General features: G+C 44.7%; 53 protein-coding genes and 1 tRNA gene (1 of these 54 cut by a window edge). 21 read left to right on the top strand and 33 right to left on the bottom strand.

Annotated features, from left to right (window positions below; all coding sequences use genetic code 11):
• The first annotated feature begins 91 nt into the window (after positions 1 to 91).
• Complete coding sequence (locus AM228_RS19400) at positions 92 to 1,273, top strand: ABC transporter permease (RefSeq protein WP_054468313.1); 1,182 nt, start codon at positions 92 to 94, stop codon at positions 1,271 to 1,273.
• A gap of 295 nt (positions 1,274 to 1,568) precedes the next feature.
• Positions 1,569 to 2,267, top strand: coding sequence for an ABC transporter ATP-binding protein (locus tag AM228_RS19405; protein WP_082348962.1), 699 nt, complete (start codon positions 1,569 to 1,571; stop codon positions 2,265 to 2,267).
• Positions 2,268 to 2,771: 504 nt separating this feature from the next.
• On the opposite strand, the gene AM228_RS19410 is transcribed toward AM228_RS19405, so the two are convergent.
• Positions 2,772 to 2,954 (bottom strand): hypothetical protein, encoded by a 183-nt coding sequence (locus AM228_RS19410; protein WP_054468315.1) that lies wholly within the window; start codon positions 2,952 to 2,954, stop codon positions 2,772 to 2,774.
• Positions 2,955 to 3,232: 278 nt separating this feature from the next.
• Here AM228_RS19410 and hemC point away from each other — a divergent pair, with 278 nt between their 5' ends.
• Together hemC and psb28 (AM228_RS19420) are read left to right on the top strand one after the other, a co-directional pair.
• Positions 3,233 to 4,201 carry a hydroxymethylbilane synthase gene (gene hemC / locus AM228_RS19415; protein ID WP_054468317.1) on the top strand — a complete coding sequence of 323 codons (969 nt, stop codon included), beginning with the start codon at positions 3,233 to 3,235 and terminating at the stop codon, positions 4,199 to 4,201.
• Positions 4,202 to 4,545: 344 nt separating this feature from the next.
• Complete coding sequence (gene psb28 / locus AM228_RS19420; RefSeq protein ID WP_054468319.1) at positions 4,546 to 4,899, top strand: photosystem II reaction center protein Psb28; 354 nt, start codon at positions 4,546 to 4,548, stop codon at positions 4,897 to 4,899.
• On the opposite strand, the gene AM228_RS33080 is transcribed toward psb28 (AM228_RS19420), so the two are convergent.
• Positions 4,896 to 5,054 carry a hypothetical protein gene (locus tag AM228_RS33080; RefSeq protein WP_156331910.1) on the bottom strand — a complete coding sequence of 53 codons (159 nt, stop codon included), beginning with the start codon at positions 5,052 to 5,054 and terminating at the stop codon, positions 4,896 to 4,898. The two genes, psb28 (AM228_RS19420) and AM228_RS33080, sit on opposite strands and share 4 nt — an antisense overlap.
• A gap of 10 nt (positions 5,055 to 5,064) precedes the next feature.
• Positions 5,065 to 6,147, bottom strand: a complete 1,083-nt coding sequence (locus AM228_RS19425; protein WP_054468321.1) for a PIN/TRAM domain-containing protein — start codon at positions 6,145 to 6,147, stop codon at positions 5,065 to 5,067.
• Between the two features lie 266 nt (positions 6,148 to 6,413).
• Between AM228_RS19425 and hemW the strand changes: the two genes are divergently transcribed.
• The gene (gene hemW, locus AM228_RS19430; protein ID WP_054468323.1) at positions 6,414 to 7,652 is read left to right on the top strand and encodes a radical SAM family heme chaperone HemW; all 1,239 of its coding nucleotides are present in this window, start codon (positions 6,414 to 6,416) and stop codon (positions 7,650 to 7,652) included.
• Positions 7,653 to 7,719: 67 nt separating this feature from the next.
• Here hemW and AM228_RS35470 read toward each other — a convergent pair whose 3' ends face one another.
• Positions 7,720 to 7,878 carry a hypothetical protein gene (locus AM228_RS35470; protein ID WP_231636870.1) on the bottom strand — a complete coding sequence of 53 codons (159 nt, stop codon included), beginning with the start codon at positions 7,876 to 7,878 and terminating at the stop codon, positions 7,720 to 7,722.
• A 39-nt stretch (positions 7,879 to 7,917) separates the two neighbouring features.
• On the opposite strand from AM228_RS35470, the gene hpsE reads away from it, so the two are divergent.
• Both hpsE and AM228_RS19440 read left to right on the top strand, forming a co-directional pair.
• Positions 7,918 to 9,687 carry a hormogonium polysaccharide biosynthesis glycosyltransferase HpsE gene (gene hpsE, locus AM228_RS36885; protein ID WP_072160854.1) on the top strand — a complete coding sequence of 590 codons (1,770 nt, stop codon included), beginning with the start codon at positions 7,918 to 7,920 and terminating at the stop codon, positions 9,685 to 9,687.
• A gap of 360 nt (positions 9,688 to 10,047) precedes the next feature.
• Positions 10,048 to 10,392 carry an RNA-binding protein gene (locus AM228_RS19440; RefSeq protein ID WP_054468325.1) on the top strand — a complete coding sequence of 115 codons (345 nt, stop codon included), beginning with the start codon at positions 10,048 to 10,050 and terminating at the stop codon, positions 10,390 to 10,392.
• A gap of 172 nt (positions 10,393 to 10,564) precedes the next feature.
• Here AM228_RS19440 and AM228_RS19450 read toward each other — a convergent pair whose 3' ends face one another.
• The 7 genes from AM228_RS19450 to cofH form a co-directional block, all read right to left on the bottom strand.
• Complete coding sequence (locus AM228_RS19450) at positions 10,565 to 11,458, bottom strand: adenylate/guanylate cyclase domain-containing protein (RefSeq protein ID WP_082348957.1); 894 nt, start codon at positions 11,456 to 11,458, stop codon at positions 10,565 to 10,567.
• A 166-nt stretch (positions 11,459 to 11,624) separates the two neighbouring features.
• Positions 11,625 to 14,336, bottom strand: coding sequence for an adenylate/guanylate cyclase domain-containing protein (locus AM228_RS19455; protein WP_054468329.1), 2,712 nt, complete (start codon positions 14,334 to 14,336; stop codon positions 11,625 to 11,627).
• A 505-nt stretch (positions 14,337 to 14,841) separates the two neighbouring features.
• Positions 14,842 to 16,599 carry a DNA repair protein RecN gene (gene recN, locus AM228_RS19460; RefSeq protein WP_054468331.1) on the bottom strand — a complete coding sequence of 586 codons (1,758 nt, stop codon included), beginning with the start codon at positions 16,597 to 16,599 and terminating at the stop codon, positions 14,842 to 14,844.
• Between the two features lie 363 nt (positions 16,600 to 16,962).
• Positions 16,963 to 17,202 (bottom strand): KGK domain-containing protein, encoded by a 240-nt coding sequence (locus AM228_RS19465; RefSeq protein ID WP_054468333.1) that lies wholly within the window; start codon positions 17,200 to 17,202, stop codon positions 16,963 to 16,965.
• Between the two features lie 143 nt (positions 17,203 to 17,345).
• The gene (ccsB, locus tag AM228_RS19470) at positions 17,346 to 18,410 is read right to left on the bottom strand and encodes a c-type cytochrome biogenesis protein CcsB (RefSeq protein WP_054468335.1); all 1,065 of its coding nucleotides are present in this window, start codon (positions 18,408 to 18,410) and stop codon (positions 17,346 to 17,348) included.
• Between the two features lie 155 nt (positions 18,411 to 18,565).
• A complete protein-coding gene (locus AM228_RS19475; protein WP_072160859.1) occupies positions 18,566 to 20,272 on the bottom strand; it encodes a DUF3352 domain-containing protein in 1,707 nt (568 codons plus the stop codon).
• An 87-nt stretch (positions 20,273 to 20,359) separates the two neighbouring features.
• Positions 20,360 to 21,538 (bottom strand): 7,8-didemethyl-8-hydroxy-5-deazariboflavin synthase subunit CofH, encoded by a 1,179-nt coding sequence (gene cofH / locus AM228_RS19480; RefSeq protein ID WP_054468339.1) that lies wholly within the window; start codon positions 21,536 to 21,538, stop codon positions 20,360 to 20,362.
• 413 nt (positions 21,539 to 21,951) lie between these two features.
• Here cofH and AM228_RS19485 point away from each other — a divergent pair, with 413 nt between their 5' ends.
• The gene (locus AM228_RS19485) at positions 21,952 to 23,010 is read left to right on the top strand and encodes a glycosyltransferase family 2 protein (RefSeq protein WP_156331911.1); all 1,059 of its coding nucleotides are present in this window, start codon (positions 21,952 to 21,954) and stop codon (positions 23,008 to 23,010) included.
• 201 nt (positions 23,011 to 23,211) lie between these two features.
• Here the strand turns inward: AM228_RS19485 and AM228_RS19490 are convergent, their stop codons facing one another.
• The 5 genes from AM228_RS19490 to psbX all read right to left on the bottom strand — a co-directional run bounded on the left by AM228_RS19490 (position 23,212) and on the right by psbX (position 27,731).
• Positions 23,212 to 24,618: a trypsin-like peptidase domain-containing protein gene (locus AM228_RS19490; protein WP_054468340.1), complete on the bottom strand. Its 1,407-nt coding sequence runs from the start codon at positions 24,616 to 24,618 to the stop codon at positions 23,212 to 23,214.
• A 425-nt stretch (positions 24,619 to 25,043) separates the two neighbouring features.
• Positions 25,044 to 25,577, bottom strand: coding sequence for a TolB family protein (locus AM228_RS19500; RefSeq protein ID WP_054468344.1), 534 nt, complete (start codon positions 25,575 to 25,577; stop codon positions 25,044 to 25,046).
• Between the two features lie 74 nt (positions 25,578 to 25,651).
• Positions 25,652 to 26,218, bottom strand: coding sequence for a hypothetical protein (locus AM228_RS19505; RefSeq protein WP_231636872.1), 567 nt, complete (start codon positions 26,216 to 26,218; stop codon positions 25,652 to 25,654).
• Positions 26,219 to 26,582: 364 nt separating this feature from the next.
• Positions 26,583 to 27,407: a Ycf66 family protein gene (locus AM228_RS19510; RefSeq protein WP_054468346.1), complete on the bottom strand. Its 825-nt coding sequence runs from the start codon at positions 27,405 to 27,407 to the stop codon at positions 26,583 to 26,585.
• A 201-nt stretch (positions 27,408 to 27,608) separates the two neighbouring features.
• On the bottom strand, positions 27,609 to 27,731 hold the full coding sequence (gene psbX / locus AM228_RS19515; RefSeq protein ID WP_054468348.1) for a photosystem II reaction center X protein: 123 nt from the start codon (positions 27,729 to 27,731) through the stop codon (positions 27,609 to 27,611).
• A 362-nt stretch (positions 27,732 to 28,093) separates the two neighbouring features.
• Between psbX and AM228_RS19520 the strand changes: the two genes are divergently transcribed.
• Positions 28,094 to 28,378 carry a YggT family protein gene (locus AM228_RS19520; protein WP_054468350.1) on the top strand — a complete coding sequence of 95 codons (285 nt, stop codon included), beginning with the start codon at positions 28,094 to 28,096 and terminating at the stop codon, positions 28,376 to 28,378.
• Between the two features lie 485 nt (positions 28,379 to 28,863).
• Here AM228_RS19520 and accC read toward each other — a convergent pair whose 3' ends face one another.
• Positions 28,864 to 30,213 carry an acetyl-CoA carboxylase biotin carboxylase subunit gene (accC, locus tag AM228_RS19525; RefSeq protein ID WP_054468352.1) on the bottom strand — a complete coding sequence of 450 codons (1,350 nt, stop codon included), beginning with the start codon at positions 30,211 to 30,213 and terminating at the stop codon, positions 28,864 to 28,866.
• Between the two features lie 198 nt (positions 30,214 to 30,411).
• Between accC and AM228_RS19530 the strand changes: the two genes are divergently transcribed.
• The 5 genes from AM228_RS19530 (at position 30,412) to trpE (ending at position 35,672) form a co-directional block, all read left to right on the top strand.
• Positions 30,412 to 30,493 (top strand) — tRNA-Leu (locus tag AM228_RS19530).
• A 229-nt stretch (positions 30,494 to 30,722) separates the two neighbouring features.
• The gene (locus AM228_RS19535; RefSeq protein WP_054468355.1) at positions 30,723 to 31,601 is read left to right on the top strand and encodes a Tab2/Atab2 family RNA-binding protein; all 879 of its coding nucleotides are present in this window, start codon (positions 30,723 to 30,725) and stop codon (positions 31,599 to 31,601) included.
• A gap of 196 nt (positions 31,602 to 31,797) precedes the next feature.
• Positions 31,798 to 33,111, top strand: a complete 1,314-nt coding sequence (locus AM228_RS19540) for a TldD/PmbA family protein (RefSeq protein ID WP_054468358.1) — start codon at positions 31,798 to 31,800, stop codon at positions 33,109 to 33,111.
• A 354-nt stretch (positions 33,112 to 33,465) separates the two neighbouring features.
• Entirely contained in the window at positions 33,466 to 33,894 is a 429-nt protein-coding gene (locus AM228_RS19545; protein WP_054468360.1) for a photosystem I reaction center subunit II PsaD, read from the top strand.
• 230 nt (positions 33,895 to 34,124) lie between these two features.
• Entirely contained in the window at positions 34,125 to 35,672 is a 1,548-nt protein-coding gene (gene trpE / locus AM228_RS19550; protein WP_054468362.1) for an anthranilate synthase component I, read from the top strand.
• A 29-nt stretch (positions 35,673 to 35,701) separates the two neighbouring features.
• Here the strand turns inward: trpE and AM228_RS19555 are convergent, their stop codons facing one another.
• Positions 35,702 to 36,943, bottom strand: a complete 1,242-nt coding sequence (locus AM228_RS19555; RefSeq protein WP_082348958.1) for a septal ring lytic transglycosylase RlpA family protein — start codon at positions 36,941 to 36,943, stop codon at positions 35,702 to 35,704.
• A 180-nt stretch (positions 36,944 to 37,123) separates the two neighbouring features.
• Here AM228_RS19555 and AM228_RS19560 point away from each other — a divergent pair, with 180 nt between their 5' ends.
• A complete protein-coding gene (locus AM228_RS19560) occupies positions 37,124 to 38,038 on the top strand; it encodes a PhzF family phenazine biosynthesis protein (protein ID WP_054468366.1) in 915 nt (304 codons plus the stop codon).
• Between the two features lie 82 nt (positions 38,039 to 38,120).
• On the opposite strand, the gene AM228_RS19565 is transcribed toward AM228_RS19560, so the two are convergent.
• From AM228_RS19565 to AM228_RS19605, 8 genes are all read right to left on the bottom strand, one after another.
• On the bottom strand, positions 38,121 to 38,627 hold the full coding sequence (locus tag AM228_RS19565) for a molybdenum cofactor biosynthesis protein B (protein ID WP_054468369.1): 507 nt from the start codon (positions 38,625 to 38,627) through the stop codon (positions 38,121 to 38,123).
• Between the two features lie 54 nt (positions 38,628 to 38,681).
• On the bottom strand, positions 38,682 to 39,017 hold the full coding sequence (gene psb28 / locus AM228_RS19570; RefSeq protein ID WP_054468371.1) for a photosystem II reaction center protein Psb28: 336 nt from the start codon (positions 39,015 to 39,017) through the stop codon (positions 38,682 to 38,684).
• Positions 39,018 to 39,246: 229 nt separating this feature from the next.
• The gene (locus tag AM228_RS19575; RefSeq protein WP_054468419.1) at positions 39,247 to 40,317 is read right to left on the bottom strand and encodes an LOG family protein; all 1,071 of its coding nucleotides are present in this window, start codon (positions 40,315 to 40,317) and stop codon (positions 39,247 to 39,249) included.
• A gap of 302 nt (positions 40,318 to 40,619) precedes the next feature.
• Positions 40,620 to 40,943, bottom strand: coding sequence for a thioredoxin (gene trxA, locus AM228_RS19585; RefSeq protein WP_054468375.1), 324 nt, complete (start codon positions 40,941 to 40,943; stop codon positions 40,620 to 40,622).
• An 857-nt stretch (positions 40,944 to 41,800) separates the two neighbouring features.
• Positions 41,801 to 42,106, bottom strand: a complete 306-nt coding sequence (locus tag AM228_RS36890; protein WP_072160856.1) for a zinc ribbon domain-containing protein — start codon at positions 42,104 to 42,106, stop codon at positions 41,801 to 41,803.
• Positions 42,107 to 42,140: 34 nt separating this feature from the next.
• The gene (locus AM228_RS19595) at positions 42,141 to 42,509 is read right to left on the bottom strand and encodes a hypothetical protein (RefSeq protein ID WP_054468377.1); all 369 of its coding nucleotides are present in this window, start codon (positions 42,507 to 42,509) and stop codon (positions 42,141 to 42,143) included.
• A 153-nt stretch (positions 42,510 to 42,662) separates the two neighbouring features.
• Complete coding sequence (locus AM228_RS19600; RefSeq protein WP_054468380.1) at positions 42,663 to 43,826, bottom strand: GuaB3 family IMP dehydrogenase-related protein; 1,164 nt, start codon at positions 43,824 to 43,826, stop codon at positions 42,663 to 42,665.
• Positions 43,827 to 44,052: 226 nt separating this feature from the next.
• Positions 44,053 to 44,295, bottom strand: coding sequence for a hypothetical protein (locus tag AM228_RS19605; protein ID WP_156331913.1), 243 nt, complete (start codon positions 44,293 to 44,295; stop codon positions 44,053 to 44,055).
• A gap of 336 nt (positions 44,296 to 44,631) precedes the next feature.
• Between AM228_RS19605 and AM228_RS19610 the strand changes: the two genes are divergently transcribed.
• The 3 genes from AM228_RS19610 to AM228_RS19620 all read left to right on the top strand — a co-directional run bounded on the left by AM228_RS19610 (position 44,632) and on the right by AM228_RS19620 (position 47,192).
• Positions 44,632 to 45,687 (top strand): DUF4214 domain-containing protein, encoded by a 1,056-nt coding sequence (locus tag AM228_RS19610; protein ID WP_156331914.1) that lies wholly within the window; start codon positions 44,632 to 44,634, stop codon positions 45,685 to 45,687.
• A gap of 384 nt (positions 45,688 to 46,071) precedes the next feature.
• Positions 46,072 to 46,641 (top strand): DUF4157 domain-containing protein, encoded by a 570-nt coding sequence (locus AM228_RS19615; protein WP_156331915.1) that lies wholly within the window; start codon positions 46,072 to 46,074, stop codon positions 46,639 to 46,641.
• A 221-nt stretch (positions 46,642 to 46,862) separates the two neighbouring features.
• Positions 46,863 to 47,192 (top strand): hypothetical protein, encoded by a 330-nt coding sequence (locus AM228_RS19620; RefSeq protein WP_054468390.1) that lies wholly within the window; start codon positions 46,863 to 46,865, stop codon positions 47,190 to 47,192.
• On the opposite strand, the gene AM228_RS19625 is transcribed toward AM228_RS19620, so the two are convergent.
• The 3 genes from AM228_RS19625 to AM228_RS19635 form a co-directional block, all read right to left on the bottom strand.
• The gene (locus AM228_RS19625; RefSeq protein ID WP_054468391.1) at positions 47,161 to 48,546 is read right to left on the bottom strand and encodes a cell wall metabolism sensor histidine kinase WalK; all 1,386 of its coding nucleotides are present in this window, start codon (positions 48,544 to 48,546) and stop codon (positions 47,161 to 47,163) included. The genes AM228_RS19620 and AM228_RS19625 overlap by 32 nt on opposite strands.
• A 216-nt stretch (positions 48,547 to 48,762) precedes the next feature.
• Complete coding sequence (gene dmeF / locus AM228_RS19630; protein WP_054468421.1) at positions 48,763 to 49,734, bottom strand: CDF family Co(II)/Ni(II) efflux transporter DmeF; 972 nt, start codon at positions 49,732 to 49,734, stop codon at positions 48,763 to 48,765.
• Positions 49,735 to 50,011: 277 nt separating this feature from the next.
• A complete protein-coding gene (locus AM228_RS19635; protein WP_156331916.1) occupies positions 50,012 to 51,010 on the bottom strand; it encodes a pentapeptide repeat-containing protein in 999 nt (332 codons plus the stop codon).
• Between the two features lie 424 nt (positions 51,011 to 51,434).
• Here AM228_RS19635 and AM228_RS19640 point away from each other — a divergent pair, with 424 nt between their 5' ends.
• Positions 51,435 to 51,851, top strand: a complete 417-nt coding sequence (locus tag AM228_RS19640) for a hypothetical protein (protein WP_054468393.1) — start codon at positions 51,435 to 51,437, stop codon at positions 51,849 to 51,851.
• A 252-nt stretch (positions 51,852 to 52,103) separates the two neighbouring features.
• The gene (locus tag AM228_RS19645; protein WP_369817779.1) at positions 52,104 to 52,841 is read left to right on the top strand and encodes a metallophosphoesterase; all 738 of its coding nucleotides are present in this window, start codon (positions 52,104 to 52,106) and stop codon (positions 52,839 to 52,841) included.
• Positions 52,842 to 52,847: 6 nt separating this feature from the next.
• On the opposite strand, the gene AM228_RS36295 is transcribed toward AM228_RS19645, so the two are convergent.
• A complete protein-coding gene (locus tag AM228_RS36295; protein ID WP_255353227.1) occupies positions 52,848 to 52,976 on the bottom strand; it encodes a hypothetical protein in 129 nt (42 codons plus the stop codon).
• Between AM228_RS36295 and AM228_RS19650 the strand changes: the two genes are divergently transcribed.
• Positions 52,977 to 54,230 carry a serpin family protein gene (locus AM228_RS19650; RefSeq protein ID WP_054468395.1) on the top strand — a complete coding sequence of 418 codons (1,254 nt, stop codon included), beginning with the start codon at positions 52,977 to 52,979 and terminating at the stop codon, positions 54,228 to 54,230.
• 51 nt (positions 54,231 to 54,281) lie between these two features.
• Here AM228_RS19650 and AM228_RS19655 read toward each other — a convergent pair whose 3' ends face one another.
• From AM228_RS19655 to AM228_RS19665, 3 genes are all read right to left on the bottom strand, one after another.
• Positions 54,282 to 55,208 (bottom strand): Rpn family recombination-promoting nuclease/putative transposase, encoded by a 927-nt coding sequence (locus AM228_RS19655; RefSeq protein ID WP_313890620.1) that lies wholly within the window; start codon positions 55,206 to 55,208, stop codon positions 54,282 to 54,284.
• Positions 55,209 to 55,397: 189 nt separating this feature from the next.
• On the bottom strand, positions 55,398 to 57,140 hold the full coding sequence (locus AM228_RS19660) for an NAD+ synthase (RefSeq protein ID WP_054468397.1): 1,743 nt from the start codon (positions 57,138 to 57,140) through the stop codon (positions 55,398 to 55,400).
• A 134-nt stretch (positions 57,141 to 57,274) separates the two neighbouring features.
• A protein-coding gene (locus AM228_RS19665; protein WP_082348960.1) for an NUDIX domain-containing protein crosses the window boundary here: on the bottom strand, positions 57,275 to 57,671 show its 3' portion. The gene runs 365 nt beyond the window's last position; 397 of the gene's 762 nt are visible here — the last part of the coding sequence; its start codon lies beyond the right edge, outside the window; the stop codon is at positions 57,275 to 57,277.

Below are 57,671 nucleotides of genomic sequence, written 5' to 3' on the forward strand. Positions count from 1 at the left end.
CACCGATTTTTGCCAGGGGGATAACCACCGCACAGTTAATTTTTTATAATATAATAAAGTTAAAGACCGTTTACAGTTTAAAAACTCGGCCATGCCCTCAATTGCCCGGAAAAACCTGTTTGAAGACCTGCCGCGCTTCCTCGTTGCTCAAGCGGGCATCATGTTTGCTGTTAGCTTAATTACCATTCAAACCGGAATCTTGCAAGGAGTGATTCGCTCGATCTCCCTCTTGATTGACTATTCAAAAGCCGATATCTGGGTCGGTTCCCAAAACACTGCCTCTTTAGAATTGACCTTGCAAATTCCATACAAACGCTTTATCCAAGCCCAAGAAGTTGAAGGAGTCGAGTTAGCAGAACCCGTAATTTTCAACGGGGGAAGTTGGCGATCTTTTTCCGGGCAAATCAATCATGTCCGAGTGATTGGCTTTAATCCTGATAGCCAACTCTTTGTACCTGGTGAAATTAGCAGAGGAAATCTGAGTTCCCTCAAAGAACCTTATACCTTCTTTATTGATGAAAAAAACAAGGATTCCCTGAATGTTGAATGGATTGGCGATCGGGTAGAAATGGGAATTTTTCAAGCCAAACTGGTGGGCTTGACCAGAAACACCCAATCAACCATCTCCAGTCCCTTTGTGTTCACCTCCTTAGAGAATGCCTCAGCGATCGTCACTTCGCCAATGACCGAAGAACCATCCAAATTATTGGCACCGAATCCAGAATCCTTAGAAACCGACGATCTGATTACTTATGTCTTAATTCGAGCCAAACCCGGTCAAGACTTGGAAGCACTCAAGCAAAGACTAGAAAAAGCTTTACCATACAGTCGAGCATTTACCAAAGCAGAATTTTCCGAAATGACTCGCACCTACTGGCAAAAGCGCACCGGCATCGGCTTTGTCTTGGGACTGGGGGCCTGCGTTGGTGTAGTGGTGGGCATCGTGGTGGTGGGACAAATCCTTTATTCTTCCGTATCTGACCACCTCAAAGAATTTGGCACTCTCAAAGCAATGGGTGCGTCTAACTACTTGATCTATAGCGTCATTATTGAACAATCCCTGTGGATGGCGGTGCTGGGTTATATTCCCGGTATGGCCCTTTGTTTTGGGGTCAAAGCTTGGGCATTCGCCGCCCAAGGACTGGTGATTTTAATTACCCCGACCACCGCTGCAAGTGTTTTTGGCATCACCGTGTTGATGTGCGTTGGTTCCGCTTTGTTTGCCATTCAAAAAGTCAATCGTGTGGATCCGGCAATTGTGTTTAAAGCTTAACCAGCAATGATTTTGGTGACAAATCTCACGGATCAAGTATTTTCTCTGATGAAAAATGTTCATAGTGATAAACACCTTTCTTGATCGAAAGCTACAAGAAAGCGAACCGCCCAAAGCATTATCATATTGGTAATTGGCATTGGCACAAGATTATCCGTTCACTTTGGTGCTTCCTCACACCACTGGCCGTACTACCTTTACAACTAAAAATAAATTCGGCATGATTGCTTCTTCTATTACCATTGATCAGTCTTATCGCAATATACTCATTCCAGTGGCTGAAGCTACCAAGGAAATGGCAACTGCGAAAACAGTTGCCCTGAAAGCCCGGGGTGTCAAAATGGTGTACGAATCTGGTTTAGGCTACTATGAAGCCCTTAAGGGAGTAGACCTGGATGTGCATCATGGTGATATTGAGCTATTAATGGGTCCTTCTGGTTCAGGGAAAACCACCCTACTCTCAATTTTGGCAGGCTTGTTGACTCCCTCAGTGGGACAAGTCACTATCCTCGGACAAGATATTACCCGAATGTCTCGGGCGAAACTTTCTAAGTTTCGCCGGGACAACATTGGTTTTATTTTTCAGGGGTTTAACTTATTTCCCGCCCTTACTGCGGCTGAGAATGTGGAAATGGCATTAAAGGTGAAAGGAATTCGTGGGCGCCCAGCCCGATCGCAAGCGGAAAACTTACTGGAACAAGTCGGGTTAGCGGATAAAGCCAAACTCCGCCCCAGGGATCTCTCTGGGGGACAAAAACAACGGGTGGCGATCGCCCGTGCTCTAGCGGGACATCCTCAAATAATTATGGCCGATGAACCCACCGCTGCCCTCGACTCCCACAGTGGTCATGCCGTCATTGAACTTTTGCGTAAACTCGCCAAAGAAGAAGGTTGCACAGTGCTGATGGTGACTCACGACCCTCGGATCCTTGATGTGGCCGATCGCATTCTCTATCTGGAAGATGGCATCTTAACCCCCCAAAGTCCTCGATAGTCTGACAAAAAAACCCGGTTTCTCAAATCTCTAACCCTGACAAGAAACCGGGTTTCTTGTTCTGGTTAGGTGAACATAATTAATTGCACTTTTCTTTCCCCGCCGTAAATCCTTGGATTCCCGCATATAGGAAGGATGCATAGGAGAGAGATTCGTAGGAGAGAGAAGAGAGAATATCTTTACTATGCATCTCTTTACTCTTTCCTCTTTTCTTATAATGGGGTCTGTGGTGAATTTATTTCTGCCCGTAAACTTATATTGGACTTAAACAAATTTAAAGCCCAAACAAAGCCCAAACTCCCTTTATAAGCTGCGAATACGTCTCAATTTTGGTGCTGCCAATTGACAAATCGACATGATATCGGTCTTCAAATAAAAAAAGCTTCTTGAAAGTCACGAACGCCGAAATATTTATGAAATTAAAATACATCTTATGTCAAGATATAATTTAGCATTTAAATCACCACAAAGTTACTATAATATTTTGAAAAATAGTCAATTAACTTAGCAAAAAGCTAATCTACAAAATTCCCTAGTTTTCACTTCTTGGGCAAATAGCTGCTGGGCTTTGGCTAGAACCCCAGGGAAAGCGGCTTTTACCTGGAGATGCTTCACCACCCATTGGGGGTGGTTTGGTCGTTGGGTATCCGCAGCGAGATAGGTTTGACCAAAGCCGCCTTTGCCCAATGGTTGTAAGATTTGATAGCGTCCTTTAAGGAGTTGGCCCTGGATTTGATTGCTTCTGTGGTGGAATATATTTCAATTTTAGATAAGGGAACCGGGAATTAGACTCAGAAACCGAGCTTCTTTTCCCCATTTTGGCTTTGAAGCAAAAATTGGAGGCAGAAACCCGGTTTCTTAAAGACGGGCTAAAAATGGCTAAAAATGCTAAAAAAACAGATCCAAGGGCGCCGAGTGCGGTAGTCTAGATCGAGTGACTTTATTTAAAATTTGGCGATATTTTAATGACTTCTACCGTGGTAAACCCCTCTCATACCGTGCGTCTTGGTTCCCGAAAAAGCCAACTGGCTTTGGTGCAAACTGAGTGGGTGCAAGCAGAACTACAAAAACATTACCCCAACAGCACATTTGAAATCCACAAGATGAGTACCCAAGGAGACAAGATTTTAGATGTGCCTTTGGCCAAAATTGGGGATAAGGGTCTGTTCACCAAAGAATTGGAAGTGGGGATGCTGAACAAGGAGACGGACTTAGCGGTTCATTCCTTGAAAGACCTGCCCACCAATTTGCCCGAAGGATTGGTGCTCGGCTGTATTACGGAAAGAGAAAATCCAGCGGATGCCTTGGTTCTGCACCAAAACTATAAAGATAAGCAACTGGATACTTTGCCCCCTGGGGCGGTGGTGGGTACTTCATCTCTGCGTCGTTTGGCCCAGTTACGTCACCATTTTCCCCATCTAGAGTTTAAGGATATTCGGGGAAATCTGAATACTCGCTTGGCTAAGCTAGATGCGGGTGAGTATGATGCCTTGATTTTGGCGGTGGCGGGTTTACACCGTTTGGGAATGGGCGATCGCATCGATCAAGTGATTCCCCCAGAAATCAGTCTGCACGCAGTAGGTCAAGGAGCTTTGGGAATTGAATGTCGCGATGGGGATACGGAAATTCTCGAAATTATTAAAGTGTTGGAACATGAACCTACCAAGTATCGCTGTTTGGCGGAACGCGCTTTTCTGCGGACTCTGGAAGGGGGATGTCAAGTTCCCATTGGCGTGAATACAGTCATTGAAGGCGATCAACTAACTTTAACTGGGATGGTTGCCAGTTTAGATGGCAAACGTTTAGTTAAAGATACAGTGGTTGGGGCGGCGACTGAAGCGGAACAACTGGGAATTGAATTGGCTGAAGAGTTAAAAAATCAAGGCGCCCAAGATATTTTAAACGAGATTTTTGCTCAAATTCAGCGTAGTTAAAGCAGGCACAAGAGCCTATCAATTGATAGTTGATAATTGATAATTATCAACTATCAATTATCAATAAAAACATAACTGCTACCCCGGATCGGGGTGATTTGACAGAGGTTAATTAACGGCAAAAGTGTAATTTCGCAGTAAGATAGTTATATAGGAGTTACGCAGTAGAAGCCTATAACCTTTGTGTGATTCGCCAACTCCATCAAACCGCCGATCCAGAAAACATTCAGAAAATAGGCAGAATCTCTACAAACTCAATATAGAGTCCAATAGACTCCAATCTGGCAACTGGGTAATTTCTAGTAATTTCTATAGTTGTTACAAAAAGTTTATAGGAGCCCATTATGCCTGTATCCGTGCAATTTATAGATGGGATCAACGAACAAGTGAGTGGAATTAGCCTACGCCGTCGGCGAGACAGTGGCACCAACTTGGTTGTTTTATTGTTTGAGGACTTAGAGGCATTAAAAGGAGGACGGAGTTTTACTAATAAAATTGATACCTTGTCTTTACGGGATCAAGAAGGGGAAATTAAAGTTATCCCCAGTGGCATGAAGTTCTTTTTTGCCGATGACGAGCATGATTTAGCCAAAGCCGAATGTTCTTTTGAACTGAGGACACAAGCGGAATTGGAGCGAGTGATGCGATTTTTACATCGCTATGCTGATGCATATGGCTTTGAATTTCAGTCAAATTAAACAACTGCCTCGATAAACAACTGCCTCGATAAACAACTGCCTCGATAAACAACTGCCTCGATTTCTCCTCTCTGGTATGAGAGAGAACCGAGGCAGTGTCGGTAAAGCGATCGCCAAGGATCGCCCTGACAAATCATGCCTTCAAAATCAGTCATTGCCTACAATTTATCCAGCAATCACTGAAGCATGGGGACGAGCAAAAATCATCCGACCGGCAGAAGTTTGTAAAGCTGATGTCACCACCACTCGCATCATCGCACCGATATGAGTTTCCGCTTCTTCCACCACCACCATCGTGCCATCTTCTAAATAGCCGACCCCTTGGGCAGCTTCTTTCCCTTCCTTGAGAATTTTTAACTCTAAAGTATCTCCAGGCAGATACACTGGACGCACCGCTTGAGTCAAGTCATTAATATTCAAGACCGGCACCTTTTGTAAAGCGGCTACTTTGCTCAAGTTGTAGTCATTGGTTAACAAAATGGCATTAATTTCTTGAGCTAAACGCACCAACTTAGCATCCACCGTATGAATATCTTCGTAGTCAGCAGGGTGAATCACAATGCGATCGGGGTAATTTTCCTGCATTTGATTCAGAATATCCAATCCTCTGCGGCCACGAACTCGTTTTTGATCGTTGGAGGCATCCGCGACTAACTGCAATTCTTGTAAAACAAATTGGGGAACGAGAATTTGCCCTTCCAGAAACCCAGTTTCCAGCAAAGATTCTACCCGACCATCAATAATACAGCTTGTATCCAAAATTTTGGTTTGGGCGGGTTTCAAGGTGCCTTCGGCGACTAACATCATTTCGACGGAATTGGGATTAATCAGTCTTAAGAAAGCCCGACCGTGGCTGTCAGCGAGGGAAACCCCGGTAAAAGCAAAGAGGATACTGCCTAAAACGGCGGTCAGGGGTTTAATAAAGCCAAATTCTCCGGGAATGGGCAGTAAAAACAGGGGGGCTAACATTAAGTTGGCCACCAGAAGTCCGATCACTAAACCGATCGCCCGCGTGATCAGCATATCAATGGGCATATGGCGGACTTTGACTTCCAGCCGTCGGTAGTTAATTTGCATGAATAAACCGACGCCAAATCCAATTAAAGCGCCAAATCCAGCGGTTACAGATCGCAACCCTTCCAGACTTGTCACTTGATTAGTAGCACTACTGGGCAGCATATCGATTCCGTAAAAACCGATGCCCACCCCTGTTAAGATGAATGAGATCACGATAATTGCATCAAGCATTGTTCCTAAATCCTTTTAGAGATCAATTTAACGGTTGACTGATTAACGGTTGACGGGCAATTCCTCCGCAAGTATTGCCCAGGAATTGAATCCGATTTTTGGGATAATTCTACAATTCCTCTATTATACTCTTAAGTTTTTCCAGATTCCTCAGCAGTGGATACTCATTAAAGTTACAAAACTTACCAGAGATCGTGAATCAGGCCAATGGGTGATTCGTTAGCAGCGATCGCCTCTTAAAAAAACATCACCAAATTAGAAAAACCATGAATTTCAATGAGAATGAGCAACCGAAATCCGTTTATATTCACATACCCTTTTGTCGTCGTCGCTGCTTTTATTGTGATTTTCCGATCTTTGTCATCGGCGATCGCCAACAAGGGGAGAATTCTAGCACGATCCAGAAATATATAGAAACGTTGATTCAAGAGATCGAGATGACTCCCGGTGGCGGTCAACCCTTGGAAACAGTTTTTTTTGGCGGGGGTACTCCTTCTCTGCTTTCAGTTCATCAGTTAAACCAAATTATGGAAATTCTCGATCGCCGGTTTGGTATCAGCGCCAGTCCAGAAATCTCCATCGAAATGGATCCAGGAACCTTTGACTTAGAAAAGTTGTATGGTTACGTCCAAGGGGGAATTAATCGCGTTAGTTTAGGCATCCAAGCATTTCAAGACGAATTACTAAGTATGTGTGGGCGATCGCACAGTTCTAAAGACATTTTTACAGCCATCGACCTGCTGTACCAAGTAGGGGTTTCCGACTTCAGCATCGATCTGATCTCTGGACTGCCCCATCAAACCCTAGATCAATGGCAAAACTCCCTAGAAACCGCCGTCATGCTGACACCTAGCCACATTTCTAGTTACGACTTAATCATCGAACCAGGGACGGCTTTTCATCGCTACTACAAGCCTGGAGTTCCTCCCTTTCCCGACGATCAAAGCACTGCGGATATGTACCGTCTAGCGGTGCAAATTTTAACCGATGCGGGTTATCAACACTATGAAGTCTCCAACTATGCCTTCCCCGGACATCAATGTCGGCATAATCGAGTTTATTGGGAAAACCTGCCTTACTACGGTTTTGGCATGGGTGCCACCAGCTATGTCCAAGGACAAAGGTTTACCAGACCCCGGAAAATCGCTGAATATTACCAATGGGTCGAACAATCGATCGCCGCAGGGGGAAAAATTGATTGCCCAAAAACTCTGGAAAGCGAACGCTTGCTAGAAACTATCATGCTGGGATTGCGTTTAACTGATGGCATAAATTGTGCCACCCTGGTCGAACGGTTTGGTGACAATGTACTTCAGCGAATTTGGCCAAGTTTACACCAATACCACCGTCAAGGATGGGTAGAAATCCTCACCTCTGAAGGAATACCGATCCCCTTATCCCCGGAATCCCCATTACCCCCAAGCAGTCGCATCCGACTCACGGATCCCGAAGGATTTTTATTCTCCAATACGATTTTGGCGACCCTGTTTCAACAACTAGAATAATCAGGGGCGATCGGCGTGACTCAACTTACAGAAAATCAATGATTTCGATCGCCATAAAACGGTGATTTCACCATTGGCGATCGAGGTGAAATTGACCCGCTGGCCTGCTTGTGTAAACTTTTCTTAAAGTTGACCCAAATTTAAGGGTTTTTTGTAAAGATTTGCGAATTACTGCATCCACCCGACCGGACTCACCCGATCCATTGAATACAATAAAAGAAGTCACTAAAAGAAGTCACTTTTTGATTGTTAAGGAGGGGGGAAGATGGTGGACTTTACCGTAGCAATTCCGACTTATAACGGCGAAACTCGATTACCTGATGTACTGGAACGACTGCGATCGCAAGTTGAGACTGAATCATTTACCTGGGAAATTTTAGTCATTGATAACAACAGCTGCGATCGCACCGCTCAGGTAATTCGCGAATATCAAACCCAGTGGCCTTCATGGTGCCCATTAATCTATTACTTTTGTCCCGAACAAGGGGCAGCATTTGCACGCCAAAAAGCCGTAGAAAAAGCCAAAGGAAAACTCATCGGATTTCTCGATGATGATAATCTCCCGGAAAAAAACTGGGTAGCTGCTGCTTATGAATTCGGCCAAAACCATCCCCAACTTGGCGCTTATGGCAGCCAAATTCATGGGTATTTTTTTGAAGCCAATACCCCAGAAGAAATGCCGAAAAATTTTAAAGAAATTGCTAGTTTTTTAGCCATTGTCGAAAGAGGAAATACACCCCATTTATATAATCCATACCATAAAATACTACCCCCAGGGGCAGGGTTAGTGGTAAGAAAAGATGTTTGGTTAAAAAGCGTACCCAATCGGTTATTTTTAAATCATCAAGGCAAAGAAGCTGGTATGGCCAGTGAAGATTTAGAAGCGTTATTGCATATTCAAAAAGCCGGGTGGGAAATTTGGTATAACCCAGAAATGATTGTATATCATAAAATTCCTAATAATCGCTTAAAAGCCGATTATTTACGGCTACTTACTCGCTGTGTCGGCTTAAGCAGACATAGACTACGTATGATGACCCTAGAAACTTGGCAAATACCTTTAGCCTTTCCTGCATATTTGGCTAACGATCTGCGTCGATTAGTTCTTCATTTAATTAAACATGGTCTGAACGTAAAAAAAGATCCCGTTGCGGCCTCCCAAAGAGAATTTCTCGTCAGTACCCTGGTGAGTCCTTTATTTTTATGGAAGAAAAAACAGAGCAAAAAGATTCCCAGGGAAATCTTCAGTCAATCTTTACAAAAAACCGAACAAATTCTCAATCAAATTGCTCAAGGATTTGAACAAGATCGCTTTTGTCTTTATGCTCAAGAAATTCAGCCGATTAGCCCCTTTAATTCCTCAAACCAACATACAGAAATTCTCTTAAGACTAAAAGACGAACTCGATCGCATTCTCCTGCCGAGTGAATTTATGCCGATCGCCCAACATTATAAATTGATGCCCACCATTGACCGCTGGGTCGTTCGCCAAATTTTTAGGGAAATTGCCGGGGAAAGTCTCGACCCCAGTTTATCTTTATATGAAATCAATGTTTCCATAGAAACGGTGAAAGATCCTAATTTTATCAATTTTCTTCACCGTGAATTTAGAGAGTATGAAATTACGCCAGAAATGATATCCTTTGCGATTTCAGAAACTTGTGCGATTGCTAATTTAGAAACAATAATTAAATTTATTAACTACATCAAAAAAATCGGCAGTCAACTCACCTTAGATCATGTGGGCAGGGGAAATATTTCTCCTAAATATATCAAAAAAATGCCAGTAGATTACTTGAAAATTGATGGTAAATTCTTCAGCCAGCGGGCGTCAAATCGGCCAAGCATTGATAAAATTTATCAGATCAATGATTTAGGTCATCAACTTGGCATGAAAACAATTGCCGAAGCCGTAGAAAACCAAGAAATTTTTGAACAAATGAAATCCATAGGAGTCGATTACGTCCAAGGGTATGGCATTGCCCCAACCCACCCCTTAATCACTTACAGTCATCGGCAATCTCTCCTCAGTTAGAACCTTAACAGGACGCAGCAGCACAAACCCCTGTAACTCCTAACTTGCTTTGGGTTGCTTTGGGTTGCTTTGGGTTGCTTTGGGTTGGTTTGGGTTGGTTTGGGTTGGTTTGGTTTGGTTTGGTTTGGTTTGGGTTGGTTTGGGTTGCTTTGGGTTTCCTCCAGTCGATCATGTTAAGTTTTGTAAGATTTTGTGGCAGCCTCAGCCCCAGATCAAAAATCTATGTTATAGTAGAGTCTCAGAGTAAAATTCGGTTGCAGCGTTTGTTTGTAGTATTAATAGGTATGTCCTTTTTAGTATTGGCAGGCTTCTCTCCGAAAACTCAAACACTACACTTTTTTTGATGTCGGAGAGGATCCTATGTCTATTTACGTTGGTAATCTTTCATACCAAGTTACCCAAGACGACTTGAATGAGGTTTTTGCTGAATATGGAACCGTTAAGCGAGTTCAACTCCCCACGGATCGTGAGACTGGAAAGATGCGGGGTTTTGGATTTGTCGAATTGGACACCGAAGCGCAAGAACAAGCCGCCATTGATGCCCTCGATGGTGCCGAGTGGATGGGTCGTGATATTAAAGTCAACAAAGCCAAGCCTCGGGAAAGTGGGGGAAATCGGGGTGGCAGCTTCAAAGGCGGCGGCAACGGCGGCGGCGGCGGTCGTCGTGGTGGCGGCGGCGGCGGCTACAGTCGTAACCGCTTCTAAGCTTTTCATGGTAGTCTTTCAAATCAATTGATTTGACTGAATTTGATATAACAAAGACCCAAGTCTTGATGCTTGGGTTTTTTTGGCTTGGCGATCGCCAAACCCAAAAAACAAAACCCGACTTCCGGCACGAAATCGGGTTGGCGATCGCCAAGGGATTGCCCATGGGAAATTATTGTTCGCCGGTAATACTCCAGGCGCCATCCCAATCATCAGCGGGAGGATTTTTGATCAACTTTTGGCACCGTTGCAACAGCAACCCAGCCGCTTGATCGTGGGCATTTATTTTTCTAACTCTGGCAAACTCACCCATCGCATTGGCAAACTGACGGTTCAAATAAAACTCACGACCTTTATGATACAGTTCGAGAATCTGCTCCTGATCCGAAGACAAGGGGTCAGAACGTAGTCCCAAAATTTCATAAATAGGTACTGGGGTCTTATTATTCCGCATCCGAATCACATCCAGTTCTCTCACCCAGACGCGATCGGCACATTTTTCATAAGTATTTTTACTCAGTACGATATCGCAACCATACTGCTTACTCAGACCTTCTAAATAATAAGCAATACTGACCCCTTCACCAATGGCGGTGAATTCCATTCGTTTAGTGGAACCCTTTTGACCACTTAAAATCAGATCGGAATTAATCCCAATGCCAATTTTAATCGCTGGTTTATTTTCCGTTTGCCGCCGCTGATTAAAATCCGCCAAACGCTTGCACATTTGCATTGCGGTTTGAACTGCCAGCCATGCATGATTCTCCACGGCAATTGACGAACTAAACACAGCGACAATTGAATTTCTAATTCCCGCTAATTCTATTTGTTGGTCTAGATTTTGTTTATATTCATACACCGCATTAATCATTAACTGAAAATATTCATCAAGCAGATTGGCTACCTCTGATGACTCAAAATTTTGAATCAAATATTTGTAACCATAAATATCAGAAAACAAAATCGAGCATTCCTTGATTTCGCACCCCAATTTATCAGCATCAAGAGCGGTTTCTTGGGGAATGCCGGACGGGAAAACATTAACTGACTGGCTATCTACTACCATTGTTCTGTGAAAAAAATCGACTTTTTACCTTGGTTGTAGGGATGGCCTGGAAGTAATTTTTTCAGATCGGGAAAGGTGGATCTGCTAGATGCCAATAGACAGCCGGCAGCGCCAATCCACATACTCCTAACTCAAACCCTAAGATAAGGTCATCCCAACTACCATACTATTTTTCTGTGAGCTTCCAAACACCATCCCAGTTGTCTGCGGGCGGATTTTCGATGAAATGTAAACACCGATCGATATGCAAATTGGCGGCTTTGTTATCTTTATCAATTTCAATCACTTTACCAAACCTAGACATTGCCAGTTCAAACTCGCGATTTAGGTAATATTCGCGACCTTGGTGGTAAGCGTCGATCAACTCCTTCTGTTTTGGATCGATTTCTTGCGCCAGAGGGCCATCTTTAAGGCCGACTAACTCATAAATTCTCACTGGCTCAGTTTTACCTTTAACCGTAATAAAGTCGAGTTCCCGAACCCAAACACGATCTTTACAGGCTTCGTAAGTTTTTTCACTGATCACGATCACGCAGCCGTACATTTTGCTGGTGCCTTCCAAACGAGAGGCTAAGTTTACCCCGTCCCCAATGGAGGTTAATTCCATCCGTTTGCTGGAGCCAATATTACCACTGACCACGGCATCGGAATGAAGCCCAATGCCAATAGAGAGAGTTTTCTTCCCTTCCGCTTGGCGCTTTTTGTTAAACACTTTTAAGCGTTGTCCCATTTCCACAGCGGTTTGCACCGCACACCATTCGTGGTCAGCCAAGGGTAACGGGGAACCAAACACGGCCATAATTGCGTCCCCAATGTATTTGTCCAGGGTGCCTTTGTATTTAAAGACCGCATCCACCATTGACTCAAAATACTCGTTGAGCATGGCCACCACTTCTTCCGGTTCCATCCCTTCTGTGAGAGTGGTGTAGCTGCGAATATCCGAGAACAGCACCGAGACTTCTTTCTTCTTGCCACCCAGACCCGTATCGCCACTTTGGAGTAATGCTTCGGCCACTTCCTGGGTCATGTAACGATACATGGTACTCTTGAGCCGTTTTTCATCACTGATGTCATCCATGACCACCAGAGCCCCATAGACATTTGTGGGATCTTTGGCGTCGGAGATCGAATTAATGGACAAATTAATACTATGCTCTTCCTCTGAATTATGGGAGAGCAGGGTTTGTTCGGGATAGTATTGATTGCGGGCTTTTTCGTCTGTCCCCGCCAAAGCTTGTTCAAACCATTTGGCAAACTGATCTTCTTGTTGCAGCTTGACGACGTTGCAGATGTGCTGCTCTTCTAAGCGATCGTCTTTGCCAAAACCAAGCAATTGTTTAGCGGTTTGATTGGCAGCAATAATAATTCCATTTTTATTGGTAGAAATCACCCCATTGCTGAGACTGCGGAGAATATCCCGTTGCAGTTGTTCTTGTTGTCTAACGGTGGCAAATAGTTTGGCATTTTGCAACGCCACCCCTGCTTGGGTGTTAAACGCTTCCATGAATTCCTGGTCAGAACGACTAAAAGACGCTTTCCAGAATTCTGGCGCTTCCGGCCAAGTGGTCGGATCGTACGGAGGATGTTCGTTATATTTCTTTTTGTTCACCAATTGAGTTACGCCAATCAACTCGCCATCGGAGTTAAATACTGGCATACAGAGTAAGCTGCACGTCCGATATTTAGTTTTTTGGTCGGTTTGTTTGGAGGTTTCTGACCCAGGATGGGCATATAAGTCAAAGGAAATGTTCAAAGGCTTGCCGGACGTGGCCACTTGACCAGCAAAACCAGCATTTCGGGGAATCCTAACTTCTTGTATTACTCCATCGATAGGGATTTTTGTCCAGAGCTCATTTTTTTCTTCGTCGATCAACCAGAGGGTTGAGCGATCGGCGTTCATCAGCTTTTTGGCTTCATCCATGACCCGTTTCAGGGTATCTTCCAGGTCTAAGCTACTCTTACTCAGAGATTGAGTTGCCGACATCAGGGCAGCGGCAGCCCGTTGCCGCTGCGAGGCTTTGCGGAAAGACCGAGAAGATTCCAGGATCATCAATACCGATGGGGCGAATTCTTGGAAAACTTTCTCATCTTCTTCGGTAAAGCCTCTGGTATCGATGCGATCGCTTAGTGGCTGTTCGGGATCGTGAACTTTTTTTAACTTGTTCATCAACTGCACCACAGCCACCAACTCTTCCGGTTTGTTGTCCTCTTGTTTTTTTAACAAGGGCATACAGAGCATGGTGTAGGTGCGGTATTTAGTCTGTTTGTAGGTTTTTTTGGATTGCGCCGATCGCGCATCATCAAAAAAGTCAAAGGGTATATTCACCACTTTCTTAAAGGTGGCCACTTCCCCGGCAATCCCTTGATCTGCCGGAATGCGAATCTCTAAGGAGTCTCCCGTGTCTCCTTTGGCGACAATTGACCAGAGTTCGTTTTTATCTTCATCTAATAAAAAAATCGTGGTGCGATCTGCTCCGAGTAATTCCCCTGTTTTTAAGGTGATGGAACGCAACATTTCATTCAGTATGGAGTCAAACCCCTGGGCGTCTAAGAGACTGTCCAACATGGACAGGGTTTGATTCACCACCTCTAGTTTTGTCTCAACGTCGCTGACAACTTGTTTAAAGTTTTCTTTGTTCAGAGGGGCGAGAAACGACTTAAAGGTTCCCTGGGTAGTTACTAGGGCATTACTACTCGTAGGTGCAGCTTGTTCCTCGGCAGGCTGTGCAAATGCGGGTGCTTTTTCTGATGCTGGTTTTTGCTCAATGTTTTTGCCGTCATTTTCGAGGTTGACAACAGTGGCATCAATGGTGACGGTATGTGTACTGTTTTCCATATTACTGTTGTGAATACGGCGATTCGGAGATGCATCTGTCATAGGGCTTTAGACCTAGAATCGTCAAAGGGTTTTTCAAGGTAGTTTTTAATTAGCAAGCCTTGATTGACTGACTTTAAAGGATCCAACCTAGTTAGATCAAGTGCTAGATAATCTATTGGTACAATTCTTAAAGTTGTCAATGTTTCCAGAGCCTACCAGATGCATTGTATTGGTTTTTAGCATGCATATATGTCAGACGACCAGCTTGCCAGTTCCAGTTGTTTGGTTTCTCTGAGTCAAAGGTACGGGCGCGCCCAACCGGGCGACAGGAGTCGCCTTTTTTTCGGGGGTGGCAATTTGCTATTTTTCTCTGACCTCTTCGTACCTCTTCGTACCTCTTCGTACCTCTTCGTACCTCTTCGTACCTCTTCGTACCTCAAGTCTTGGTACTGTTGGTTTTTTCGTAGGGTGTGAAAGCGCGAAGCGTAACGCACCGCAGTTTTTTCCTTAGTTTTTTCCTGATGTGTTGCCGATATGTCAGCCAGATATCTGCTGCTACGTCTCTCTAGCTGCGTAAGGAAAGACGGATTTGTGCCGCTTGCCCCAGGAGGGATTCCGCAAACGCGATCGCCTCTCCCGCCGACTTGCCTCCGGCGAGTTGGGCTAGTTCTTCCCGTCGTTGATGATTGGCTAAGGGCTGAACCCGTACCACTGTCCGCTGTCCAGGATCGTTTTCTGGATTATCTGCTGAGTAATCTACGGAATCAGCGGTGATGATTTTTTTGTGGACATGGAAATGATGGTCAGCCATTGCCGCGACAATGGGTTGGTGGGTGACAAATAAGATTTGCTGCCGATAACTGAGTTGGTGCAGTTTTTCGGCGATCGCCTGGGCTACTCTGCCGGAAACTCCCACGTCGATTTCGTCAAAGACTAAGGTTGAGGATACCTCTACATCGATAAAACAAGCTTTTAGGGCCAAGAGAAAACGACTCATTTCACCCCCTGAGGCGGTTTCACTCAAGGGTTGCAAAGGTTCCCCCGGATTGGGACTAAATAAAAAGGTGATCCGATCGGCGCCGGTACTGGTAGGGGCGATCGGTGTAATCTCTACTTCAAAGCGGACTTTATCCATTGCCAAGGGTCGGAGTTCTTCTAGTAGGCGATCGCTCAGGTTTCTCGCCCCTACTCGACGCAAATCCGTTAACTGGTTACAACGATTTTTCAGTTCCATCTCAGCTTGTGCCGCTGCTTGCTCTAATTTTTCTAAAGAGTCTTCCCCACTGGTGATTTCCGCGAGTTCCCCTTGTATGCGATGGTAATAGGCGATCGCTTCTGGCAAGCTAGGGCCATACTTGCGGCAAATCTTTTTCAGTTCATTAATTCGCTGTTCCACTTCTTCGAGACGGTCGGGATCCGCTTCCAAACTAGCACTATAGCGACTCATTTGCCGCCCCGCTTCCACCACATCGGTTAAGGCTTCTTTAACTAAATCCAAAACCGATTGTAACTCTGGATCGTATTGCACCATGTCGGCGATCGTGGACTCCACTTGACCCAGGAGATCCGCTGCGGCTTCCGACCCGAGATCGTTTTGGTAAAGGGCTTGATAAACTTGATAACTTTGTTGTTGCAGTTCTACTACATGACTAAGCCGTTGCCGTTCTTGCTCAAGCTGCGACAACTCTTCGGGATCGGTCAAAGCCGCTTCACCGAGTTCTTTGACTTGATATTGCAGGACATCTAAGCGTTGTAAGCGTTGTTGTTCTGATTTTCGCCGGTTTTCTAAGGTTTCTTGACATTTGCTGTAGTGGGTAAATGCTTGAGCGACCGCTTGCCGTTGCTGGATTAAATCGGCGCCCCCAAAAGCATCCAGCCAGTCTCGTTGTTTGGCTGGTTGTCCCAGTTGTGTGGTTTGACCTTGGGCGGTAATTTCCACGAGGCGATCGCGCAATGAATCCATCATTTTTCGATTCACCAAAATGCCATTGAGTCGAGAACGACTCCGCATGGCCCCAGTTCGATTCATACTCAGATCCCGACTGGCTACCAGCCACTTGCCATCTAGGGGATCGATTTCTTGTTCTCGTAACCATTCCGCCACCAATGGTGTGACCGCAAAAGTCGCCTCCACAAGCGATCGCTCCGTACCTGTGCGAATCATGCGCCCGTTAACTTTCCCGGCTAACGCCACATCCACCGCATCTAAAATAATTGATTTACCAGCACCAGTTTCCCCAGTTAGGACATTAAGACCTTGACCAAATTCTAATTCCAGATGGTCAACTAAAGCAAAATTTTCAATTCGCAGGGAGAGCAACATTAGATTTTTATCTAAGAGTAAAGTTGTAATGTTTAAAAGTTATTATCGTTTTTTTTGTGTGATTATCCATTGATTTTTTGTGTTGTCTTGAAAATTTTTCATCTTGTTATAAAATATCGATATTATATAAACGCTGAATTCCAATTTATTTATCATATTTATTTTAGATTGATTATTGGCTTTTATATTTAATTGAGCAGCCGGGATTTTATTTATGTGATTTTTTAGCCAATTTTCATCAATAGCAAAACCCCGGATGCTCTAGGTACGACCATGATGCTTCTTAATTTTTAGATGAAAAAGCGATCCAGCGCACCTATTATTTTCATATCCTTTCGTTAGACCTTAATTTTTCGCGATATTTTACGCTTCTTCCTCATCGGGACAAAACTCTAAACGGAGTTGAATTTTTCCTTTCCGCCATTGCTTACCCGGGCTAAGGACTTCGCAATCTATTCCTTCGGAAAATAGACTTTCTTCTTCTAATTTACTATGAATAATTGTCATAAATTCACTAACTTTGAACGTGCATTGAAACATTAAACTACTACCACTGGTAGAAATGACATCTCCTGCATGGAGAGCTTCAAATTTTTCCGCCATCACTATCTCCTTTATGGACTTATATGGACTTATTTTTACATCAAGGCTTTTGATGGTTATTGGTTATTCGTTATTCGTGATTTCCTTTTCCGGGCAAATAATCAATAACCAATAACCAATAACCAATAACAAGTATATAAAGTTTAGAAAAACCAACCGTAAGAGTGCAACCCTTTGCCCAAAAGATTGACCCCAAGATAGCAGATCCAAACGACCACAAAACCAGTGGCGGCTAAAATTGCCGGACGGCGACCTTGCCAACCCCGGGTAATCCGGGCATGAAGATAGGCGGCGAATACCAACCAGGTAATCAGCGCCCAAGTTTCTTTGGGATCCCAACTCCAGTAGGTGCCCCAAGCTTCATTGGCCCAAACTGCCCCGGCAATAATCCCAATGGTCAGCAGGGGAAATCCCAGACCAATGATCCGATAACTAATGTTATCCAGGGTTTCCGCAAGGCTGAGACGTTGCGGAGAGAGGGTGGTGGCTTCTTGGAATTGTCCGGCGGTTTTCACCTGCTTGGGTTCCAGGAGTGCCACGTTGGAGGAACTCCCAGGGCTGCCATTATTTTGGCTAAATCCGGCAACTTCGGCGGTGGTCATAGGGCTAAATTGATTGATGACTAAGGCGTCAGCCCCTAGTTGTAAGCGATTTTCTGAGTTGCGGTAGGCGCCGTTACCAATGGAACTGCCTCGGAGTTCCACCGCTTGTCCGCGAGTGACAATGAGGAAGGCGATCGCCAAGACCGCACCCACCATCAGGGTGGAATAACTCAGCATCATCACACTGACGTGCATCATCAGCCAGTTGGATTTGAGGGCGGGAACCAAGGGTTCTGCGGATTGCATTTGTGGCGGCAAGGTTAAAGCGGCAAAAGCGGTAATCCCCATTGCCACGGGTGCGGTAGCCACTCCCACCAACCGGCTGCGGCTCATATTTTCCGCAATCAAATGCATGGTGGTAATGCCCCAAGCCAGGAAAAAGAGCGATTCATACAAGTTACTCAAGGGAAAGTAACCGGCTTCGATCCAACGGGCACCGAGTAAGGTGGCCATGCAGAGGTTGGCGATCGCCATGCCACTGGTTCCCAAACCCCAGAGCAAAGGAATCCCCGGAAAGGCAGCACCCACCCAATAAAGCATCATAGTCACCAGCAATACGGCAAATGCTGCATTGTCCAGGTAATTCTGGAGTAATACCAGATTCATAAAAATTTCACCCCTTCAGTTATTTACCATTAATTTTCCAGTTCTTTCTATCAAAGCATAGTGGAAGCGTGAGAAACCCATTATCTTTATTTGTTATTTGTTATTTGTTATTTAATTAAAAATAGCAACAAGCAACAAGCAACAACAAATAAAGACTAATCTTTTGCCGGAGGCAATGGCCCCGGTGTGCCTGCGGTTTTCAGCCGGACAAAAATCTCATACTGGGCGGTTCGCGGACTGAGATTTGCTGCCGTGACCCCAATAGAACGAATACCGTTGACCATAGTTTTTTGGTCAGGAGGCAGTCTTAGCCAACTCGGAGGGTTTTGGTTAATGATACGTTCCACATCAATGAAGAATTGACCATTGTTCGGAGATAGCTGACTGGGAACCGCTTGTTGAAATTCCTGATTCATCCCCAGGGGATTGCTAGGTTTGGGGACAAATGTGGGACTCAGGGGCGCACCAAAGGTTAAAAACGCTAAATCACCATCAAGCCAGCCGTGAGTAACCTGTAAAGCACCATATTCTGAGGTCCAATTGACTATGGGTTCTTCGCCAATTTTTCCCGGTTCGACTTTAAAGTTATATTGCTCTGCCATCACCTGATCAAGCTGACGGAAAATATTTTCTCCTGCACGGCGATCGCTCGCTTTTACCATAAACACCAAGGCCGACTGAAACTTAGAGTCGTTGTTATTCTCACCAGCGGCGACTAACCCTAGAGCGAATTGTCCCGCCATCCAACTCAATAAATCTTTCTCTAAATCTAATTTAGTGGTGTTTTTAATCGCCGTGGGTAGCCAGTCAGGTTTCAGGGCTGCCAGGGGATTGGTTTGTGTTCCTTGGATATAGTCCTGCCATAACTGCTGTAAATTTTCCCCGGAAACCACCATTGAGGTTTCTGATGGTAGGCGGTTGAGGATGCTATCCCCGGGTTTGGGAATGGGATATTTGCGATCGCTATCAGCTTTTAGCCACGCGATACTCTGAAACCGGATTCCTTCTGGCTCGAGCATAACATTCGTCGCCATCCCCTGCTGTTGCTGCACAGAAGCTAAACTCTGGGGACTTACCGCCTGATCTAATTGCAAAGCAGTCACAGCGGCAGCGACAGGTATATTCACATAAAATTGAGCAAATGCTCTGGACTCGTCTAAATTAGCCCAAGCTTGTTTAACACCGGATCCCTCCCTCAGAGAACTTCCTTTTTTATAAGTGTCAATGGCGCGGTTAATCGCCTCCGAACTATTAGCGATCGCCAAATATTTGCCACCGATCACCGAGATCGAGTAATTTTCCGGAATTCGGTCAACGGTTTCTTTAATCTCAATTCCTTGATAAGTCCGGTCAACCCACTTCACTTGACCGACAGATTTCGGAGAGGCTAAAAATTGTTTAGCTTTGGCCGCATTAGCGATCGGCAACACCATCACCACCGACTGCGAGGCTAAAGTCCCTGGGGCGGTTGGTGGCGTCGATTCCTTTTCCTTTTCTGTCAAATTAAGACCCGGTGGCGGCAAAAAACCAATGGTGATTTCTCTGCCGACCCAAGGCTGCATATCTTCAACATAGTTATAGCCGTTGGCCGTTAAAAAGCGATCGCGCAGTTCGGTCAACTTCCCATCAAATATTTTTTGACTTTCTGGCGTACCAAACTGACGCAGCTTTGTCCATTGTCGCTCATCAGTCGTCACAGAAATCGCCATCAAAGTATTCTCAGGTAATAACTCACTTCCAAGCAAACCTTGGCTTTGGGATTGTTTGGAAGTAATCCCCCAAAATGTGGCAATTCCTCCAATCAGCACCAGGGTAGCGGCCCCGGTGGCAATCATTATATTTCGTTTATCTTGTGAAATCATCACTTTCATTCTCGGTTCAGGCTCACTTGCACTGATCAAATAGCTTTGCTTTATGTTCTCAGGGATCGCATCCTTAAATCATGGCCGTCAGCTTGTTGACATGGAAATCATCCGCCGATCTACCGGCTTATATAAGGTATCTCGTTGTTGAGGCTGACGACCAATCGAGGCGATCGCAGCTTGTAAAGTTTCTGGTTCCAGACAAGTCCCGCCAACTGCCCCGGCCATCGTTGTAATATGTTCTTCCATCAAAGTGCCGCCAATATCATTACACCCCCAATTCAGCGCTTCGGTTGCCCCCGCTAAACCCAGTTTCACCCAACTGGGCTGATGATTGGGAATCCAATCACCCAGAAACATTCGGGCAACCGCCGTCAAATGCAAGGTATCGGCCAAAACAGGCTGGTCACGGCCAACCCGACGACGCAACGGCGCCGGGGCTTCCCTACCGACCCCGTCCCCACCGACAAAAGGCAGCAAGATAAATTCCGTAATCCGCGCCGGGTAATTTCTTTCTATTGCCGTTTTTTGGAGCGATCGCAACTGGGCCAAATGGTTAACTTGCTGTTCTGGGGTTTCAATATGTCCACAAAGCATCGTACTGGTAGTGGGCATTCCCAAGCGATGGGCTGTACACACAATCTCTAACCAAGTCTGGCTATTCAACTTTTCAGGACAAATCACCTGTCTGATGCGATCGTCCAGCACCTCTGCCGCAGTTCCTGGCATCGAACCCGCCCCCGCATCCGCCAAAGCGCCAATCACCTGCTCATAAGTCAAACCATCCTCCCTAGCAATAAACTGCACTTCCTGGGGGGAAAAAGCGTGAAGATGTAAATCAGGAAAGCGATTTTTAATCGTTTGGACTAACTTGATGTAATAAGGTAAACAGGCGCCGCCAACCTTCGCTGCCGGATTCAACCCTCCTTGCATACAGATTTCCGTTGCCCCTCGCCTGACCCCTTCTGCCGCCTTTTGCTCGATTTGTTCCCAATCTAGCCAAAAAGCCCCCGCTGCACCGGCATCCCGCCGAAACGCACAAAAGCTACAATGTTGTTCACAAATATTGGTAAAATTAATATTCCGATTAATCACATAAGTCACCACATCTCCAACTTGCTGGCGTCTTAGTTGATTAGCCGTTTCTTGAATCATCAAGCGCACATCTGGATTCGTTACCTTGAGCAGTTGCACTGCTGCGGCCTCAGATAACTCATTACCAGCCAGTATCTTCTCAAGAAGTTGCTCAACAGTTATAGTAGTCACAGATCGCAATTAGGTGTAAGTCACTGGTTCTATTTTGACATTTTTTGGGTAAATTAATCTAACAGTTATTTATCTTTTTTTATTCCTTAGCCCATCAGTAAATCAACGACTTTTCAACGTTTCCTGATTTGTGAAAATCGGTGATCGGCCAAGTCGGAAGGGGCTGAGAAAAGATAAAAGATAAAAGAGAGGCTCTTTCCTCTCTCCTCTTGCCTCTCTCCTTCCGTTAGGGTTTACTAAATTCATCTATCTTATGATTCAGCGGAAACATCCAATCCGAGAGGTTGAATTGACTTCGGGGGCGATCGCTTATATAAAATAAAAATTTCACATTTATAGAACTTGCAATCGCCAATCATCGTCAATTATCAGAAATCATCAGAAATCATCCTCAAGATTTGTTTGCACAAAAAATGGAACCAGCAAAAATGGCCGCTCAAGCATCTAACAATCAAGAATCTAACACTCAAGAATCTAACACGAGAGCCGCTCATCAGCCTCCCAAAATCTCCGTGGTTGTTCCCATTTACAATGAAGTAGACAGCATCCCCCGACTAATTGATGCCATATCCTCCACCCTCAAACCGACGAACATCACTTATGAAATTATTTGTGTGGATGATGGCTCAAAAGATGGCTCTAGAAAGCTTCTCAAAGAAATTGCCGAACAAAGAACCGATCTCCGAGCGGTTCTTTTACGTCGCAACTATGGGCAAACTCCAGCAATGGCGGCTGGGTTTGAATATGCTAGAGGGGAAATTATTGTCACAATGGATGGGGATTTGCAAAATGATCCCACAGATATTCCCAGAGCGATCGCCAAACTAGAAGAAGGATATGATTTAGTCAGTGGTTGGCGGCAAAAAAGACAAGATGATGCGTTAACGAGACTCTTGCCTTCCAAAATTGCCAACTGGCTAATTGGGCAAGTCACTGGCGTTCAATTACATGACTATGGCTGCTCGCTAAAAGCTTATCGCAGTGAAATTGTTAGCGATCTTAACCTTTACGGGGAATTGCATCGGTTTTTGCCCGTATTAGCATTTATTGAAGGTGCCAGAATTACGGAAATTCCTGTATTACATCATGCGCGACAGTATGGAACCAGCAAGTATGGACTCAGCCGAACTTTCCGGGTCATCATGGATTTAATGACCATCTTTTTTATGAAGAAGTTTTTAACCCGACCCATGCACGTTTTTGGCTTGTTTGGCATTATATCCATGTTTTTGGGTACGGCATTAGGTATGTATTTAACTTTCCTAAAACTGGGTTTAGGACAAGCAATTGGCCAACGACCTTTGCTGATGTTGGCCGTGCTTTTATTGCTGACCGGAGTGCAGTTATTTTGTTTTGGAATATTATCAGAATTGATGATGCGAACTTACCATGAATCGCAAAACCGTCCGATTTACCGAGTTCGAGAAGTAGTTGATTCAAAGGTTCACCCCGATTTGACAAAAACTGAGTAAAATTTTAAGCTAGTAGCTATTAGCGATCAGCTATCACTAAGAACCTACTCGTGATTTAAATTCGCATAATCCCTATGAATTGGCTATTAGTAAATTATAGTTAAAAGAAGTCCCTGATAAGTTTAGATGTGGGACTTCTTTTTATCTGGGTGAAAATATAGACACTGAGAATTGTTTCAAGCAATTTAATCCAGTAATCATCTATTGTACGGTCAAGGTATAGCGTCCCCGTCCCCGATTATTTACCGTATTGGCTAAAATTCGATATTTGCCAGTGGTGGGTAAAGTAATCCGAATCGTAGAATTGGTGGTTTGAGAATTTCTATCGTCATTTTCTTCTAGGGCTCGACCGTCGGGACCGATTAAGACCAAATAAGTATCAAAATCATCACTATCCATGTTAATCGTGATTGTTTGACCGGCACGACCTTCAAATTGATAATCATCATATAAACTGCCATCAGAAGGGATAACCGCATCACCCACTGTGAGTTCTTCTTCTACTCGCAAAATCCACTGGTTGCCAATGGTGTTCGCTGATAAACGGTATGTGCCAAATTCTTGCCCTTGAGCCGAATTTGCCAGTAAAGTATAAGTTCCATTTTCCGGTAATGTCACCCGGATTTTGGCATTGCGGTTCTGCCCTCCATCATCGTCTTGAGCCAGTTCTTGTCCGGTGGTATCGAGTAAGATTAAATAGCTATCAATCTCATTACTACTCATTTCCAGAATTACTTCTTGACCCGCTTTGCCTTCAAATGTATAAATATCAAAAAAGCTACTATCGACTGGTAAAACATTCGCATCTTGGCTCAGGCTTCTTTCAATCGGTGACTGATTGAGGACTAAGGTTTCCGCCGGTCTCAGATTCCGTCGCTGTGGCCGACGCTGGGTAATTGCCGGGGCAGTTCCCTCTCGCACGGCGGTTAAAAAAGGTTGAATCCGGTCAGTAGAAATGGCAAAGCCAATGCCAATATTCCCTGTATTTTCTCTGGTGGTAAAAATAGCCGTATTTACGCCAATTAATTCACCGCGAGAATTAAGTAATGGCCCGCCAGAGTTGCCCGGATTAATTGCGGCGTCGGTTTGAATTAAACCTCTTTGTGGATCAATTCGGCTAATAATTCCGATGGTAAAGGTTCCCTGAAGACCGAAGGGATTGCCGATCGCAAATGCTCGTTGTCCCACTCTCACTGAATTGGGACTGGCAATAGGAATTGTAGGCAGATTATTTTGATCGCGAATTTTCAGCACCGCTAGGTCTAAGCCATGGTCAGCGACGGCAATAATGTCCGCTCTAAACCGTTGGCGATCGGCCATCACCACAGTGACAACATTAGTTCTAGCACTGGCAATAACGTGAGCATTGGTTAATACCAAGCCATCTGGGGTAATAATAGTACCACTGCCTCGCGATCCACTGACGGAAATAGAAACCACCGCCGGACTGGCTTTTTCATAAACCTGTATGTTTGTGTCTTCATCACCATTTTGAGCATGAGCAGGCAGGAGGCGAAACGGATCCGTCAAGGGGATCGCACCTGTTGTAATTGCTGCCGCTAACATTACAGATGTTGTGAAACGTAAAATCTGAGAATGGGAAGTCATAACTAAATGATGAAAAGTGTTTAATTTTGCCGACGATCAGCACGAATCTGTCGTTCCATACTTGTTTGTTGTTCGTTATTTGTTATTTGTTATTGGCTATTTGTTGTTTGTTGGGTAGGGATTCTTTGTTTGTTGGGTAGGGATTCTTTGGTTGTTGGTTGTTGGGTAGGGATTCTTTAGTTGTTGGTTGTTGGTTGTTTGTTGTTTGTTGGTTATTAATTCGCCCCTCTGCTCCTCCGCCTCTCCGCCGATGGCGGCCTCCTCCCCCCGCCGATGGCGGCCTCCTCCCCCCGCCGATGGCGGCCTCCTCCGCCGATGGCGGCCACCTCCGCCCCTCCGCCGATGGCGGCCACCTCTGCACCTCTGCACCTCTGCACCTCTGCCGATGGCGGCCACCCGATCGCGGCCTCACCACCACCAGCCGCTCACCGAGGATCCATTGGCACATTTAAAGGTTTGCCGGATTGGTCGTAGACTAAAATATCCCATTGGCCATTAGCACTGGATTCAAAGGCAATGGTACTGCCATCGGCACTAATGGTAGGATGACGAACTTGGGCAGGGAGGTTAGCAGTAAGATTTCTCAATTGACGAGTTTCTCGATCGTACAAATAAATGTCGGTGTTGTCTTGTTGAATGCGAGTAAACACAATATAACGTCCGTCTTGAGAAATCCCTGGGTCTGAGGCGATCGCATCCAAACTATTTAACCCGGGCAAATCAATCAAACGCCGACTTAACCCATCAAACAGATAAATATCTTGGCGTCCTAATCGGTCAGAGGCAAATACAATATAACGTCCAGCAACTTGAGGGCTAAGTTCATCAAACTGCGAATTTAACCCCCGTCCTCCAGTATCAAAGGGAAAACTAAGCATCCGGGGATAAATAGTGCAACTACTTAAAATCGTCGCGATCGCGGGGGGAAGAAGGAATTTAAGGACTTTGGCGATTTTCATGGCGTCCAAGGGGCTTCAGGTGCTTCAGGGGCAGGGGCGAACCAACAACAAATAACAAATAACAAATAACAAGGTTATGGGGTCAAAGATGGGGCAAGGGGTACACCATCGAGTAAATCTAATTCTATGTTTGGGCCTCGGTCAATTACCCCAATATCCCACTGACCGCGTAACCCATTTTCAAACACAATATAGCGACCATCGGGACTAATCCGAGGGTTGCGGATACTGCCTTGGTAGGCTTCGTAAATAATTCTAGATTGCCGAATTAAGCGATCGTAAACCACGATCGCCGGTCTCCCTTGGTCATTGGTGAGATAACTAATATAACGGGCGGTATTACTAACACTAGGCCGAGAAGCGATCGCCTCTGGTTGATTTAAACCGGGCAACTCTACAAATTGTCGCTGTTGTAAATCATACAACCAAACATTATGACTCCCACTGCGATTAGAAACAAACGCTAAAAAACGACCATCCGCACTCAAAGCCGGATGTTGTTCTGTGGCCCGACTATTTAAAGAAGTTGGGTCAATCGGCACAGTAGTAGAAGTACAGCCACCCATCAACGCCGCGAGACTTACCGTGAAGCTGACAGTCAGCCAATACCGGATTTTCTGGATCACACGAAATTTTTTCACGTTCAGGTTAGACTATCAATAATAGAACCGAACGACATCGGCTTATTGGTTTGTAACTTCAATTGATATAAACTTTAAGCCCTTGATTAATTAACCTGTGGTCAATTTTGGCTCAATTTTGCTTGATAATTTCAAGATGATTTGAAGATGATTTCAATATGATGGTAAAAATAGAAACTGGGGAAATTTTTCGTTAATTTCGAGCGCACTTATCACCATAATTTTTGCAGCCCATACCAACCAAATGCTCAAAAGATAAACATAGTTGGCAAAATTATCGTTGGCAAAATTATCATTGGCTGATGACTTTTTCCGGTTTTTTCCCCAAGTTTCTTAACCCAAACCTATTTAGGCGATCGCCTAGTTACGTATCAAACTGTCCAGCATTATCATCCTCATCATCCCGTTGTGGATCGATGGGCTGATAATCCACATAATCCGTGGGGGTCGGATCGAGATCATCTTCAAAATCCCGCCGATTCGTTGGGGGTTCTTCCGCAGGACTAGGCTTTCGGCGTCTCGACGGATCTTCTGGTCTGGGACTGGCAGTAGTAGAAGCGCGACGGGAATAATAGGAAGCGTCATCGGTTTCCACAGAAGCTTGCCATTGCTCAGTTCTCGGATTCATAGAAGGATCTGATGGAGGCCGACGGCGGGGCTGACGATCCGAGTTAGTCGGGCGATCGTAGTCACCACTAGGGCGTCTACTGCTGCTAGGGCGGCTTGAAGATCGTCTAGGTAGATCATCTTCATAATATGAACTTCGAGACGGACGAGACTCTTGGGTCCCTCGGATGCGACGCCGAGTAATCGCCAACTCAGCATCGTAGGGTTCAATTTGATCCAATTCCGCATCGACTCGGTAAACATCGCTCACCGGACGGCGTTCATCAACGATTGGCGCTTGTCGTCTAGCTTGGGCAGTCGTCACCCCCCGTAAACGAATATTTTCAAAAGCAAAGAAAATCGCCGATCCACCGAGCAGAATTTGCCCGAACTGCATAATCGGATCGAAGCGCCATCCGTAAAAGAACAAAATCCCGCCACAGAGTAAAGCCACCGCCGCAAAAAACAGATCGTAATCTCGCGAGAGTTCTGGGCGCCAAGACCTGACGGCGTACAGCCCTACCCCGCCGATCGCCAGGGCAATGCCCACAATACTCGCTAAGTTAAGACTAAAATTTACCATTGTTTTTCTCCTTTACTTGTCCTATGTTAGCGAGTGCCAGTTCAAATCAGAAATCCTTTCATAAATCCCTAGCCTGATGCTGACAATTGCATCAGGTTTACGGAAAAATCGAGAAAACCTCAGACTAGGAGGCTTTGGGCAATAGAGCATAATGGCGCTTCCCAAAGAATCTAGCTGAGGCTTCTAAAGGTTTTGCCCGATTTAAAACCGGCGCTCAATTTTATCTTTTTGGCTGAGGAAGATTAAGGCAATGGTTGCGGGGATTACCACAATCACAGTACCCCAAAGCAGACTCCAGAAAAAATTGGCCAATGAAGGTGTCATAGTTATTGATTCCTTAAGAGAACGATTGATTTTTTTCAATTTTAGTTGAATGTTGCTCTGTTGAGAAGTTTATCGTACAGGACTTACGCCTGGATTAAAATCATATATTTTATGTTATTTTTTATCTGTTATCTGTTATTTTTAAATTCGGCGGGGGAGCGGAGGAGCTTCTGGTGCTGAGGAGACAAAGCCCCCGTGCTCGATGGGCGACTCGATTGGCGGCTCCCCATCCCTCCGGATCGCTTGCTCCCAAATAACCAATAACAAGTAATTAATAAGTAATAAAAAATAAATCCTATTAATCAAAGCCTGATTTTGGTAATATTATTTTTAACAAAACTTAAAAGCTGCGGAAAAAAACGATGACACCTGTAACAATAACTGGCTTAATCCTGGGAATTTTATTCGCCCTGATGACTCTATTATTTATTTTTCGGATTGTGTTAACTTGGTATCCTCAAATTGATTTAAATCAGTTTCCTTTTAGTTTGGTGGCTTGGCCAACGGAACCTTTTTTAGCGCCAACTAGAAAAATTATTCCCCCTTTAGGCGGTGTGGATATTAGTCCAGTGATTTGGGTGGGAATTTTTAGCTTGTTACGAGAAATGCTGGTTGGTCAACAAGGGCTGATTACGATGATGCATTAAATGCATTAATAAGAATTACCCATTAACTATATTTGGATGGTGGGCAATGCCCACCAACTCCTAGGTATAGTTTGATTAGCCAATATTGGCGGTGGCGTAATTTATGATAAAAATTTAACCAGATATATTTCTGATAATCTTGATAGATATAACCTAAAATAAATATATGCTAAAAAATTACATTACAGCGGTTTTGTGAATTAATCAAGGATAGAAAAAACTGTAGAGGCAATTCGCGAATTGCCTCTACATAACATAATAAATAATAAATCAACTTATTATTTATTGGTTATTAAAATGACAATATTTGGGAAAAATATTGAAATATTTTAATCTATTGGCGTTATAAACCTTACATTGTGGCCTGCAAAAACATGGATGGCAATGAAAATAAAATTATTTATTGTAAAAAAAATCAATAAAAAGGGTTTTAGATTTATTATAAGATCCTTTTTATTGATTGTGATGCTTTTTCTGCCAAGATGTTAACTCTTATTCATCATGTTTTCCACAAAGTTGGTGTAAACTTCCCCAGCTAAGAAATCTGGCTCTTCGAGGATTTTTTGATGAAATGTAATGGTTGTGGGTAATCCCGTGATGGCGCATTCTCTTAAGGCGCGTTTCATCCGTTTAATTGCCGCAGGGCGATCGGGACCCCAGACAATTAGTTTAGCAATTAAAGAGTCATAATAAGGGGGGATTTCATAGTCGGTGTAAACGTGAGAATCCCAACGGACTCCTGGCCCTCCCGGTGGTAAAAAGCCGGTGATTCTTCCGGGATGAGGGCGGAAGTTGCGATCGGGATCTTCGGCGTTAATCCGACATTCGATCGCATGACCTGTCAGGTTTACTTGGTCTTGGGTGACTTGTAATTTTTCCCCTTGGGCAACGCGAATTTGCTCGGCAATTAAATCAAATCCAGAAATTACTTCTGTAACCGGGTGTTCTACTTGAATCCGAGTATTCATTTCCATGAAATAAAAATGACCGGAACTATCTAAGAGAAATTCCACCGTACCGGCGCCGGTATAACCAATGGATTTGGCTGCTAATACCGCCGCCCGACCCATTTTTTGCCGTAATTTTGGCGTTAACGCTGGACTAGGGGATTCTTCTAAGAGTTTTTGATGTCGGCGTTGAATGGAACAGTCCCGTTCACCCAGGTGTATGACATTGCCGTAGTTGTCAGCGAGGATTTGAAATTCAATATGACGAGGGCGATCGATAAATTTTTCCATATAAAGCCCAGGATTACCAAAAGCGGCTTGGGCTTCCCCTTGGGCAGCGGCAAATAACTTACCGAGTTCATCGGCAGACTTGACCAAACGCATCCCCCGACCACCCCCCCCAGCGGTGGCTTTCAGCATCACAGGATAACCAATTTCTCTCGCGAGTTCTTCGGCTTCGGCCATATCCGTCAGCAATCCCTGACTACCGGGAACTGTGGGAACTCCGGCTTTTTGCATGGTTTTCTTTGCCGTGGATTTATCCCCCATTGCCAGAATTGCTTCAGGAGTAGGGCCAATAAAGGCAATTTGGTGATCCGCGCAAATTTCCGCAAACCGAGCATTTTCCGCTAAAAAGCCATAGCCCGGGTGAATCGCCGAGGCGTTATGGGTTAAGGCGGCGGCAATAATATTGGGAATATTGAGATAACTTTTACTACTGGGTGCTTCACCGATACAAACCGCTTCATCCGCCAATTGAACATGGAGCGCTTGACGGTCAATAGTGGAATGAACAGCAACCGTAGCAATTCCCATTTCCTCACAACTGCGAAGAATACGAAGCGCGATTTCCCCTCGATTGGCGATAAGAATTTTGTCAAATTTCATTTATTCACTGTCCCCTCGCTCATAATGTCAAACTGATTATCGTATCATGGCAGGGGAGCGGGGGAGCGGATGGTGCGGATGGTGCGGGGGAGTGGAGGGGCAGGGAAGGCGTTTACGGATAACTAATATTTTTTTCAGATTTTTTTCAGAAAAAGTCTTGCGTTGTCTTGAGTGAATGTGATATATTAGTTAAGCCATGCGGATATGGTGGAACTGGTAGACACGCACGCTTGAGGGGCGTGTGGGGAGACCCTTGCGAGTTCGAGTCTCGCTATCCGCATAATCCCTAAAGCTTTATACATAAGGCTTTAGGGATTTTTTTTCTGTGTATTTGATCTGGTTGGACGTAGGGGGAATTTTTTCATGTTCGATTTGTATGGCGATGGGATTCTATGGCGATGGGAAATGTTCTTTAATAAGAGATGACAGATAACAGATATTTAATAAAATTAATTGCCGAAAGATGATAGGATGTGCCATTGGCAGTAGGTAATTTGGGCAAGGGGAAAATGCCAAAAATTTGGGAATTAGATTTTTATTCTCGACCGATTTTAGATGAGAACGGTAAGAAAGTCTGGGAAGTGCTTTTGTGTGAAACTCCGGTGGTGATTTCACAAGATGCTCCTTTATTTCGGTTTAGTAAGTTTTGTCCGAGTACCGAGGTGAATTCGATTTGGCTGCAAGGGGCGATCGCAGAGGCGATCGCGGCTGCTCCGATTCCACCCACAGCGATTCGCTTTTTCCGGCAGCAGATGAAAAATATGATTACCAAGTCTTGTCAAGATTTGGGCATTGATGCGGTGCCGTCTCGCCGGACGATCGCGCTGCAAGGGTGGCTGGAAGAACGCATGGCACAAGTTTATCCTCAAGATCCAAATTACCAAGCGGCAGCACCGACGGCATCGGTGCGAATGGAGTCAGCCCCGGCATCTCTGCTACCGGATGCTTTGTTGGGCGAAAAATGGGCTTTTGTGAGTTTGGCGGTAAGTGATTTCGCCGATTTAAATGAATGGGATATTGGGTTTGGGGAGGTTTTCCCAATTTTAGGGGAAAAAAGTTTGGTGCCGGAGTTGACCCCTGAAAGTCGCATTCCGGGAGTGATTATTTTTTCTTCACGGGCGACGGCTTTGGCTGCGTGGATGTCTGGCTTAGATTTGGCCTTTTTGTCCATACAGCAAGAACGACCAGCCCGATTATTCCTGGAAACTGGAGGGTGCGATCGCTGGATTTTAGCGAATATTGTCAATGCTCAAACTCTGTCGGAAGCCCAGGGATTTTTGGCGGCTAAGGAAAAAGCCCAGCAAGTGCATTTTCTGGCGGTTCAATCTAATCCAGAGTCGGCATCTTTTGCGGGATTTTGGCTGTTAAAGCAAATTAAACTGCCTTAATTTGGTGCGTTACGGCAGGCTGGTGAATTTTGTTGATAGTTCATAAATAAATTTGTAAATAAATTTGTAAATAAATTTGTTTGGCCTGCCAAACGCACCCTCCCTCTACTATCTCTACATAAAGCGTGGCGATTCGTGATTAATTAATCATCGGTTTTATAAGTGGTTTGGTACTCCCAAGGAAATAGGAGAAGTCATGGGGTCTGGTAGTTTACATTCGGAAGAACTGGCGATCGCTTTACTAGAACTGGCGCAACGGTCGGGGGCTGAAGCCGCCGAGGTTTTACAGTCTCGATCGCACTGTAGCCCGGTGTTTTTCGAGGCCAACCGGCTGAAAGAATTGCAAAGTTCTGAGTCAGAAGGGACAGCCTTACGAGTTTGGCGCAATAGTCGTCCGGGTATTGCGGTGGCTTATGGCCCAGTCAACCCACAAGTGTTAGTGGATCGGGCTTTGAGTCTGAGTGAACTGAATCAACCGGAAACTATTGAACTGACTCAGGGAACCACGATCGCTTATGCGGATGATGGTAAAGCGGTGCTGGTGGAACAGTTACTCAGTTGGGGGAAAGAGGCGATCCTGCGAGTCCGAGAAGTTTACCCCGATGTCCTCTGTACCGTTGATTGTGACTGTGAATTAGAAAGCACTCGTTTAATTAACTCTCTCGGTTTAGATGTTCGTCACCAAGATACAACCCTCCACTTTGCTATGTCTGTGGACTGGGTGCGCGGCGATGATTTTTTAACCGCCAGCGATGGTATTTCCACACGGGGTGATTTAGATCCCCAGGCGATCGCCAATCAGATTATCCAACGCTTAGACTGGGCACAAGAGAATGTCGAACCTTGTAGCGGACGGGTGCCGATTTTATTTACCTCTAAAGCGGCAGATATGTTGTGGGGGACGTTGCACGCGGCGTTAAATGGCAAACGAGTGCTCGAGGGTTCCTCTCCCTGGAGTGAATACAAGGGCACCCAGGTGACTCACGAGGCAATTACCATTTCCCAAGAACCGGATATCGGCCCATTTAGTTGTCCTTTTGATGATGAGGGCACGCCAACTCAGCATCTTGTGTTTATTCAAGATGGGGTATTGCAAAATTTTTATTGCGATCGCACCACGGGCAGACTACTGGGTCAACAGACTACGGGCAATGGGTTTCGCCCTGGGTTGGGCAGTTATCCCACCCCCGGTCTATTTAATTGGTTAGTGAAACCAGGCGATCGCTCTTTCATGGATTTAATCGCCGAACTTGAAGATGGCATCATTGTGGATCAAATCCTCGGCGGTGGTGCAGGTATTTCTGGGGATTTTTCTATCAATGTGGACTTAGGCTATCGGGTGAAAAAAGGCCAAATCATTGGCCGAGTCAAAGACACAATGGTAGCAGGAAATGTCTACACCGCTTTAAAGCAATTGATGCAACTGGGTGCTGACGCGGAATGGAATGGGTCTTGTTACACCCCTTCATTAATTGTCGGCGGTTTATCAGTCACCGGGCGGCAACTATAAAGTTATTGGTAGGAGCGCCAGTAGGGGCGAGAAAGCTTTCTCGCCCCGATTTTTTATTTTTTGATGATTGGTTACTGATGATTGCATGGCTGGGGCAAGCTTCTTTATTCGTTATTGGTGATTAGTTATTTACCCTAAATAACTAATCACCAATAACGAATAAAGAATCAAAATAATTAACAATTCTTAATTGTTTTGAGGAATTTTCGGGCAATTTAGTAATATTACTTAGTCTATTCGGCCAATTACTTAAAGAAGTGTAACAGTTCTTGACAAAGTAGGGAGACTCGGTAACGCTCGGTGATAACATTCGATGAAAATTGCGTAAAAATTTTTGGCAAGCGAGAACCATCTATGGCAGAAACCCTGACAGGACAACCTCCAAAGTTCGGTGGCAGCACCGGCGGCTTGTTGAGCAAAGCAACCCGTGAAGAAAAATATGCAATCACTTGGACTAGCAAAAAAGAACAAGTGTTTGAAATGCCCACTGGCGGCGCGGCAATTATGAATGAAGGGGAAAACCTTCTTTATGTCGCCCGTAAAGAGCACGCTTTGGCTTTGGGTACTCAATTGCGTACCAAATTCAAGCCCAAAATCGAGGATTACAAAATCTATCGGATTTATCCCAGTGGAGAAACCGAGTATCTCCATCCCAAGGATGGCGTGTTCCCCGAAAAAGTGAACGAAGGTCGTCCCTATGTAGGTAAGATCGATCGCAAGATTGGCAACAATCCCGAACCTGCCACACTGAAGTTCAGCGGCAAAAATCCTTACGACGCCTAGTTGTTTGGCCGATCGCCTAGTTCTACTGACAAATCCTTTGTCATAAACCGTGGGAAGGTAGCACAGTTGTGCTACCTTCCTTATTGTTATGCCGTCGTTATGCCGTCAATAACTAATAACTAATAACTAATAAATAATAAATAATAAATAATAAATAATAAATAATAAATAATAAATAACAAATAATAGCTAATAACTAATAACTAATATTCTCCGTTACCTGTCAAATTATGATTTTTCCTGAATTTTCCGAATTCTCTCATCTAGCCACACAAGGTAATTTTGTGCCGGTGTATCAAGAGTGGGTGGCAGATTTGGATACCCCAGTTTCTGCTTGGTATAAGGTTTGTGCCGGTCAGCCCTACAGCTTTCTGTTGGAATCCGTCGAAGGTGGCGAAAAAATTGGCCGCTATAGTTTTTTAGGTTGCGATCCTTTGTGGATTTTATCCGCCAAAGGCAATCAAACGACGAAAACTTATCGGGGTGGTAAGGAGGAAATCTTTTCCGGGGATCCGTTTGTGGTGCTGACTGACTGCCTGAAATCGATCGCCCCTGTGAAGTTACCCCAGTTACCCCCTGGAGTTGGTGGTTTGTTTGGCTTTTGGGGATATGAACTGATTCGGTGGATGGAACCCAGAGTCCCGGTTGATCCAGCCCAAGAGAATGATTTACCTGATGGGTTGTGGATGCAGGTAGATAATTTGTTGATTTTTGACCAAGTGAAGCGGAAAATTTGGGCGATCGCCTTCGCGGATTTACGGGATCCAGCGGTATCCCTCCAGGAAGCTTATCAACAAGCGTGCGATCGGGTGAAAACTCTGGTCAATAAATTGCAAATGCCCCTCTCTACCGAGGACACGGTGCTAGAGTGGAAACCCCCCCGGAGTCAGGGAAATCCGTCTTCCCCAGGGCAAGCGGACTATCTCTATACCAGCAATATCTCCAAAGAGCAATTCTGTCAAAATGTCCTAAAAGCCAAAGACTACATCAAAGCAGGGGATATTTTCCAAGTAGTAATTTCCCAGCGGCTATCAACGGAATTCAGCGGCGATCCGTTTGCCCTCTATCGTTCTTTGCGCTTAATTAATCCTTCCCCGTACATGGGATATTTTCACTTCAAAGATTGGCAAATTATTGGCTCATCCCCGGAAGTGATGGTAAAAGCCGAAAATGCACCGGGCAAAGGTAAAATAGCTTCCCTGCGTCCGATCGCGGGCACCCGACCACGGGGGCAAACTCCCCAGGAAGATGCGGCATTAGCGGAAGACTTACTCCAAGACCCCAAGGAAATTGCCGAGCACGTCATGTTAGTAGACTTGGGGCGCAATGACCTGGGACGAGTCTGCGTGAAAGGGTCGGTGAAAGTTGATGAATTAATGGTGATTGAGCGTTATTCTCATGTGATGCATATTGTGAGTAACGTAGTCGGACAGCTTGAAGAGAGTAAAACCGCATGGGATTTACTCAAAGCCTGTTTTCCAGCGGGAACCGTCAGCGGCGCCCCCAAAATTCGAGCCATGGAAATTATCAATGAGTTAGAACCTTGTCGTCGGGGTCCTTATTCTGGGGTTTATGGCTATTACGATTTTGAGGGTCAACTGAATACGGCGATCGCCATTAGAACGATGGTCGTCCGGGCAAACGACCAAGGCAAACTCACCGTATCGGTGCAAGCGGGGGCTGGTTTAGTTGCGGACTCTGACCCAGAGAAAGAATACGAAGAAACCCTCAATAAAGCCAGAGGGTTACTTGAAGCGATTCGCTGTCTAGTTCGTTAACTTAACTGATTCTGATGCGGATTCTGAGGCTAAAGTCTCGTCACTTCCTGACGGGCTTTTTGGTCTCGCTGCGCGATGGCGGGTTTCATAATCACTGCTTTATAAGGAATTACCCCAGTGTGTTCGCTGCCCAACTCCTGGGCGGCTCCCAGGGACAAATCCAATGTGCGGGGCGGAATGTATGGGCCGCGATCGTTAATCCGCACAATCACTGACTTACCATTATCTAAGTTTGTCACCTTTAAATAGGTATCAAACGGCAACGAAGGATGAGCCGCCGTTAAGTCATACTGGTTGTAAGTTTCTCCATTCGCCGTCAAACGACCGTGGAAATAAGGCCCATACCAAGATGCTAAACCCGTGAGAATTTCTTTACTTTCCTGTAACCCGTACATCTGAGATTGGGAATTAGCCAAGGTCAAGGGTGGAGCAGCCAGGGCTTGACGGAGATTATTAATCCAATTCAAAGCTAACTGTTTTGGGCGATCGTTTAATTGTTCCGCCAAGGTTTCCGAGACAATCAATAACACCTCTGAACCAACTTGAATTGCTGGTTGGTTATGGACTATCGTGGCCTCGATCTGCTGTGGATCAAAATTAGGATCTTGCAACAATTGTTGAAGTTGTAAGCCAAGTACATGGGCAGAAATTGGGTCAGGCAGTTTGCCAACTAAACATCCACCAACCCAAATTTCATAAAAAGAATCCAGAGAATCCATGAATTGATAGTTGGGGCTGGTGGGATATGATCGCACCACCTGCACCAGGGTCGCTGTCGCTGTCGCTTTGGCAGGGGTAGTTCCGGGGATGGGCAAAATTTCATCCATCCATTGCAACATGGTTTGAGTCGGATTGTCCGAGTCACGGTTGTGAGAAATTAGTTGCCCGGAATTCGCCGCCTGGGTGTCCGTCAACCATATGGGCAAAAATGATGAGAATTGGGTTTTGGTTTTAATCGGGTCAGGTCGTTGACAAACTTGGCTTTTGCTTGATTTTTTTGAGAGGAAAGATTGCAACAATGGCTTAATCAAACCCTCATGCAACTGCAAATCGCTGGACATTTGACCGGATGATTTTCGGCGCTGCTTATGGGACTGTCCCCGTTTCTGAGCCGAATTATGAGCCGAATTATGATCCGAATTATATGCAACTAATAAAACATTAGCCGCATAAGAGTTATGCCCCGATTCAGCCGCCATTAATACAGGGTTACTCGATGAGAAAAAATCAAGTAACCAAGAAGTGAGCCAAACAATTCCTAGATATTCCATAATGAAAGAATGAACGATGACTGTCTACCCATAGGCAGACTAAGAAATTCGTAATAGATTACACGCTGATGCCAAAATAATCAAATGTGTGGGGATCAAAGTGGAAGCGACTAAAAAATGAGTCAACCCATTGATCCCAAGCACAAACTTAATTATACTCATCATAATTTTTGAGGCTCTATGAATTCATTAGAATTTTTTATCGTTGATGTATTTGCGGAGACTAAATATAGCGGCAATCAACTGGCTGTATTCCCCCGCGCTGGTCAAATTTCCCCGGAAATAATGCAACGAATAACCAAGGAAATTAATTATTCAGAAACCACGTTTATCACCCATCACGAGGCGATCGATGGGGGATATAATGTTCGCATTTTTACCCCTGCCCAAGAGGTTACCTTTGCCGGACATCCGACTTTGGGAACGGCTTATATTATTCAACGCGAATTAATTAAGGCTCCGGTGGCTCAGGTGAATTTAAATCTGCTAGTTGGTCAAATTCCTGTGACATTTGCCTATCAAGATGGCCAAGTGAGTTGCTTACAAATGCAACAAAAGCCGCCGAAATTTGGACAAGTCATCGACCCTGGGGCTTTGGCAGAAGTATTGAATTTAGAGGGTTCTGAAATTGACGTTCGCGGTAGCGGTGCGGAACACTATCGCTTTCCTTGCCAAGAAGTGTCTACGGGAATTCCATTTATCATTGTGCCGTTGAAAAATCACCATGCATTAAAACGCGCAAAAGTCAATAGAGATAAATATTTTAAATTAATTGAAACGACAGACGCGAAATGTATTTTCATCTTTTGCCCGGAAACCAATCATCCGCAAAATCATTTAAGTGGACGGATGTTTGGGGATTATTTGGGAGTACCGGAAGATCCAGCCACGGGTAGTGCGAATGGCTGTTTGGCGGGGTATTTGGTGAAGTATCGCTATTTTGGGGAAGATAATATTGATGTGCGGGTAGAGCAGGGATATGAAATCGATCGCCCGTCTCTGCTATTTTTGCAAGCATACCCGCAAGCAAACGGGGAAATTGCTGTGTTTGTGGGCGGTTCGGTGCAATTGGTGGCGAAAGGAGAATTTCTCTAATTATTCTCTAATTATTCTCTAATTATTATGATGGATGAAGTTTTAAAACAATGGCTGCGATCGCCCCTGAATTATGGATGGTTCACTTGATATTTATTTGCGTCACCAGGTGAACTAATTCTGGCAAAATCAGGGATGCCATCGCCAGTTTGACTGCCCCTGAAGAACCGGGAAGGGAAAAAATTAATTTAGATTGATAGACTCCGGCGATCGCCCGTGAAGCGATCGCCCGTGAGCCAATTTCTTGATAACTTAACCAGCGAAACACCTCTCCAAAACCGGGTAGGGTTTTTTCTAACAGAGAGGCGATCACATCGTAAGTTGTATCCCTGGGAGCAATTCCGGTGCCACCATTAAAAATCAATGCATCTAAATCCGGACGCTGGCACCACTGTATAAGTTTACCTTGAATCTGATCTGGTTCATCTGGCAGAATTTGGTAAGCGTTAACCCGATGACCGGCATCGCCGAGCAACTGCTGAATTAGCTGACCACTGCGATCGGTTTCTACGGTGCGCGTATCACTGACGGTAATCACCGCACATTTCACAGTGATGGGGTCTGAGTCGGGATGAGGAACTTTTGACATTGATTTAAAACGGTGGCGATCGCGATTACGGATGAGTAATTTTACCAAAAAAAACTATGACTTATTCAAGCCTAATCCATGATCCTCGGCGTAGCGTTCCATAAACCGCATAAACCGATCCCACTCTGCCGCAGATTTCATAATATGAAGGGCTTCAATGCCGACTGGTTCACCATTGACGAATTTCGCCTTCACATCTCGGCAAGTAATTTCCCCTTCTTCATCCACCAGATACATCCCCGTAATTTCATTCAGATTATCTTTATCCAAAGCCTTGGGGCGATCGAAAAAAAAGGTAGCGGTGCTATTGTTGCCACTGCGAGAGCGAGTCAAACGCACATCTGGCACCACTTCTTCGTCAACTCCCCTGGAAAATTGAATTGTCGCCATAAGCTGTTAACTTTTGTAAACGATTAATGATTTTTATTCTCGCATTAATTAGAACCCGATACAAATCTGATCGGTTGTTCTTGGTTGTTGGTTGTTGGTTGTTGGTTGTTGGTTGTTGGTTGTTGGTTGTTGGTTCTTGGTTGTTGGTTGTTGGTTCTTAGACTGTTATAATGTTTTATCTGTTATCTGTTATTTGCAGAATATAAAAACTCTCCTGGGGAAAAAAGCACTACCTTTGCTCTGGATGCAAGGACTCAGAGGCGATCAGGCCAAATTGATTAATCCGGTGAATTAGCTGATATAAGCGACCAAAATCCCGCCGGTTAAAATGCAATACCAAACGGGGCAGCTTTTCCGTCTCATCTCCTTGTTCGGCGGGCAATGCGGCACTTTTAGTAATTGCTCCACTCAGCAAAATATCGCTAAAATCCGCATTAAGTTCTGCCACCGTAGCATCGGACAGTTCACATTTGAGCCGCAACACAAACTGCTCGTCTACATAACGACTGGAGTGATAAACCTGATAAAAGTTGGCGATCACCTGACAAGCTTCATCCACATTATCGGTAATCGTGTAGAGACTCGAATCGTCAGGGCTAATCAAACCCCTTTGGGCTAAGTTCTTCGTAATATAGGCTTGCCAGTCTTGCCAGTAGTGTCCTCCGGGTGGATCGATCAGCACCAGAGGGGCAGGGCCAAAGCGACCATTTTGGGTCAGGGTCAAGGTTTCAAACGCCTCATCCAGGGTGCCAAAGCCACCGGGAAACAGCGCGATCGCATCACTTTCCTTGAGAAAAAATAACTTACGAGTGAAAAAATACTTAAAATTAATCAGTTTCTCATTTTCGGCAATAAACGGATTGGCGCTTTGTTCATGGGGCAACTGAATATTCAGACCAAAAGAACAGTGAGTTCCAGCCCCTTCATTTCCCGCTTGCATAATCCCGCCACCGGCGCCGGTCATCACCATAAAGCCCAATTCCGTGACTTTACGGGCAAACTCAAAGGCCATCCGATATTCTGGACTATCTGCGGCTAATCGGGCTGAACCAAAAATGGTCACTTTTCTGACATGGCGATAAGGCTGAAACACCTCAAAGCCTTGCTGCATATCTTGCAACGCAGCACTGAGAATTTTCCAGTCCAAACGTGAAATCTTGTCACCTTCAGCGACCAGAGCCAAAATCGTCGCCAGCGATCGAGAAATCCATTTCTGATACGGCAAGTCAGGGAGTTGCTCTAACAACTGATCAACCTGTGCATCAAGAGAAAAAGAGGAAGAAGAATTAAAAGAAGCCATAAGAGGGTTGGCAGCGGGAGGACAGTCGGCAAATTGAGTTGGCAATTCTAAAGAGAACATTAGAGAACATTAACATTGCCGCTGTTTAGCTAAGAAGTTTTTTTCAAAAAAAGAAACCCCGCACCAGGGTCTGCCCGGACGGGTTTTTCCTTGCGGAGCAAGCTGAAACTCATCGACGCCAAAGGGAGCAACATCCCGGATTGGGTCAGGTAGGGGTTTTGTTAATTCAACCCATACCTGACCCAACCCGACCCAAAGACGATCCAAAGCGTTCAGCTTGTTTTGGCTGGGGCAGACAAGCACTAGAGATATTTTTCTAAAGTATTTGCCAAGGTGGTTTTTGGCACTGCGCCCACAACCATATCAACCCGTTGACCTCCTTTGAAGATCATCAGGGTAGGAATACTGCGGATTCCATACTGACTCGCCACATTGGGATTTTCATCGGTGTTCAATTTGACCACTTTTAGCTGACCGGCGTACTGTGTGGCTATTTCATCCACCACAGGCGCCACCATCCGGCACGGACCGCACCACGGTGCCCAAAAATCAACGAGTACGGGAATTTCACTGTCAAGAACTTCTTGCTTAAAAGTAGCATCTGTAACAGGGGCTGCTGCTGACATTGTTGCGAATCCTTTTCTCAATAGTTTTTCTGAGATTAATGTATCCCCGACTGCCGCGTTTTAGTGTGAAGGCCGCAAAAGAGCCGAGATCAATCAGCGCTTTATTGACCCTTCTGATCTACGGGCAAAAGACCCTCGCCAAACGGTTGACTTTACCAAATTAGACAAAAAGTCAAACAGGAATTACTTCCTTGGGCAGCGGAAAGCGGTTACTCAGATGAAAAACCGGGCTATTTTTTTTGATTACAGCACTCTTTCCGCCAAACGGCAAGTCAACCAACCTAAGTTTACGGCGTGAGCTTGTCAGGGACTACAGGTAATTCTACCATCCACTCAAGCTCACGGAGTGAACCTACAAGTGGATTTGGCCATTAAACATTAAACATGAAAAATTGGCGAGGTTTTCTTTAAGCCGTCTTTGGCATTAAATCATTAAAGCCTTTCAATACATTCAAGGGGTTCAGAAGCGTTGTGTCACATGACCACCAAGGGGTTACAGCGACAGATATTAAATGATCGTTAATTCTTAGACAATTCTTAGACGAGTGACATCCTGAAATGTTGTCAGCGGGATCAGACAAGGGAAGATCCTGAAACAGCAGACGATCCATAGTATATAGGAGGGGATAGATCATGCCAAAAAGGAACCGCCCGAACAAGGTTCGGGCGGAGTGTGGTGTGAGGAGTGAACGGAAACATGCGTCTCCGCTATTCTCTATTGTAATCAATAGATCGGTTTAATGCGTACTAAATCAGTTAAAATTTTCAGATTTGACACAAAACCAGGCTTCTTTAAGGAGTGCAACATTTAACCTTCCTAAAGCGCTCACTCCTGAGCATTTAGGGTAGGTACAGCATCACCAATAACGGTGAAGGCTGTAGCGGGCAAAGCTCGCAACATAATGTTGCTTTTCGCCGTTGACATCTCGTGGAAGTCGGAACCCGCAATTGGGACATTGAAAAATCTTGGCGCCACCGAGTCGGTTGTGAATACGACCGCAATTGGTGCAGGTTTTGGATGTGTAGGACTCGTTACACCGAATCCCCAAAACACCATTCCGTTCAGCCATCGCGCTCAAAGCTGCTGCAAATCTGGAATGACTCCATGTCAGCATATTTCTCACCGACTTGCGGTTGATTTTGCGCCCTGACTTAATCACCATCTCAGAAACCTGATAGGTCGGCAAAAAGATGGTTTTATAATTCCTCACCAAAAAGGATGCCACCAAGGGGGTGTAAGTCTTTAACTAAGCCAGAAATCCGCTCCCTGAGCAGGTTAGCAGCTTTTATCATCAGATATAGCTTACGTTTAGATTTGGATAGGGCAGCGCGACTCAAGAGATGGTCTAGGTGCGAACACAAGCGATTGATGCGTCCGATGTCTCCCCGTCCCACCTCTAAAATGCCGTCCCCGTCATATCCCGTCAAAAAAGCCCGATTGCCCGGGTCTAATGCCATGACTCCGGTGTTTAATGAGCTAGTTTCTGTAACCCGCACCGGAATACAAGCCAGCCATTTTCCTCTCTGATCAACCAGTTCAGTGCCGTAAATACACTCTGTTGGCATTGGTTGAGATGCCTTAAAAGTTAAACCCTTGGTCGTTCTTGGATACCAAGTTCCGACTTTAAACTGAATTGTTTGTGACTTGGCTCGACAAGACTGAAAGCGGGCAACGCCACCGTTGCGTCTGGCTTGCCGAAAGGCATCTCACCAGTCAAACTACTTACCCATTCCCAGTTGTTGGGCTTTTTGATACACCTTGCCTTCCGTGAGTAACGACGGTGCGATCACCACTTCCACCTCTTGCATTTCTTTCAGGTTCTTGGCGCCTAAAGTTCCCATGCTGGTTTTTAATGCCCCTAGGAGGTTATGAGTGCCATCGTCAAGTTGTGCCGGTCCACGCAAAATTTGCTCCAAGGTGCCGGTGCTGCCGACGCGAATGCGAGTCCCGCGAGGTAATACGGGGCTAGGAGTGGCCATGCCCCAGTGATAACCGCGTCCGGGAGCTTCTTTGGCTCTGGCAAAAGGAGAACCAATCATCACACCATCTGCGCCACACGCAATACATTTACAGATGTCACCGCCGGTAATTAAGCCACCATCGGCAATCACAGGCACATATTTACCTGTTTCCCGATAAAATTCTTCCCGGGCGGCGGCACAGTCAGCCACTGCCGTGGCTTGGGGGACGCCGACACCTAAGACCCCACGAGAGGTACAAGCTGCCCCAGGGCCAATTCCCACTAAAATCGCTGCCGCTCCAGCTTTCATTAATTTAAGAGTGACTTCATAAGTGACACAATTGCCTAAAATAACTGGCACTGGCATTTCGGCACAGAATTTTTCTAGGTTTAATGGGGTGACTGACTCTGGAGACAAGTGATCCGTAGAAACCACGGTTGCTTGAATAAAAAATAAGTCAGCACCGGCTTTGGCGACTACGGAGCCAAATTGAGATGCACCGGCAGGAGTGGCACTGACCGCCGCAATTCCCCCTTGGCTTTTGATTTGCGAAATCCGCTTTTCAATTAACGCTGGTTTAATCGGCTCGGCATACAGTTGCTGCATCAGAGAGACAAATTCTTCTTTGCCGACGGAGGCAATGCGATCGAGTACAGGTTCTGGATCGTCATAACGAGTTTGGATCCCTTCGAGGTTGAGAACTCCAAGGCCTCCGAGTTTAGATAACAAGACTGCCATCTTTACGTCCACCACACCATCCATTGCACTGGCGATGATGGGAATTTCTCGCTCAATGCCACCGATCGCCCAAGAAGTATCTGGCAAACTCGGATCAATGGTTCTGGTTCCAGGAACTAGGGCAATTTCATCAATTCCGTAAGCGCGGCGAGCCGTTTTACCCCGCCCGATTAAAATATCCACTTCTTTTATTTATTCCCAAGACTATTTAAGTTACATTAGCAAATTTTGGAGTGTTCAAAAGTACAAATTTCGTATTTAGGGGATAAAAGTCCGGTTGAGGGGGATCCTGGAGCGGCTTTCGAGTTTGGCAAACACAAGACTTTCCTCTAATATTGTTCTAGAGGAATTTTGGCTAAATCGTGACAGAATTGGCATGGGTTTCCCTGTTGAATCCCTGTTAAATGGGTTAAGCTTTTGTGAAATCCAGGTTTGTTGACAATTTGTTGACAATGTTGACAAGATGAATGCCGATGATCCATTCCGGCGCTTGAACCAGTTGGGCAACTGTCAAGGGTAGACCAGAAAGGGGCATGAGACTTCGCCTCTGAGTCCGAGCCCCAGAAAATTCCTGCTTCGCAAAGGATTTCATCGATGAAGAATATGGATTTTCTACCAGGCTTGTCACCCACTCTGGGCAGTCAATCGTCAAACTTGCCTATTGGCTGACAATTGATTTAAGGGAGTCGGGTAAATTGAACACAGAATCAGTGAAGTTTAATCCCTATCAATCCTCAAATAGTAATCCTTTCGGTTAGTTTGCTCGGAGGAACAACTCACGAATCAATCAGGTCATAGAGCATTGGATGCAATATTTTTTGGCGGATTTGATGCCATGATGAATATTACCTTGGCGATTCTTCGTGCTGGGTTTTCCCTAATAAAATAGGGTGGCTCATCCGACGAGGCTGAAATTTGTAAGTTACTCAGTAAAGTTTAGTAAAATAGATTGATATAGATTGATTCAGATTTGTCAAGTTTACTGATTTTGACTAAACAATTTTATTTTTTCTTTATGGGCATGGGAGGGAGTATGAAAGCTTTAAACTTATTAAAGTTTTTAAGTCTAAGTTCTACAATGGCGATCGCCTTTAGTGGGTCAGTGCTATTGACGCCAAAGGCTCAAGGGTTGACTGGGTATGAAAATCCTCAGCAGTTCGCCAATTTTCTCCAAGCAGATCAGTCGCTTTTACAAGCACAAGCGCAAACTCAAGCACAAGCAGAAGCACAAGCACTAGAGCGCGATCGCCAACGGATCTCTGAACAGGTGATTTTACTCCATCGGCAAATGGTTGGGCCCAATGCCAGTCTATCGAGTCGCCACTTGGCAGCTTATGTCAATTGTATCGAGCAAAATGTTTGCACTTGGGATGATGTTCGCGCTCACATTGCTCATACTAACCCAGTAGATAATCGCTATCAAGGTCGCTCTGAGGATGAATATAGTCGTCGTCCCATTGGTTCATCTTCCAGAGATAATCGCAGCATTAGCCAGCGCCATGGCGATCGCTATCGTGATGATGAATATCGTGATTATGAATATAATGATGGACAAGTCCTCCAAGCACAGTCAAGAGAACGCCAGCAAATCGAGGAACAAGTACGAAGACTGTATCGGCAAATGCTAGGTAATAATGCCAGAATTTCTCGCCGTGACCTGCGGGATTATGTGAATTGCATTGAGCGGGATCGCTGTGATTGGGACGATGTGCGTGAAGAGATTGCTTATAGTGATGCCGGAGAGGAGGCGATCGAGGAAATTTACCAAGAAGTTCTCGAACGAGATCCAGATCGCGGGGGGATGAGAACTTACCAAGATCGGTTAGCCGATGATTGGAATATTCAAGATATTCGGGAGGATATTGCCGAAAGTGATGAAGCGGAACAGGCAATTAATCGAATTTATCGAGAAATATTGGGACGAAATGCTGATAGCAGAGGGTTAAGAACCTATCAAAGAAAGCTTTCTGAAGACTGGAGTCTCGATAAAGTCCGTCGCGATATTGCCAACAGTGATGAAGCGAGAAGACGGCGAGGCGGCTAAGATTTTCCTGTAAAAAAAAATCCGATATCGCTATGATATTATTGTGGCGATATTCGTGAATTTAAAACATATCGTAATTTGATGTTTCTCATTAAAAATACTCTAAATACAATATACAATTGAATATTTAGAGTATTTTTAATTTATTGATGGTGTTTAAATCAAGATTTTAAAAAAGTAAAAAAAACCGGTTTAAATTTTACATTTAATAAAATTGTTCGGATAAATTTGATCGGTGAATCGGTTATGCAAATCTCCTGTTATATTAAATTTTGGAGAGTATTTCTTAGTTTGACTCTTTTCGGTTTAGGTTTTTCGGTCTATTTCAGTCCGCTAGTTTCATCAAAATATCGAGAATACGCTTTCAATTTTGCTAAGAAATATTTGGAAATATTTTCACAAGAACTGACAGAAAAAGCGTGGGGTAATGTTGGGGCGATCGCTTATCCTGCTGGCGATCGGTTGATGATCGGTAATAATTCTAAACCGCAAAGCTTAGATGAGATTCAAAAGGAATACTTACGACCACATTTTGGTGATTTAGTGGATCGGGTCATGGTGGTCTACAGTGCTTTGCTGATGGAAGATTGGGTGGCGGCTAGTTTTCAAATTAATGTCGGCAGATCTAATGCTCAAGTTTATGGTCATCGCATCTATATTCGGGATATTTATCGCCCTGGTGATTTACAGCAAATCGTTTTGTTAGCCCACGAACTGTATCATTGTAAGCAATATGAAGAGCTAGGCAGTCTCAGTAAGTTTGGTTATCATTATTTTTTGCAATATAAAAAAGCTGACGAGAAATATAACCAAAATATATTTGAGCAAGAGGCGTTTAAATTTGAAAAGTTTTTTGCCAGTTGGTTGGCCAACGAAGTGAGAGTAAACGGAACTAGAAGCCGAAATAGAAAAGCAAAAAAATCTTCTGATATTGCTTTAGAAAATGAAGATTAATTTATGGATCAACAAAAATAATAGCTGGGATCAAATTATACCGATAAGCTATTTTATTAGAAAAAATAGTTATATTTTCCTAGCAAAACGCTGGCCGGAATCTTCCTCGCTAAATTCTTACAGATATCCGTGGGGATGACAGTCTCGGTGGGAACAAATTATAATAGATTCACGACCATGATTTATAAATTTTTATGAATTTTTCGAGGGAATTTATCACGATGACATTATCAAAATTATCTCCAGCATTGTATTTGTTGCTGGCTTTGACGATCGCCTCTTGGTTGGGACTGGCAGAACCAACAATGGCCGCAACCGATCGCACTCCACAGATGGCCGATAACCCAACTGTAATCGCGTCGGTGGTACATCCTCAAACTCCCCTCTCCCAAGTGCGCGGTGATTTGGCTGCTGTTTGGAAGAATCACGGAGTTTCTGGATCCCAAATTTGGCTGACCAGAAACGTCAATGATGGATTAAAAGATTTACCTGGATGTGCTTGTGCCGCTTGTAGTGGGATTAATCGGGAAATTTTTTCCCCGGTAGGATAACAGTCACCGTGGTTCCTCGATCCACCTCGCTAGATATGTGGATTTGTCCTTGATGATTTTCTACAATGGCGCGGGCGATCGCTAACCCTAATCCCGATCCAGTCGGCGAAAACTTTGCCTCACTTTGATGAGAATGATGTCTGGCTGGATCGACGCGATAAAACCGCTCAAAAATTTGTGGTAACGACTCAGCAGGGATACCAATGCCGGTATCCCTGACTTTTATCTGTAAAGGTGGAGACTGTCCCTGGCGAAAGTTTAGGGGATCGCACTGTAATTTCACTTCAATATCTCCCCCAGTGGGAGTGTATTGCAGGGCATTGGTTAATAAATTCGTAAACAGTCGGGTTAATTGTTGACTGTCCCCCCGCAGGCTGAAGATATTGCCCCGATCTCCTGTCGAGACAATTTCCGCTTCTAATTCTGGGGAGAATTCCTGGGGTGTGGCAATATCCAGAAACAAGGTAATGCCTTTTTCGGTGGCGATCGCTTGTTGTTCAGAAATCACAGAAATCAGCAACTCATCCAAATGCACCGTTTCCCAATTGGGTTGAACGATGCCACTATCTTGTCTAGCTAGAAATAATAGATCGTCCACCAATCGCCCTAAGCGTCTGGTCAAGCGTTCGATCATTTGTAACTGTAATCGTTGGGTGGCGGATTCCAGATTCGGATCCGCTAGGGCTACTTGCACGTTGGTTTGAATTATCGCGATCGGACTCCGCAGTTCGTGGGAAGCATCGGCGGTAAACTGTTTCAGCCTTTGGTAAGATTCGCGCACCGGGGCGATCGCCAGCCCGGAAAGCAACCAACCAATCACCCCCACACCGATCGCCATCACCGCTGTCCCCACACTTAAATCCCAAATCAATTGTCGAATGGGTTTAGTAAATTCAAACCAGGGATGACTCACGCGCAAATAGCCTAAGACCTGTCGCCCATATTCCACTCGTTCGGTAATTTGTCGTAACCACAACTCGTGACTATTGCCCACTAAATGCACTGTTTCTCCAGTCCGGTTGGGATGCAAGGGCAGATTTAAGGACTCAGAAAACGTTGCCCAGAGTAACTCTCCCGTAGGACTAAACCACTCTAAATCAATATGATCGTCTTCCACCGCGTTGGTATTATTGCGAAAACTGGCTTCGACATTAACTCGCAATCCACCTTGAGAATTCGGTGAAATCACCAGCGATCGCTCCACTACTTCCACCACGTGCTTGAGGGTATCGTCGATGCGATCGATTAAAGTATTCCGCACATAAAAATAAAAACCTGTGGCAAATACCAGCAGTAAAATCGCGGTGACGGTGGTGTACCAAAGAGCTAACCGACGGCGAGTGGTTTGAAACATAACTTCTTTTTGTGGTTATTGGTTGTTGGTTATTGGGTAGGGATTCTTTGGTTGTTGTTTGTTCGTTGTTGTTGGGTAGGGATTCTTTTGTTGTTTGCTCCTCCGCTCCGGAAGCTCCTCCGCTCCGGGGCAACCACCGCCACGGAAAAGCCCCTACCACTGTCCTCCCCCGCTCCCCTACACCCCACACCCCACACCCCACACCCCACACCCCACTTATATCGTCTGTTTCTGCAAATTGATGCACGGTTCCCCATGACAGTGATTCACTTCAACTAGGACATGAGAAAGAGAGGGAATATGGCTAAGTAAATTCTTATAATATTCTGGTGGCTGAGGATAATGTGTCACCAAAGAAATGGTCGCCGCTAGATGATTTTCGCTCAGTTTCCAAACGTGCAGATCGGTGACTCGATTATCCGAGTCTTGCTCAATTGCATTTAAAATTGCCAAATTGATGTCTTTATCAATTGATCCGTCCAGCAAGGTTTCACCGGTTTCAGTCACTAATCCATAAGACCATTTGGCAATCACTAATGCACCAATCAAACCCATGACCGCATCCAGCCAAACCCAACCTAAAAACTTGCCCGCGAATAAGGCAATAATGGCAAAAAGAGAAGTTAATGTATCCGCTAAAACGTGAATATAAGCAGCACGAAGATTATGATCGTGGTGGTCATGGTGGTCATGGTCGTGGTCATGGTCGTGGTGATGATCGTGGTGATGATCGTGATGATCGTGTAATAGGAAAGCACTGACAAGATTGATAAATAATCCAATCACTGCGACATAGATTGCCTCATTGAACTGAATCGATGTCGGTTGAAAAAGACGAGTCAATGACTCGACGGCGATCGCCAGCGCAATCACTGCCAGCACAATTGCACTGGTAAAACCACCCAGTACAGTCACTTTGCCGGTGCCAAAGGTGTATTTAGGATTGCGTGCATTTCTCCGGGCATATTGATAGGCAAACACGGCAATTCCAAAGGCTCCGACATGGGTGGCCATGTGCCAACCATCAGCCAGCAAAGCCAGGGAACCAAAGGTTGTACCAGCGACAATCTCAGCCACCATTGTTACGGCTGTCAGTAACAGGACTATTTTGGTTTTTTTCTCTGCTTCATGTCGCTCAACAGAAAAATCATGGGCGTGTTGCCATTCTTCAAGGGTATGGATGTGCATAAAAATTCTCACAAAAGACTTGGGCTGAATTCTTATAGCGGTTTTCAGATTGGTCAACCACAAATCTCGCTTAGGGCAAAGCATGACCTCATTAAATCTCTGCTTTTAACCCTCGAATGCGGTCATGCTTTGCCCCTACCAAATCATCTGTGGTCTATTCAACAGAAAACCGCTGTAATCTCTAGCTTATAATTTTTTTACTCCCTGTAAACTCCTTAGCCTTACGGACAAACCGCTGATGAAAGTAAATTTTTTAATTTTTTAATTCTTGCACACGCTATTCAGGACAACGACCCTTTTTCCCATCAGGCATAATCGCATTACACAAATTAGCGTCTCTAAGATTGGTATTGGTCGTATCTGCCCTCAATAAATTGGCTTCGGTGAAATCAGCCCCCTGAGTTTGAGCCGAAATCAACACGGCATTCAACAGTTGTCCTCGGAGTAAATTGACGCCAATTAGGTTAGCTTCTCTGAGGTCGGCATTTTCCAAGTCAGCTTTTTCTAGGTTAGTGCCACGAAAGCTGGTATTCATCAACTGACTATTTCTCAGGGTGACACCGGGCATTTGCGCCCCGTCTAGACTAGCCCGACTTAGGTTGGCTTGGGCTAAATTGGCACTGGTGAGGTCGGCACCTCTGAGTTGTGCGGCGGCTAAGTTCACCCCAGTCATTTGCGTATTGCTCAGGGAAGCTCCATTGAGATTGGCTCCCCGGAGGTTGGCTTGTTCGAGAAAAACTTCACTCAAATTCGTGCCACTCAGGTTAGCTTCTTCCAGGTTGCTACCCGCAAGGTTAATTAAGAATAAGTTGGCTCCTACCAGTTGCGCCCGACGAAGGTTGGCATTGAGTAGGTTGCTGCCGGTAAGTTCTGCGCCTCTAAAGTTGACGTTTTCTAAGTTGGTATTGCTCAGGTTGGCACCACTGAGATCCGCTGCTCTTAAATCACTGCCTCTGAGGGTGGCGCCGGTTAGATTGCTGGAGCGGAGATTGGCTCCCCGGAGATCAAAACCACTGAGATCCGCACCAATAAGATTACAACCGGCACAATTTTTGGTTTGTTGCAATTGTGTGAAGTCGGATGGGTTATAGCGGCGTTCGCGGCCTTCGCCGCGGTGCGGAGCACCTTCGGGAATAGATTGACCTACCGTAAAGGGGACTGTTTCGCAGAGAATAATTAACAAAGCAATAAAAACGATGGTCAGGCTTTTTCTGATGTAACGGGGAATCATTGTTAAGCTGTTTAAGCGAGAATGTCGGTAATTTTTGATTTTCAATCGATAGCCCCCTCGTTGGCGCAGATATTTTAGGAGATTGCTTTCCGACCTAGTTGCATCTTATCGGTAATGGCTAAATATGAATTGTAAATATGGACTGTAAATATGGACTGTAAATGTTGAGTGCGGCCACCTCTTTGCGCGACAGGCGATCGCGCTAAAAGTTGTTAGACTGCGGTTTTTGTGGCAGGTTCCAAGATCGATTGACCCTCTGCTCTCTCGTTCCCTCGCACTCATAATTACTCTCATGGTGCCTCCGGGCGTCACCAGCCTAACCCTAAACAAAGCGAATCACTTTGTGAATCACTTTTAATGGAATGATAACTTTGAGAATTTTTCTATTTATAAGTGGTGAAAAATCGTTAAAATAAGTCTGAGGAAGATTTTTTCCAAGACTCAAAGAGTCTCTATTGCAGAATCGACTATGTTCTCTCATCCTATTTTTGACGATTCCTGTGAAGGATCCGATTCCGGGAATCGCGATCTCTCGGAATCCTTCTACAAAACATTGTTTAAGCGCTTGTGTGAGTCGTTTGACTATTCTACCCAAGCGCTTTTCAGTGAATGCATTTTTGGGATTGCCCCTTCTCCCGCAGGAGAAAACACTTTGTTTATCGTGGCGCCTTCCCAAGAAGTGTTAGAAAAACTGATTGCCCGCAGCGATCGCCTCCAAAATGAAGTGAATCGCCGCCTTCCGGGAATTAAGCAAACGGCGATTTGTGTTCAACCACCAGATGCCGATCGCGATCGCCTGCGGTCGTCATTGCCGCCGCAGTTCCCCCCGCAGTTTATGTTAGGCAAAATCTTCCGTCACTCTGCTGAAGATGAGTCAGTTAATTAACTAACAGAGCCTTTAACCATCTGAGTACGATTAACCAGGGAATTTTTTTCCCGATCGCACGAGCGCAACACTAATCTGACAAAAGATTTCAGAACCGGCAAATCCTCCGAAAGCGGAAGAGATTTGTTATTCTGAAATCTCATGTCGCCCCTGATTCCAGGTATGCATAAATTCTTCACTGGATCGTTAACAATTGAACGATTAAATATTCTCATTTCCCATCTGCCAGAATCCCTCAAAGGCACTAAACTTGTGCAATTATCGGACTTTCATTATGAAGGCTGGGGACTTTCAGAACAGTTACTCTTTGAGGCGATCGCCGCCAGCAATGCGGCCAAACCGGACTTAGTGCTCCTGACCGGCGATTATGTCACTGATAAACCAAACTCGATTCATCATTTAGTCCAGCAACTCAAACATTTAGAAAGTAGCGCGGGGATTTATGCCATCTTAGGCAACCATGATATTAAACCAAACGAATCCCGAACTGAAATAATTCAAGCCCTGACCAGTATTGGGATTCAGGTCTTATGGAACCAAATAGTTTATCCTTTTGGTGACGGTTTGGCCTTAGTGGGCATGGCCGACTTCTACTCTGGTGAATTTAACCCCAAAGCGGTGTTTCCCCATATCCCGGAACAAGTTCCCCGCATCGTTCTGTCCCACCATCCTGACACGGCTGCGATGATGTCTCGATGGCGGATTGATTTACAACTTTCCGGTCACACCCACGGGGGGCAAATTGTCTTACCCAGAATTGGTCCATTAGCGCCTAAGTTGACAAAAATTCGTCAGATGATTCCCCAACCTTTAAGCCGTTGCCTGTCCTCGATCAATAAAAAACCGGATAAAGTCATTCGTCATTGGGAATGGAGTCAGGGATTACATCAAATTAACCAAAATTTTCTCTATGTGAATCGCGGTTTAGGCACTTATTTCCCCGGTCGCCTATTTTGTGCCCCGGAAGTGACGGTGATTACGCTATTGTAGAGATATTTAAGGACTCGCTGAACCCAGAAACCCGGTTTCTAGTAGGGGCGAATGGCCATTCGCCCCTACTTGGTTTTTGCCAACGGCTGATCCAAGAAACCGGGTTTCTTCTTGAAAACTTACTTTTTTAGGCAAATGAAACTTATTTTAACGGCGGTGACAGGTTTGGCCATTCTCAATTTATTAATCGCCGGTTGTAGCAGTCAACCCACTACCCAAGAAATTATTCCGGCTCAACCGACAATGGCGATGAATTCGGCTGAAGTCAACCCAGTGATTTTAGCCAATACCCGGTTTGGCTTTAAACTTTTTACGGAACTTTATCGCCAAGCAGCCGATGAAAATGCAGCGGATGAGAATATTTTTATTTCTCCCGCGAGTATTAGTGCCGCATTGTCTATGACCTATAACGGGGCAAAAGCAGAAACCCAAAGCGCGATCGCCAATACTTTGGAAATTGCTAACATTCCCTTAGAACAAGTCAACCAAGGTCATAGTAATTTACAAAAATCTTTGGCTACCGCAGACCCAAAAGTGCAAGTAAATATTGCCAACTCTCTGTGGTTAAGCAAAACCACCACTTTTTTACCGGATTTTATCCAAAGAGTCGCGGAATCATACAGCGCTGAATTAAGTCAGCTAGACTTTAACGATCCTCAGTCACTTTCGACAATTAACAATTGGGTGAAAACTAATACTAATGATAAAATAGAAAAAATTGTCGATCAAGTAGACCCGAATCAAATTATGTTTCTGATTAATGCGGTCTATTTTAAAGGACTTTGGGCAAAACCCTTTGCTAAAGATGCCACCAAAGAGGCTGCATTTACCTTACTCGATGGTAGCACGAAACAGCACCCATTAATGAATCAATTTGGGGATTATCGTTATTATGAAACCGATACTTTTCAAGCGGTTAGTCTTCCCTACGGTGAAGGACGCTGGAGTTTTTATGTTTTTCTGCCAAAACCTAATGTAACTCTAGCCAGCTTTTATGAAAATCTAACCCCTGAAAATTGGGAACAATGGATGAATCTGTTTCGACTTGTCCCCGGTTCTATTACTCTGCCCCGCTTCCAATTAGAGTATGAAATGGTGTTGAATGAAACTCTGAAAATTTTAGGAATGGAAGTGGCTTTTGACCCAGAAAAAGCGGATTTTTCTGGCATTACTTCTGAAGATTCTTATATTTCCCAAGTGAAGCATAAAACTTTTATTGAAGTGAACGAAGAAGGCACGGAAGCAGCGGCATCAACTTCTGTGGGAATTGTCGCCACTTCGGCGCCACCACCGCCGTTTACAATGGTGGTCGATCGCCCATTTTTCTCGGTAATTCGGGATGATCAAACCGGGACTATTTTATTTATGGGTTCGATTGTGGATCCATAGCAGTTTTCCTGGGAAAATAATGTGATTTTTTGAGGATGATTCCTGGTGGTGTTAATGGCTTAATTTTTCCTGTAACCACTGGGATAAATCCTCTAGGTTATGCAAGTCTAAAATAGCGATCGCTAGTTCGGCTAATTGGTCAACGGATAGCTGCTGAATTTGTGCGATCGCGCTTTCCGGCACTTCCCCAAATCGGCGTTCCAGTTGACGTAATATTACACCCATTTGTCCTTGGACGACCCCTTGAGAAATTCCTTCTAAGCGTCCTTCAGCCAGCCCTTGAGCTAGTCCTTGCTCTTTGGCAAAAGTAATTTCACCCCGACGATCTTCAATCCACATTTCTCGTTTTTGCATTTCTTCTAATTCCGTGAGACTGACATTCGCTCGATTGGCAATTTTTAACGCTTTATCCAGTTCCGGTACTTCGGCCATTTTCGGGGGAATCACTTGTAAATTTGGGGTTTCTTTGAGGAAATAAATCCACTTTTCTGCTAAATGGTCTATCTCTTCTAGAGTCTTATTAAATTTCGGCAACTCCACAAACACCATTTTCATTTCTTGGTGAGGATAATCAAATAAAGCCCGGTCTTCTTTAAAGGAAAACTTGCTAATCACTTCCGGGCTATTTTTAAACATAATAAAGTCAGTAATTGTCAGGGCAATCACCGGCTTAAGCTGAGAATATCTAGCCCCGGACTCCAGTTGATTTCCATAGGTTTTGGCCAGATTATCTACGACTCTTTTTTCAAAGGCTCCCACATAAAGCAGTTGCATTTCAATAATCACCGTTGACCCATTGTTTAAGACCGCTTTTACATCCAGATAACTATCTTTTAAATCCACGATGGGTCGGGAGTTGTAGGGGTCGATGATTTCTAAATCTTTGATGGTTGGTTGTTCATCATAGATTAAGGCATTTAAGAAACTGATGAGAATATCCTTACTATCGCTGGAACCAAAGATTTTTTTTAAAGGCAAAGTCGGTTTTTGGGCTAATGAATTTCATGGGTGTTTCTCCTTGATTGGTTTAGCCTGGGTAATTGGGTGATAATTTTAATTTTTCTTTTAGTTTAGCGTAAATTCAGCTTCTCATCTATTTCCCTGGGGAATTGGTCTTGTAGCCACGGGTTTAAACCCGTGGCTATTTGATTTTCAATTATCCTTTGACTATCCTTTCACTACTCTTGCCGCAATGGGCATCCGCCAGCCAGTCCCAAAAGCGCGATCGGTGACTTTTAATCCTGGAGGGGCTTGACGGCGTTTAAATTCCGCACGAGTCACCAATTTGACCACACGGGCGATCGTTTCTGGGTTATGTCCCGCTGCCGCAATTTCTGCTTCTGATTCGTGCTTTTCTACTAACCGATGCAGGATATCATCTAAAATGTCATAAGCAGGCAGAGAATCTTGATCCACTTGCCCCGGTTTGAGTTCGGCGCTGGGGGCTTTGGTTAAGACGTTTTCGGGGATAATTTCTCTGGTATTTTTGCCCATATTATTACCAATCATCTCAGGACATTGATTTAACCAGTGACAGATAGAATAAACTCGCGTTTTTGGCACATCCGCAATGACGGCTAAACCACCATTCATGTCCCCGTAGAGAGTGCAGTAACCCACGGCCATTTCTGATTTGTTGCCGGTGGAAAGCAGCAAGTAACCAAATTTGTTGGCGATCGCCATTAACAAGTTACCGCGAATCCGCGATTGCAGGTTTTCTTCCGTGACATCACTGGGCAACCCCGCAAATAAACCCCCAAGAGATTTATCATAATCTGCCATTAAATCAGCAATTTTTAAAGTATGAGTTTTAATCCCCAGATTTTCCGCTAATTTTAAGGCGTCTTTTACCGAATGATCGGAACTGTAGGGGGATGGCATGAGCACTCCCAGGACATTTTCTGACCCTAATGCGGCAGCAGCGATCGCAGCTACTAAAGACGAATCGATTCCCCCGCTTAACCCCAGCAATGCCTGAGAAAAACCGCATTTTTGGGCATAGTCTTTGACCCCTAAAACTAAGGCGGCAAAAATTTCCTCATCTTCACTCTTTGGAGCTAATTCTACAGAGTTTAATTGGGAACTTGACTGTATTAAATGTAAAGACTTTTGGCTTTCATTCAATTCTAGAGTAATTAAATCCGCTTGAAAAGCCCCAGCCCGACAGACCATTTCCCCAGAGGAGTTAAATGCCACACTGTAGCCATCAAAAATTAAATCATCATTGCCACCTACTTGGTTGACATAAATTATCGGAGTCTGATATCTTTGCGCCGCGTGCCGCAGCATAGCTTCCCGGATTTTTTGCTTATTTACTGTATAAGGAGAAGCGGATAAATTAATCATTAAATCCACCTTTTCTTGGGCTAATTCGGCGATGGGATTACAAGGATATTGCCGTTTCCCCCAAAACTCCTCATCATTCCACAAGTCTTCGCAAATAGTCACACCAATTTTTAGATTCCTGTCATCTAATTTGTCGTTTAATTTAAAAACATTAACCTGATTTCCCGGTTCAAAATAGCGATATTCATCAAATACATCATAACTGGGCAACAGTCGCTTATGAAATACTTGTTTTATTTCGCCATTTTCTAACCAAAAAATACTATTAAATAGTGGTTTGCCTCCGGTGGTTTCCGCTTGGGCATTTTCTTGGGCTGCCCCAACTAAAACTCCCATTGATGCTGGTAATTGATTTGCCAGGTTTTTCAGTTGTTTTAACATTCCCTGAATAAAACTCGGTTGTAATAGTAAATCCCTGGGAGGATAACCACATAAAGAAAGTTCAGGGGTTAGTAATAATCGAGTTCCTACTTTGGCCGCTTGTTCAGCCGCTTGGAGAATTTTTTTGGCGTTGCCGCTTAAGTCTCCAATGGTCGGATTGAGTTGAGCGATCGCAATTTTCATTTTGTTTGGTTATTTGTTAGAGTGAATATTGATTCTTGTTTCTTGATTCTTGTTTGTTGATTGTTGATTCAGCAATGTTTTATATTAACATAACTTCCTGTGAAATAATTAATATATTTCCTGATTTTTTGAAATTAAATAAACACTAAAGGTTTATCTTTTAAAGGGGCAAATGCTTCTGGAACGAAGCGATACAGCGTAGCCGGACGCCCCGCACCACGAGAAGCTTTTAAGCCAGTTTCTTCTAAAAAGCCTAGTTTGAGTAAGCGACTTCTAAAATTAGAATAATCGGAAAAGTTTTCTCCTAAAACAGTGGTATAAAGTTGATAAACATCACTTAAAGTAAATAATTCTGGTAACACTTCAAAGGCGATCGGGCTATACTCTAACTTATTGCGAAGTCGCCGATGACCATACTGCAAAATCTCCTGATGGTCAAAGGCTAATTCCGGCAATTCATCCAGGGGATACCAAGCAATTCCCCGTCCTCCGGTACTAATTAATTCTGCTTCTTCAAAACGGACTAAAGCA

It is taken from the genome of Planktothricoides sp. SR001 (assembly GCF_001276715.1).
Taxonomy (GTDB): domain Bacteria; phylum Cyanobacteriota; class Cyanobacteriia; order Cyanobacteriales; family Laspinemataceae; genus Planktothricoides; species Planktothricoides raciborskii.

What these genes read in the sequence shown, in the direction of transcription:
- AM228_RS19400 (WP_054468313.1), top strand. Translation starts at nt 92, where the DNA reads ATGCCCTCAATTGCCCGGAAAAACCTGTTTGAAGACCTGCCGCGCTTC.
- AM228_RS19405 (WP_082348962.1), top strand. Translation starts at nt 1,569, where the DNA reads ATGGCAACTGCGAAAACAGTTGCCCTGAAAGCCCGGGGTGTCAAAATG.
- hemC (WP_054468317.1), top strand. Translation starts at nt 3,233, where the DNA reads ATGACTTCTACCGTGGTAAACCCCTCTCATACCGTGCGTCTTGGTTCC.
- psb28 (WP_054468319.1), top strand. Translation starts at nt 4,546, where the DNA reads ATGCCTGTATCCGTGCAATTTATAGATGGGATCAACGAACAAGTGAGT.
- AM228_RS33080 (WP_156331910.1), bottom strand. Translation starts at nt 5,054, where the DNA reads ATGACTGATTTTGAAGGCATGATTTGTCAGGGCGATCCTTGGCGATCG.
- AM228_RS19425 (WP_054468321.1), bottom strand. Translation starts at nt 6,147, where the DNA reads ATGCTTGATGCAATTATCGTGATCTCATTCATCTTAACAGGGGTGGGC.
- hemW (WP_054468323.1), top strand. Translation starts at nt 6,414, where the DNA reads ATGAATTTCAATGAGAATGAGCAACCGAAATCCGTTTATATTCACATA.
- hpsE (WP_072160854.1), top strand. Translation starts at nt 7,918, where the DNA reads ATGGTGGACTTTACCGTAGCAATTCCGACTTATAACGGCGAAACTCGA.
- AM228_RS19440 (WP_054468325.1), top strand. Translation starts at nt 10,048, where the DNA reads ATGTCTATTTACGTTGGTAATCTTTCATACCAAGTTACCCAAGACGAC.
- AM228_RS19450 (WP_082348957.1), bottom strand. Translation starts at nt 11,458, where the DNA reads ATGGTAGTAGATAGCCAGTCAGTTAATGTTTTCCCGTCCGGCATTCCC.
- AM228_RS19455 (WP_054468329.1), bottom strand. Translation starts at nt 14,336, where the DNA reads ATGACAGATGCATCTCCGAATCGCCGTATTCACAACAGTAATATGGAA.
- recN (WP_054468331.1), bottom strand. Translation starts at nt 16,599, where the DNA reads ATGTTGCTCTCCCTGCGAATTGAAAATTTTGCTTTAGTTGACCATCTG.
- AM228_RS19465 (WP_054468333.1), bottom strand. Translation starts at nt 17,202, where the DNA reads ATGGCGGAAAAATTTGAAGCTCTCCATGCAGGAGATGTCATTTCTACC.
- ccsB (WP_054468335.1), bottom strand. Translation starts at nt 18,410, where the DNA reads ATGAATCTGGTATTACTCCAGAATTACCTGGACAATGCAGCATTTGCC.
- AM228_RS19475 (WP_072160859.1), bottom strand. Translation starts at nt 20,272, where the DNA reads ATGATTTCACAAGATAAACGAAATATAATGATTGCCACCGGGGCCGCT.
- AM228_RS19485 (WP_156331911.1), top strand. Translation starts at nt 21,952, where the DNA reads ATGGAACCAGCAAAAATGGCCGCTCAAGCATCTAACAATCAAGAATCT.
- AM228_RS19490 (WP_054468340.1), bottom strand. Translation starts at nt 24,618, where the DNA reads ATGACTTCCCATTCTCAGATTTTACGTTTCACAACATCTGTAATGTTA.
- AM228_RS19500 (WP_054468344.1), bottom strand. Translation starts at nt 25,577, where the DNA reads ATGAAAATCGCCAAAGTCCTTAAATTCCTTCTTCCCCCCGCGATCGCG.
- AM228_RS19510 (WP_054468346.1), bottom strand. Translation starts at nt 27,407, where the DNA reads ATGGTAAATTTTAGTCTTAACTTAGCGAGTATTGTGGGCATTGCCCTG.
- psbX (WP_054468348.1), bottom strand. Translation starts at nt 27,731, where the DNA reads ATGACACCTTCATTGGCCAATTTTTTCTGGAGTCTGCTTTGGGGTACT.
- AM228_RS19520 (WP_054468350.1), top strand. Translation starts at nt 28,094, where the DNA reads ATGACACCTGTAACAATAACTGGCTTAATCCTGGGAATTTTATTCGCC.
- accC (WP_054468352.1), bottom strand. Translation starts at nt 30,213, where the DNA reads ATGAAATTTGACAAAATTCTTATCGCCAATCGAGGGGAAATCGCGCTT.
- AM228_RS19535 (WP_054468355.1), top strand. Translation starts at nt 30,723, where the DNA reads ATGCCAAAAATTTGGGAATTAGATTTTTATTCTCGACCGATTTTAGAT.
- AM228_RS19540 (WP_054468358.1), top strand. Translation starts at nt 31,798, where the DNA reads ATGGGGTCTGGTAGTTTACATTCGGAAGAACTGGCGATCGCTTTACTA.
- AM228_RS19545 (WP_054468360.1), top strand. Translation starts at nt 33,466, where the DNA reads ATGGCAGAAACCCTGACAGGACAACCTCCAAAGTTCGGTGGCAGCACC.
- trpE (WP_054468362.1), top strand. Translation starts at nt 34,125, where the DNA reads ATGATTTTTCCTGAATTTTCCGAATTCTCTCATCTAGCCACACAAGGT.
- AM228_RS19555 (WP_082348958.1), bottom strand. Translation starts at nt 36,943, where the DNA reads ATGGAATATCTAGGAATTGTTTGGCTCACTTCTTGGTTACTTGATTTT.
- AM228_RS19560 (WP_054468366.1), top strand. Translation starts at nt 37,124, where the DNA reads ATGAATTCATTAGAATTTTTTATCGTTGATGTATTTGCGGAGACTAAA.
- AM228_RS19565 (WP_054468369.1), bottom strand. Translation starts at nt 38,627, where the DNA reads ATGTCAAAAGTTCCTCATCCCGACTCAGACCCCATCACTGTGAAATGT.
- psb28 (WP_054468371.1), bottom strand. Translation starts at nt 39,017, where the DNA reads ATGGCGACAATTCAATTTTCCAGGGGAGTTGACGAAGAAGTGGTGCCA.
- AM228_RS19575 (WP_054468419.1), bottom strand. Translation starts at nt 40,317, where the DNA reads ATGGCTTCTTTTAATTCTTCTTCCTCTTTTTCTCTTGATGCACAGGTT.
- trxA (WP_054468375.1), bottom strand. Translation starts at nt 40,943, where the DNA reads ATGTCAGCAGCAGCCCCTGTTACAGATGCTACTTTTAAGCAAGAAGTT.
- AM228_RS36890 (WP_072160856.1), bottom strand. Translation starts at nt 42,106, where the DNA reads ATGGTGATTAAGTCAGGGCGCAAAATCAACCGCAAGTCGGTGAGAAAT.
- AM228_RS19595 (WP_054468377.1), bottom strand. Translation starts at nt 42,509, where the DNA reads ATGCCAACAGAGTGTATTTACGGCACTGAACTGGTTGATCAGAGAGGA.
- AM228_RS19620 (WP_054468390.1), top strand. Translation starts at nt 46,863, where the DNA reads ATGACATTATCAAAATTATCTCCAGCATTGTATTTGTTGCTGGCTTTG.
- AM228_RS19625 (WP_054468391.1), bottom strand. Translation starts at nt 48,546, where the DNA reads ATGTTTCAAACCACTCGCCGTCGGTTAGCTCTTTGGTACACCACCGTC.
- dmeF (WP_054468421.1), bottom strand. Translation starts at nt 49,734, where the DNA reads ATGCACATCCATACCCTTGAAGAATGGCAACACGCCCATGATTTTTCT.
- AM228_RS19640 (WP_054468393.1), top strand. Translation starts at nt 51,435, where the DNA reads ATGTTCTCTCATCCTATTTTTGACGATTCCTGTGAAGGATCCGATTCC.
- AM228_RS19650 (WP_054468395.1), top strand. Translation starts at nt 52,977, where the DNA reads ATGAAACTTATTTTAACGGCGGTGACAGGTTTGGCCATTCTCAATTTA.
- AM228_RS19660 (WP_054468397.1), bottom strand. Translation starts at nt 57,140, where the DNA reads ATGAAAATTGCGATCGCTCAACTCAATCCGACCATTGGAGACTTAAGC.